Source organism: Nocardiopsis sediminis (assembly GCF_042650565.1).
Classification (GTDB): Bacteria; Actinomycetota; Actinomycetes; order Streptosporangiales; family Streptosporangiaceae; genus Nocardiopsis_B; species Nocardiopsis_B sediminis.
Window position 1 is genome coordinate 27,355 of record NZ_JBHSBH010000006.1, and the last position, 57,112, is coordinate 84,466.

The window sequence follows — 57,112 nt, forward strand, 5'->3', positions numbered from 1 at the left end:
GGCGCCGGACAGGCCCAGGACCGCGATGGCGGTGTCGTGCGGCCAGATGGCGCCCGCGTGGTAGCCGAGCGGGTTGAAACCGGCCGCGGTGGCGGTCATGGTGCGCAGCCCGTACCCCGAGTCCAGGTCGTGGCCTGCGAGGCGGCGGGCGACGAGTCCGGTCTCGCGGTCGTCGAGCAGCCCCGTTCCGAGCAGGTGCCCGAGGTTGGAGGTGGCCGTGGCCACCGGCCGCTTGGCGCCGTCGAGCGCCAGAGCGGGGAACGGGCCGGCGTCGTCGGACACCCAGAACGCGCCGCGGAAGCGCTCGCGCAGGGCGGCGGCCCAGCCGCGCAGCGCGTCGACGCGGGCCCGGTCGTCGTCGGCGGCAACGGCGGGGGCGGACCCGTCGGCCGCAGCGGCACCCTCGGTCGTGGCGGGGCCGGCTCCCATGTCACCGCCCTCCGGGTGGAAGAACGCCAGCAGCTGCGCGCCCGCGATCGCCGCGTGGTGAGCGTAGGCCTGGGCCTCGCAGAGGCCGATGGGGGGCTCGGCGATGCGGCCGTCGGGCCACTGGATGGAGTCGCCGGAGTCCTTCCAGCCCTGGTTGGCCAGGCCGGTGCCGTCGGTGTCGATGTAGTCGAGGAAGCCGTCGCCGTCGTCGTCGGCGGGGCCGGTGATCCAGTCGAGCGCGGCGCGCAGGTGGGGGAGGAGTGCGCGGACCTCCGCTTCGGGCATGCCCCACTTCCAGGCCTCGTGCAGCAGCAGGACCCACAGCGGCGTGGCGTCGATGGTGCCGAAGTACACGGGCGGCAGCGCGTGGCCGTCGCTCATCGCCGCGCGCCCGCGGATCTCGTGCAGGATGCGCCCGGGCTGCTCCACGGTCACCCGGTCGGTGGCGGTGCCCTGGCGGCGCGCGAGCACGCGCAGGGTCCCCGCCGCGGTGGCGGTGCCCAGCGGCAGCAGCATGCGGGCGGCCCACAGGGAGTCGCGGCCGAAGAGGGTGAAGAACCACGGGCTCCCGGCGGCGAGGAAGACGTCCGCGGGGTGGGCAGGGTCGACCAGCCGGAGGGCGTCGAGGTCGGCCAGGCTCTGGGTGACCAGCCGGTCCAGGTCGCCGACGGCCGAGTGGACCCGGGCGGTGAAGCGCGCGGCGTCGGGGCCGGGGGCGCGGAAGGCGGGGGCGTCGCCGGAGGCGCGCAGCCGCAGGACGGTGTGCCACTCCTCGTGGGCGGGCACCGCCACCCGCCAGGTCAGGACCGCGCCCTCGGCGTCGATGTGGACGTCGTCGGGTGCGGGGTCGGCGAGCAGCTCGACCCGGGTGCCGTCCCGCCCCCACGACAGCGCCGTGCCGTCGGCGGCGACGGGCGCGGGGGTGCCTTGGCCGTCCCGTCCGGCGACGGTCACGGGTACGGGGGTGCCCCGGCCGCCCTGTTTGACCACGGCGGTCGAGGCGAGGTCGGCGCCGATGCGTACCGAGACCGTGGTCTCCACGGGTGCGCGGGCGTCGTTGGCGAGGCGGATGCGCTCGTCCATGCCGTCGGGCAGGGCGGTGCGCTCGCGTTCCACGCGCACCGTGGGGTCGGCCCCGGCGTCGCCGAGCAGCCGGGCGACCGCCGTGAACGAGGCGCTGCCGGCGCCGGTCAGCGCCGAGCCGACGGGCTCCGGCTCGGTCCCGTCGAGCGCGACCTCAAGGCGCGACAGCAGCCGCACGTCGTCGCGCAGCCAGCCCTGCGTGCCGGCGCCGTCCCGGATCTGCCCCCCAGGGCCGGACAGCACCACGCTCGGAGCGCTGACGCAGCTGGTCAGCCGGTGCAGGTACGGCTGGAGGACACGGGGCTGTTCGGACAAAGCCGCTCCTTGAGGGGGTTGACAGGGGGTGGGGTGACGTCGTTCACTTCGTGTCATCCAGTGTTCATTTGAACGATCAAAAGCGCAAGGCATTTCATCGATCCGCAAACTTGAACGATCAAATGTCACGAATCCGCTACAGGGGGTACGCAGTGCCGAACCCGCCCGAGGAGAGCCCGGGCGCGGCCACGATCACGGGGGTGGCCGCCGCCGCCGGGGTGTCGCGACAGACCGTCTCCAACGTCCTCAACGCCCCCCACCGGGTGCGGCCCCAGACCCGGGAGCGCGTCGAGGCCGCCATCCGCGACCTCGGCTACCAGCCCAACCGGCTCGCCCGCTCCCTGCGCATCCGCGCGTCGCGCATGCTGGGCTACTGCGTCCTGCGGGGCGGTGACGACAACGTCGTCCACACCCGGTTCCTGCACGCCCTCACCGACGCCGCCGCCGAGCGCGGCTACCACCTGCTGCTGTTCACCGCCCCGCACGGCGAGGCCGGCCTGCCCGTCTACGACGACCTGCTCGCCCAGCGCACCGTCGACGGCTTCGTGCTCACCGACACCTTCAAGGGCGACGTCCGGCAGAAGTGGCTGGCCGACCGCGAGGTGCCCTTCGCCGCGTTCGGCCGCTCCTGGGACGAGCCCGAGCACGGCGACTGGGTCGACGTCGACGGCTCCTCCGGCGTCTACGACGCGGTCGCCCACCTGCACGCCCTCGGCCACCGCCGCATCGCGTTCGCCGGCTGGGAGCGCGGCTCGGGGGTCGGCGACGACCGCCGCTCCGGGTGGGCCCGGGCCGCCGCCGACCTCGGCCTGGGCGAGCAGCCCTCCGCCGAGGCCCCCGGCACCGTCGGCGGCGGCGCCGACGCGGCCCGCAGGCTCCTGGACCTGCCCGCGCCGCCCACCGCCCTGGTCTGCGCCAACGACCACATGGCGATCGGCGCCCTCGGGGTCCTCGCCGAGCGCGGCCTGCGGCCGGGACGCGACATCGCCGTCGCCGGCTTCGACGACATCCCGGCGGCGTCCCTGCCCGGGATCGATCTCACCACCGTGAGCCAGCCGCTCGACGAGATCGGGCGCACCGTCGTGCGCCTCGTCCTCGACCGGCTCGACTCCGGCACCGACCCCCGGCCGGCGGACTCCGCGCCGCAGCAGATCGTGCTGCGGCCGTCCCTGGTCGTGCGCTCCAGCTCCGCACCCGCACCGCAGGAAGAGGAAGAACGATGAACGGAACACGGCCCGGCACCGTCGCCGCGGCGGCCACAGCGGCACTGGCCCTGGGGCTGCTCACCGCCTGCGGCGGCGGATACGACGACGAAGCCGCATCCGACGGCGAGCTCACCGTCATGTTCGGCTCCTCGGGCGAGGCCGAGACCGCCGCCGTGCAGGAGGCGCTCGCAGCATGGTCCGCCGAGTCCGGCATCGAGGCCACCGGGATCCCCGCCCAAGACCTCGTGCAGCAGCTCCGCCAGGGCTTCGCGGGCGGCAACCCGCCCGACGTCTTCTACGTCTCGCCCGACCTCTTCCAGCAGTACGCCCAGGGCGGCTCGCTCTACGCCTACGGGGACCAGGTCGAGGACGCCGACGACTTCTACCCCGCTCTGCGCGACTCCTACACCTACGAGGACGAGCTCTACTGCCTGCCCAAGGACCAGAGCGCCCACGCCCTCGTCATCAACACCGCGCTGTGGGAGGACGCCGGGCTCGACCCCGACGACACCCCCGCCACCTGGGAGGAGCTCCAGGACGCCGCGGAGAAGCTGACCGAGGACGGGCGCGTGGGCCTGGCCATGGGCGGCGACCACAACATCGCCGGCACCTTCATGCAGGAGGCCGGCGGCTGGTTCCTCAATGACGATGGCACCGAGGTCACCGCCGACAGCCCCGAGAACCGGGAGGCGCTTGACTACATCGCCGGCAACATCGACGACGGGAACTTCGCCTACGTCAACGACATCGACGCCCAGTCCGGCTCCGAGGCGCTCGGCAACGAGAAGGCCGCGATGATCGTCGACGGCGGGTGGGTCACCGGCGCCTTCGACAACGACTTCCCCGACCTGGAGTGGAAGGCCGTCGAGATGCCCGAGGGGCCCGGCGGGCAGGGCACGACCGTGTTCAGCAACTGCTGGGGCATCGCCGAGGCCAGCGGCGACAAGGACGCCGCTGTCGACCTGGTGACCTTCCTGACCAGCGCCGAGCAGCAGCAGCGGTTCGCCGAGGGCTTCGGCGCCGCGCCGTCGCGCGAGAGCCTCGCCGACTGGACCGCCGAGGAGTTCCCGGAGAAGGCGGCCTTCAACGCGGGCGTCGCCTACGCGCGCGGCCAGGTGGCACTGCCCGGGTTCGACTCCGTGCTCGCGGAGTTCACCACCGGCCTCGAAGGGGTCTCCGCCGGGTCGGCGTCGCCCGAGGAGGTCCTCGAACAGCTCCAGAAGAACGGCGAAGAAGCGCTGGCCGAGCAGTAGGGCCGACGACAGGGGCCGGCGCGCGGAGGGCCGTGCACGCGCCGGCCCCGCCGCCCGCGGGCGGCACCGGAGCCGCGCGAGGACCGGTGCCGCCCGCGGAACGGGCACCGACCGCGGTCCGTGCTCCCGGCCCGGGAACCGCGGACGCCCACGGCCCCACCAGGAGAACCGGCACCACCACTACCACCGGCACCACCGCCGCCACCGGCAGGACGAGTAGCGAGTAGGACGACGCACGACCATGACGACCAGCAACGCACCCGGCGTTCCCGCCCGGGCCGGTGCCGGGGCCGCGCCGGACCCCGGCGGACCGCCGCCGCCCGCCGCCCCGCCCCTTCGGGCGCGGCGGCGCAGGGGGCGCGGCGCCGCCGCCCAGGAGAACCGCGCGGGCCTGCTGTTCTCGGCGCCCGCGGTCACGGGCCTGCTGGTCTTCCTGATCGCGCCGATCCTCATGTCGCTGTGGGTGAGCTTCCTCGACTGGGACGGCCAGTCCAACCCGCTCACCCCGGGCCAGGAATTCGTCGGCACCGACAACTACCGGCGGCTGCTCGTCGAGGACACGCTGCTGCACCGCGACTTCATGCTCAGCGTGCGCAACACCCTCTACTACGTCCTCATCAACGTGCCGCTGGTGACCGCGCTCTCCTTCGGGCTGGCGCTCGTCGTCAACCAGCGGCTGCTGAAAGGTCGGACGTTCTTCCGGACGGTGTTCTACTTCCCGTCGGTCACCAGCTCGGTCGCCGTCAGCATCACCTTCCTCTTCCTGTTCCAGGGGGCGGGCGCCGTCAACGCCCTGCTCGCGCTGGCCGGGGTCGACGGCCCCAACTGGTTCACCGACTCCCGCGGCGTCCTGCACGTGCTGTTCGCTGCACTGGGACTGGTGGAGGAGGGGACCACCCCCGGCTGGGCCGCGGTTCCGGTAGGCGGGCTCCCGCTGTGGGAGTGGCTCGCCGGGCCCTCGGTGGCGCTGTGCGCGGTCATCGCGCTCACCACCTGGCAGTCCTCGGGCATCTACATGCTGTTCTTCCTCGCCGGGCTCCAGAACATCCCAGTGTCGGTGGAGGAGGCGGCCGTGGTCGACGGCGCATCGGCGTGGCGCCGGTTCCGCCACGTCACGCTCCCGCTGATGCGCCGCAGCGTGACCCTGGTGATGACGCTCGCCCTCATCGCCACCTGGCAGGTCTTCGACCAGATCTACATCATGTCGCAGGGGGCGCCGGCCAAGACCACGATCACGCCGGCCTACCTGTCCTACGTCCGCAGCTTCGGCGACGGCCAGTTCGGCGCGGGCGCGGCGGTCGCGTTCGCGCTGTTCGGGATCATCGTGGTGCTCACCGCGCTCCAGCGGTGGATCGGCAGGGAGAAGAAGTGACGCGCGAAGCGATCGGCCCCCTCCTTCCCCCGGCCCGCGCCGCGGCCCCCCGCGGGACCGTCACCACCCCGCGCAGGCGGCCGGGAGGCCGCCGGCAGCGGGGCGGCCGCCTGGGCATCCGGGCGGTCGGCTACGGCGTGCTCGCGCTGGGCACGATCCTCTACCTCGGGCCGTTCCTGATCCAGATCGCGGGGTCGTTCAAGACCGACCCCGGCGCCGCGCAGGACCCGCTCGGCCTCATCCCCGACCCCGCAACGCTCCAGGCCTGGCGCAAGGCGTTCGGCCTGGACACGGCGCTGGAGATGCCCATCGCGAGGTGGCTGGGCAACTCCGTGCTCGTCACGGTCTCGGTCACCGTGGGGCGGCTGCTGATCGACAGCCTCATCGGCTACGCGCTGGCCCGGCTGCGGTTCACGGGGCGGGCCGCGATCAACGCGCTGGTCATCGCGGTGATGGCGGTGCCAGGGGTAGTGCTGCTCATCCCCAAGTTCCTGGTGCTCAAGCAGCTCGGCATCTTCGACACCTATGCGGGGATGATCCTGCCCCTGCTCTTCGACGCGGTCGGGATCCTGCTGATGAAAACGGCGTTCGAGCAGGTGCCGCGCGAACTGGAGGAGGCGGCGCGGATCGACGGCGCCGGCGTGTTCACCACCTACTGGCGGGTGGTGCTCCCGCTGGTGCGCCCCGCACTGATCACGGTCGGGATCCTGTCGTTCCAGGGCTCCTGGAACGAGTTCACCCACTTCCTGGTGGCCACCTCCGACCCCGCCTACGAAACCCTCAACCTCGGCCTCGCCCGCCTGGCCGCGGGTCCCCTGGGCGGCTCCCAGCAGTTCCCCCTCAAACTCGCCCTCGCCACCCTGTCGACCCTGCCGGTGCTGGTCGTCTACATCGTCTTCCAGCGCCACTTCATCCGCTCCCAGATGTCGTCGGGCGGCAAGGAGTAGACCCGATCAGGCAACGCCGGCGCCGGCCCGGCGCCGTGCCTGCTCACCTTCGGGCATCCTGGAAGGCGGAGCGGACACGGCGGAATCAGGGGGCCACGATGGGCAGCGATGCCGGTATCTCCGGGACCGCCGAGGCGCGGGCGCGCCGGCCGGTGCAGGAGAAGCAGGAGCGGTCGGGGGAGGTCCAGTCCGTCGCCCGGGCCGGGCAGTTGCTCAACCGCGTCGTCGACGCGCCCGCGGGACTCACGCTCACCGAATTGGCGGGGACCACGGCGCTCAACATCAGCACGGTGCACCGGCTGCTGCGCACACTGTGCTCGCAGGGGCTGCTCTGCCGGGACCCGGTGAGCGAGCGGTTCCTGCCCGGCCCGGTGCTGCTCCGGCTGGCCCGCCGGTCGCTGGTGTCGGCCGGCCTGCCCGAAGTGACCGATGCGCTGCGCGCGCTGGTCGAGCGCACGGGTGAGACCGCCACCATCGGGGTCCGCCAGGGCGGTGACGTCGTCGTCGGGCTGGCGGTGTCCTCTCCGGATCCCTTCCGTTACAACGCGGTGCAGGGCTCGCGCACCGGCCTGCTGCGCTCGGCGCTGGGCCTGGCGATCCTGGCCTTCGACCGCACCCCGCTGGAGAACGTCGCGCATTCGGCCGCCGACCACACAGAGCTGCTGTCCGTGCAGTTCCGCGGCTATGCGGTCCTGGACGCGCCGGATACCGCGGGGCTGCGGGCGGTGGCGGTACCGCTGCTCGCGGACGGGGCGCCGGTCACCATGGCGGTCGAGGTCCAGGGGCCGGCCGCGCGGATCAGCGACGACCGGCTCGACGATGTCGCCGACGCGGTGCGGGCGGCCGCCCACCGACTCCAGGACCTCCCCGTCTCCCTTCTCCTCGGCGAGGTCTGACCCCACCATCGAGGGTGCGGCACCCCGCGGCGTGCCTGCGGGCCCGCCGCGCAGCGGGCTGCCCAGGTGGACGGCCGGGCTCGGTGCGGTCCGCCTTGCCTGCCCAGGTGTGGCCGGACCTGGGCGCCTTCGGGCTCATTTTGTGAAAGTCACTTGCGCATCGCGCAAACGCACTGTTGACAGTCGTTGCGTGGGCGAGTTAGCTTCTTTTCCTACCGATTTACACGGAAATACCGTCCGAAGGGCAAGGGAGCGACATGACGCCGGTGCCGGAGATCGCGATCTCGGCGAACCACGGTGTGTTCGACCTTCCCGAGATCGTCGCGATCCGTGACGGCCTCTTCGAGCAGGCCGGGCTGCGTGTCCGCTTCGCCGAAGCCGACGACACCGCGTTCGACCCGGCGGAGCGCGACCCCATCGCGCGCCGGAAGGAGGCGCTGTTCGAAGCCGAGCAGGCCGACGTCTTCAACCTCTGCGAATGGGGCGGGATCGACCGCCTGGAACGCAACCGCAGGCACGGCCGCATCGCCTACCTGCGGCCGGCCGTGGTCGCGCAGGGGCTCGTGAGCTTCGCGGCCGAGCTCAACGAACCGCACGACCTTGGCGGCGTCGAGGTCGGGGTCAACGAGTTCACCGGCTCCCATTACACCGCCCTGCACCTGCTCGAAGGCACACTGCCCCGGCAGGAGATCCGGCTCCGCCACATCGGCGCGCCACGCCTGCGCCTGGCCGCGGTGCGTTCGGGCGAGGTGCCCGCCGCCATGCTCATGGAGCCGTTCCTCACGCTGGCCCTGGAACAGGGCGCCCACCTGCTCGGCTCCTACTTCTACCGCGGATCCCAGGTCATCGCCCCCGGTCTCGGCGAGCACCACCGCGCCGCCTACATCGCGGCCGTCGACCGGGCGGTCGACGTCATCCGGGCCGCGCCGTGGCGCGAGTCCGCCGAACTCATCGCGGCCGAGACCGGCGGGGAACTGCCCCCCGACCGGCTGGGGCCCGCCCACATCCGCTATACGCGGGTCGAGCGATTCACCGAGAAGCGCTTCGCCGAAAGCTACGCCTGGATGAAGTCATGGGGCCTGACCAAGGGGACCAGCGGCTACAGCTCCCTGCTGGCCTCCCGTTGAGACCCCGCCCCCCGTTCACCCCACCCCACCCACCGACCGCGGTCCACTGCGCCACCGGCCGCGTCGCATTCCGCAGGAGGTAGACGTGCACACGTTGGACCGCCGTGCCCTGGTGCGCACGGGACTGTTCGCCGCGGTCGGCATCGGGGCCGCGCCGCTGCTCGCGGCCTGCGGCGGCGACGCCGGCCAGGCCAAGGTGCAGGACTCCGAGAAGGGGACCGCCAGCGCCGTCCTCCGCCCCATCAGCGAGAGGTTCGGCCTCGTCGGGGACCTGCGCCTGGACTACATCGCGGGCAGCGGGCCGGGCGACGTGCAGAACAAGTTGCTGTCGGGCGCGCTGAACGTGTCCAGCTTCGGCCCGCTCGGAGCAGCGGTCTCGGCGGGTGCGGGCGCCGACGTCGTGCTGTTCAGCCCCGGCCTGAACAACCACGTGTACTGGCTCGTGGCGGAGAACAGCCCCTACACGCACCCCTCCGACCTGCGGGGCAAGAGCATCGCCACCCCGCCCAAGAACTCCGACGCCTACCGGTCCGCCCAGCTCGCGGCGGCCGTCAACGGGGTCGACTTCGACGCCGAGTACGAGGTCCACCAGGGCGCCGTCGTCAACGGCCTCGCCCTGTTCGAGCGCGGCGACGTCGAGGCGATCCTGACGATCGAACCCAATGCCACCCGGCTGATCGGGGAAGGGGCCCGCCAGCTCGCGGCGGTGCGCGATCTGTGGCGGGAGGGCACCGGCGACGAGACGCCCCTGGTCCTCAACGGGCAGGGCGCCCTGCGCTCCTGGATCACCGAGGAGGCCGATCTCGCCTCCGCGCTCGACGCCCTGCGCCGCGGCGTTCACCAGCGCATTCACGACGACCCCGGGCTGCTCGCGGAATTCCACGACGCCTACGGGATCAGCGCCGACCAGAGGAGGGCGATCTCCCTGCTGCCCGAACGACTTGTGGACGTCTACCCGCTCGAATGGGACGGAGCCGTGTTCGACAACCTGCGATTGCAGATCGAAACGGCCGTCGAGCACGGGATCGTCGACGAGGCTCCCGACCGGGACGTCCACGTGGACCTGGAGGCGCGATGACGGCCGGTCCGACCGCCCTGCCGACGCAATCCACCCCGCCGGCCCCGCCCCGGCGGCCGCACGCGCGCCCCGCCGCCGGGGCCCGGTGGCGCGGCGCCACCGCCGCAGCAGCGTTCGCGGCGGTCCTGGTGGGCGGGTGGCAGGCCATGGCGGTCTCCCTGGACAGCCTGCTGGTCCCTGGCGTGCCGGAGATCGCAGCGCACGTGGGCGAACTCGCCGTCGCTCCAGGGTTCTACGCCGACCTCGGCGCCACGCTCCAGCGGGTCGCCCTCGGCTTCGCGCTGGCCTTCGCGGTCGGCGCGGCGGTGGGCATCGCCATGGGCCGCAGCCCGCTCGCCCGGCGCTTCTTCGAGCCGGCGGTCCTGATCGGCCTCACCGTTCCGGGACTGGTGTGGGCGCTGCTGTGCGTCATCTGGTTCGGCGTCGACCTGATCAACCCGGTCACCGCCATCGCCCTCTCCGCGGCGCCCGCGCTGAGCCTGAGCATCTACCAGGGCACGCGCGCCATGGACCCCCAACTCCAGGAAATGGCGCACGTCTACCGGTTCCCGTTCCGCCACCGGCTGCGATACGTGTGGCTGCCCTCCCTGGCCCCGGCCCTGTTCGCGGGCGCCCGGCTCGGGCTCTCACTGGCCTGGAAGGTCGTCGTGCTGGTGGAGATCTTCGGGATGTCGAGCGGGGTGGGCTACCAGATCAACAACGAGTTCGCGGCGCAGGACGTCGCCGGGGTGCTCGCCTGGACGGTCATGTTCGCCCTGGTCATGGCGGTCTTGGAGTACGGCGTGCTCCAGGGGCTGGAGAACCGGGCGGCGCGCTGGCGGCGGGTGACGACGGTATGAGCGGCGACGGCGTGAACGACGCCGCTGGAGCGGGCGCGAGCGGATCGGTGGTCCTCGACGGCGTCGCCAAGGCCTTTCCCGGCACGCGGTCGGCGCCCGAGCAGCAGGTCCTGGAGGACTTCTCGCTCACCGTCGCCCATGGCGAGCTGGTCGCGGTCGTCGGCGCCTCGGGCACGGGCAAGACGACCCTGCTGCACCTCGTCGCCGGCCTGGAGCGCCCGGACCGCGGGAGCGTGCGGGCCGGGCCGCCCCCGGGCGGCGGCAGCGGCACGGGCTCCGGCGCCCGGCTCGGCGTGGTGTTCCAGCAGCCGCGGCTGCTGGACTGGCTGCCCGTGCGCACCAATGTCGAGCTGGCGCTGAAGGCGGCCGGAGCCTCCCCCGGGGACGCACTGCCCGCGCTCGACGCGGTCGGCCTCGCCGACTACGCCGACCAGTACCCCTCCATGCTCTCCGGCGGGCAGCGGCAGCGCGCCGCCGTGGCCCGTGCGTTCGCGATCGACCCCGACATCGTCCTGCTCGACGAGCCGTTCAGCGCACTCGACGAGCTGACCGGGCGGCGGCTGCGGCTGCTCCTCCAGGACCTCTGGTCGCGGGCGTCCCGGGCCGGGCTGCTGGTCACCCACAGTCCCACTGAGGCCGTGTTCCTGGCCGACCGGGTGATCGTGCTCGCCGGACGCCCCGCCCGCATCGTCGCCGAGCACCGGGTGGACCTGCCCCGCCCGCGCTCGCCCGAAGACCCCGTCCTGTTCGAGCTGCACCGGCGCGTCGTGGCCGACCTGCTGTGAACGGGACCGGGCCGATCGCACCGCGATGCGGCGTCATCCCGTTCCGCTCCTCCCCCGACCGCCCGCCATTTCCACCGATGCGAAGGGAACCGTGAACCATGCCGAACAAGCGCGTCACCATGGAACTGATGTCGCTGATCTTCTCATTGCCGCAGCTCGTCGCGGCCGACGAGGGGTTCTACGCCGAAGAGGGCATCGACGTCGACTTCGTGCCCAAGGGCTACGCGGACACCGGCGTGTCCTACCTCGACGACCACGAGCTGGTGAGCGCCTTCGGCGCCACGAGGTCCAACTTCGAGAACGGCGCGGCCGACCTCTACCGCGCCTGCGAATGGGGCCAGATCCGCCGCTCCCACGACACGGCCGTGGGCGGCCGGGTCGTCAGCAAGCGCGCCGCAGTCGGCAGCCAGGCCATCCTGACCCGGCCGGGCTCGCCGTTGGTGCACCCGCAGGACCTCGCGAACACGGAGGTCGCGGTCAACTTCCACCACGGGTCGCACTACCTGGCGCTCCAAGCGCTGGAGGGCTTTCTGCCGCGGGAGGAGATCAAGGTCGTGCACGCGGGCGGCCCCCAGCAGCGGTTCGAGGCACTGCGCGACGGCCGCGTGGACGCCGCCGCCCTGATGGAGCCGTGGATCACGGTGGCCGAGAAGCAGGGCTACCGGCTGCTCGCGGAGGCCTTCTACGTCGGCTCGGAGATCGCCAGCCCCGCCGTCGACCGGGAGACCTTCGAGGCGCTGAACCGCGCCGTGGTCAAGGCGGTGCGCAAGCTCAACGACGACCCCCGGCCCTACCTGCACCACCTCATCGGCGAGGTGCCCGACGAGATCGGCAAGCCCGCCCCGGAGGACTTCCCCCTCGGGCGGCTGCGGTTCGTCGACCCCGGGCCCTACCCCGAGGAGCAGTTCCAGCGCACCTATGACTGGATGGTGGGCTGGGGCCTGATCAAGGACGACTCCAGCTACGGGGGCCTGGTGAAGAACCTCGCCATCAGCGTCTGACCGGCCCCGGTCCCGGCCCTGAACGTGCGCTCACCCCGCGTGTGGCCCCTCTACGCCGCCGGCGCCCTCGGCCCCTACGGCAGCACCATGGTCACCTCCATCGTCCAGGAGGCCGCACGCGGGCTGGGGACCCGGCCGGAGTTCGCCTCCGGCGCGGTCACCGCCTACATGCTGCCCTTCGCCGCCCTGATGCTGGTGTCGGGCACCCTCGCCGAACGGTGGGGGAGGGCGAGGATGATCCGGCTCTCCCTCGCCGCCTCGGTCCTGGCGTGCCTGCTGTGCACCCTGGCCCCCGATCTGAACTCCTTCCTCGCGGCGCGCGCCCTCCACGGCGCGACCAACGCCTTCACCACTCCGCTGCTGGTCGCCGCGATCACCGACTCCACGCCGCGCCACCGCCTGGGCCGGGCCATGGGCTGGTTCGCCGCGGCCCAGGCCGCGGGCCAGGCGTTCAGCCCGTTGGTCAGCGGAGCCGCGGCCCTCGTGGACTGGCGGGCCGCGTTCGCCTTCCCCGCGCTGTGCGCGGTCCTGCTCGTGGCCGTGCCCGCCGACCCCTCCGTCACCGTGCGGCGCGCAACGGGGCGGCCGACGTGGGGTGCGCTGGTGAACAGGCGGCTCGCGCTCGCCTGCGCCCTGTCCTTCCTGTGCTACCTGGCGGCGGTCGGCCTCACCGTGCTCGCGGCGCTGCGCAGCGAGGACGCCTTCGGCCTCGGCCCCCTCGGGCGGGGCGTGGTCGGCGCCTCCTTCGGGATCGCCGGCCTGCTGCTGGCAGACGCCTGTGGCCGGGCGCTCGAAAGGTTCGGCCCCAAGCGGCTCGGCGCGATCGCCAACGCCCTCCTGGCCGGCGGCCTCCTGATCGCGGCCCTGGGACCCTCGGCGGCACTGCTGCTGGCAGGCGTCACCATGGCCGGGGTCGCCGTCACCGCGCTGCGCTCCACGGTCCACGCACTGGCGGCGACCAGCGCCCCCGCCAACCGCGCGGGCGCCTCGTCGCTCGCCCTGTCGGCCCAGTTCTTCGGCGGCGCCCTGGCCCCGCTCCTGTGGATCCCCCTCTACAGCACCGCCCCCGCCCCCGGCTTCGCCGCCACCGTCCTCGCCCCACTCACCGCTCTGGCCATTCTGGGCGCCCTCGCCCTCCTCGCCGGCCGGGCGACGGGAACGCCGCGTCCCGGCAGGATCGAGCCTTGACCGGCGCGTGTTCCGTCGTGGCGGGGGTAGCGGCCCGCCGGTGGTGGCGTCGCGTGGGCGGGCCGCGTACGGGGCCGGGGCGATGGAGGAGGGGGTGTCCGCCGTGGATGGAGGGACCGCCCTGGAGTGGCTGGTGGCGATCCTGGCGGGGGTCGCCGTTCCGGTGCTGCTGATCCTGCTCGTCGTGGGGATCCTGACCTACGGGGTCCGGTCGGCCGAACGTGAGAAGGACCGGCGCGACCGCGCCGCGCGCGAACAGGGCGGCCAAGGCGGGCCCGGCGTGTCAGGCGGGCCCGGCGCGCCGGGGGAGCCGCGGGCGCCGGGGGAGCCCGGATGGCCCGAAGGCGGGCGGGAGCCGCGGGCGGGCCGGGGTGACCTGGGGGATGTCCCCCCTCGGCGCGACCGCGGCGGCGACGATGCCCCAGGTGGTGCCACCTCCGGAGGCCGCGGCTGACCCTCTGCGCCCGGGCGGTTCGGCCCGGCGTGCGCCGTTCCGCCGGTGGTTTCGGGTGCCGCCCGGAAGGCCTTATATGGACAACAGTGCGGCGAGTGTTGTAATTGTGACAAACCCGAAAATCATCGGGGAGGGACCACTCGCCGGAGGGGGTATTCGCGTGTGCGGAGGCCGGTCGGCAGGTGGCGCTGCCGGACGGCCGGGGGCACAGCTGTCCGCCGAACAATTTCGGGCGGATCGGCGAAACCCGGTCGATGATCAATAAAGAGCGACCGTTGACAGACCGCAAAACAATTCGCGAATGAGAGGCAATGCGTAAGATTCTGATCGTCGGGGGCGGCCAGGCTGGCCTTCAGCTCGCCCTCTCTCTGCGCCACCACGACTACGATGTCACGCTCATGACGGCGCGAACCGCCGAAGAGCTGTACTACGGCCGGGCGGTATCCGTGCAGATCATGCACGGTAACCGGCTGGGCCCCGAACGCGAGCTCGGCCTCAACCGCTGGGACGACGACGCCCCCACCATCAAGGGGCTGACCGTACGCTCGGCCGGCGTCCCCGGGGTCCTCGACCCCTTCGACTTCACCGGCTGGTATCCGTCGCCGGCCCAGTCCATCGACGAGCGCCTCAAGATGTCCGAGTGGATGCACCGCTTCGACGAAAGGGGCGGAAAGACCATCATCCACGCGGTGACCAGCGACGACCTCGACGGCCTCGCTCCGATGTTCGATCTCATCGTGGTGGCCGCGGGCCACTCCGGGCTGGCGGAGATGTTCCCGGTCGACACGGAGCGCTCCCCCGAGGCCAGGGGACCGGTCCCCACGGCCATGGCCTACGTCGACAACGTGGTCGAAGGACCCGACCACGACAACGTCGTGGTGGACTTCCTGCCCAGCGGCGCCGCGCTCTGCACGCTGCCCTCGTACGCCGCCAACGGCCCCTGCCGGCTGGTCTACTTCCACGGCGGCTACAACGCCACCCTCGCGGACTGGCCGACGCGCATCGGAGCCGAGGAGCACTGGGACCGCATGCTCGCGTGGATGCGCGACGAAGTCCCGGGGCAGTACGACCTCTTCGCCAAGGCCGGCCTCATCGATGAGAAGGCCGCGACCATCGACTACGCCACCCCCCAGGTCCGCAAGCCGATCGCCGCCCTCCCCTGCGGCGCCAGCGTCCTGGGCATGGGCGACACCCTCATCACCGTCTCCACCTCACTGCAACAGGAGGCCGACAACGCCGCCGTGAGCGCGGAGCGCTACCTCCAGGCGATCCTGGACCACGGCGACCGCCCCTTCGACGAGGAGTTCATGCAGGGCGCGTTCGACGCCTACTACGACCACGCCCAGCACTTCAGCGGGCGGCTCGGCACCATCCTGCATTCCGCCGCGCCCGCCGTGCTGGAGGCGTTCACGCAGGCCAACGCCGACCAGGCCCTCGCCGACCGCTTCGCCTACGGTTTCGAGGACCCGGCGGACTTCGCCGGCTGGCTCGCCGCCGACTAGCCCGCCCCGCGGGTCAGGACCGTGCCGCCTGCCCCCCCAGGGCGCACGCGGCCCCTCGCGGTCGGCCACATCCGTGGCCGGCCACGAGGGACCGACGCCGTTCCCCCTCCTGCGGGATCAGCCCCCGCCCAGCGCCGCGGTGGGCGACTGGGCCGCGGCGCGCAGCGCGGGCCACAGCCCCGCCACCGCCCCGATCAGCACCGTCATCACGATCCCGCCGGCGGCGGCCCACCACGGCACCGCCACCGGCCAGTCCTGTGAGAGCGCGTAGGCGGCGGTCGCCGTCGCCCCCAGGGCGGTGCCCACCGCCCCGCCGAGCGCCGACAGCGCCATCGCCTCCACCAGGAACTGGGTGCGGATCCGGCCGCGGGTGGCGCCCAGGGCCCGGCGCAGCCCGATCTCGCCGCGGCGCTCCAGCACGGCGATCACCATGGTGTTGGCGACCCCGATCCCGCCCACGAGCAGCGCGACCCCGCCCAGCCCGACGAGCAGCCCGTTGAACGACCGGTCCGCGGCCTGCTGCGCCTCCAGCGCATCCGAGGGCCGGGACACCTCCACCTCGTTGGGGTACTCGGGGTTGGCCGACGGGGCGATCAGCTCGCGCACCTCGTTCACGCGCTCGGGGTCGGCGCGCGTGTACAGCGTCGTGGGGTGGCCGTTCATGCCCAGGCCGTCGGCCGCCGCCTGCCAGCCGACAAGGGCGGCATTGTCGAGCTCGGGGGCCAGCGTCACGGGGCCGAGCACGCCCACCACGCTGTAGTACTCGTCGCCGATGAGGACCCGCGTATCCGGCCCGATGCGGGTGATCCCGAGCCGTTCGGCGGCGGTGTGCCCCAGGACGACGACCGGATACTCGGCGGTCGACCCGTTCAGCCACTCGCCGAGCCGCACCTGCGCGCGCAGCACGTCGACCAACCCAAGGTCGGCGGCGTAGACGGCGATCCCGCCCGATTCCTCCTCGGGGATCAGGTCGCTGCGGTAGACCCGCACGTCCTCGACCTGCGCGACCTGGGAGACGTCCTGGACGCCGTCGATGCGCCCCACCCGCTCCGGCGCCTCGGGGGGCAGCTCGGCCTCGCCCCCGAAGAGGCTGTCGCCGGGGGCCGCGGTGATGAGGTTGGTGCCCAGTTGCGCGAGGCGCGCGTCGAATTCGGCGCGGCTCGACGCGGAGATCCCGACCACCGCGACCATCGCCGCGATCCCGATGGCGATCCCCAGGGCCGACAGCACCACCCGGGTGGGGCGGGCGCGCAGCCCGCCGGCGCCCGTGCGCAGGACGTCGGCCAGGGCCATCCGGGAGGGCGCGAACGGGGGAGGGCCGGGCGCGCGCCCGCGACGGTCGCCGTGCCGGGTCACCGCGCGGCCCCCGCCCGGGCGGTGCCCTCTGTGCCCACTGCGTCGTCCGTGCCCGCTGTGTCCGCCACGATCCGGCCGTCGCGCACCTCGACGCGCCGCGGCAGGCCCGAAGCGAGGTCCCGGTCGTGGGTGATGATCACGACGGTCGCGCCCGCCGTGTTGAGGTCGCGCAGCAGCTCCAGCACCGCCGCCCCCGAGGCGGTGTCGAGCGCGCCGGTGGGCTCGTCGGCCAGCACCAGCTCCGGCTCCCCTACAACGGCGCGGGCGATCGCCACGCGCTGCTTCTGCCCGCCCGAAAGCTCGTGCGGCCGGTGATGACCCCGGTCGGCCAGGCCCACGCGGGCCAGCGCGGCCTGCGCCCTCTCCCGGCGCCGCCGCGCCGGGACCCCCGCGTAGAGCAGCCCGTCGGCGACGTTGTCCACGGCGGTGACGTTGGGCGCGAGGTGGAACTGCTGGAAGACGAACCCGATGCGCTGCGCGCGCAGGGCCGAGGTGCCGTCGTCCCCGAGCCCGTCCAGGTCGTGCCCGAACATCCGGACGGCCCCGGAGGTGGCGCGGTCGAGCGTCCCCAGCAGGTTGAGCAGCGTGGACTTCCCCGACCCCGACGGGCCGACGATGCCGACCAGCTCGCCGGCGCCGATCCGCAGGTCCACCCCGTCGAGGGCGCGGACCCCGCCCGGGTAGGTGCGGGAGACATCGGTGAATTCGGCGACCGTTGCGGCCGCGGCGCCCGCCGGGGCCATCGACCCGTCCTCCCCGGTGGGTGCGGGCGCCCCCATGACCCCGGTCATTTCGGCACCACCACTTCCGTGCCCTCGTCGACGCCGTCGCCGCTGATCTCGACCATCCCGTCGGCGAACCACCCGGTCTCGACCGGGACGTCGCGCATCGCCTCCCCGCCGCGCACCACGGTGACGCCGTGCCCGCCGCCGGGCAGTGCGATGAGGGCGCTCACGGGGACCGCGAGGACGTCCTCCTTCGCGTCGCTCTCCACCTCGACGTCCACGGGCGCCCGGTCCAGCAGGTCCTCGGGTGCGTCGCCGCTGAAGGTGACGACGACCTCGACGGTCGGGTCACCCTCCTCGTCGCCACCCGGGTCCTCGGACTCGGGCTCCTCGGCGACCGACCCGATGGAGGACACCTCGCCCTCTGCCGTGCCGCCCTCGGGAAGGGACACGGTGACCTCGTCGCCCTCGTCCACCAGTTCCCGGTCGGCGACCGCTAAGTCGACCCGGACGACGTGGTCCTCGGAGCTGGTGGTCAGAACGGGAGCCGCCGGGCCGGCCTGTTCGCCCACCGACAGTTCCTTCCCCGCGACGCGCACGGGCCCCGGCGCGAACGACAGGTGCGCCGGATCGGCCGTGCCCGTGACCTTCATCCCGGGGGTGTCCTCCTGCCAGCGCCGCACCGCGTCGGCGGTGAGGGCCGTGTACTCGTCGTCGACGGTGAACCCGCCGTATCCCAGCTCGGCCAGCGCCTGCTCGAACTGGCGCACGTCGTCTCCGCTGACACCGGGTTCGAGTACGCGGTAGGCGGGGGTGTCGCCCCGGAGCAGGACGGTCGGCTCCCCGTCGATCTCATAGACCTGGTCCCCCGGCTCCAGGACCGCCCCCGTCGAGGGCAGCGAGGTGACCACACCGTCGCCGCCGGCGAAGACGGTCGCATTCCCGGCGTAGCCGAGGGTGCCTTCCAGGGTCTCGGTCCGGACCAGGGTGGTGCGCTCCACCTCCGCCGTGGGCCCGGCGTCCGGGGTCTCTGGCCGGTCGGACGCCCAGGGGCGGATCCACAGGACCGCGCCGGCGGTGACGGCGAGCACCGCGGCGCCGGCACAGGCGGCCACCGCGATGGGCGCCCCGCGACGGCGGCGCGTAGCCGGGCCGTCGCCACCCTCGGGCCCGGGGAGGCCGGGCGCGGACTGATCGCTGCTCATCGGTTCGTGGGTCCTTCGGACATCGGCACGTGCTCATCGGCCGAAAGGGCCAGCGCCGCGACGGCGAACAGGGCGGTCACCGCGGTGAGTCCTCCGCGGCCCCGGGGCGGGGCCTGGTCATCGGCGACCTCGGGCCGGAGAAGGTCGGGCGCGGACTGATCGCTGCTCACTGGCCCGCATCCCCTTCAGCCTCCAGCTGCTGCGGGTCGATGCCGGCGCAGGCCGCGGCGGCCTCGCGATCTTCGTCGCTCCCGTCACCCAGGCTCAGGGTCAGCCCCTGGCCGGGCTCGGGGTCCGGGACGTCGATCCCGTGCTCCCGCAGGCACTCCGCCGTTTCGACGGCCTGCTCGTGCCGCTCCTCCTCGGAGGGGGCGTTCTCGTCGACGGGCACCAGGTCCTCGCACTCCTCCAGCGCCGCCTCGGTGGTCTCGTTCATCTCCAGCGCCGGCCGGGCCTCCCCGGGGACGGGGTCCTCCATGTCCACGCCGTTGTCGCGCATGCACTGCGCGTACTCCTGGAACGCCTCGTCGAAGGAGGCGCTCGAATCGGCGCCCGCCGGCTCGCCGGCGGCGTCCCCGGACCCGCCGCCGGACCCGCCGACGCCGCATCCGGTCAGCAGCAGCCCGGCGAAGAGCGCCGAGGCGGCGTATGCGGTGATCGCTCGCATGTTCGTCCCATCCGTTCCGTTGTCCCGTCATCGCGGCGCGGAGCCCTCCGGCCGCCGGTGCCCCAATGTCAGCGGACCCCGGGTTAGCCACCGGTTAGGGGCGACGGCCTCGCCCGGCGGCCGTCCGCGGCGGAGTACGCGTGCTAACCGCGGCCTAACCGCCGTGGGACTATTTCTGGGCGGACGCGCGGGACCCCGTGGCCGATCGGGGCCCGCGACAGCGGATTCCGCCCCGGTGCGGGGGCGGTGACGGGCGGATGCGGGGAGAGCGGATGCGGGTGCTGGTCGTCGAGGACGAGCCGTCTCTGGCGGAGACGGTCGCCGAGGGGCTGCGCGGTGAAGGGATGGCCGTGGACGTCGCCTTCGACGGCGACTCCGGCCTGGAGATGGCCACGGTCCACGGCTACGACGTGATCGTCTTGGACCGGGACCTGCCGATCGTGCACGGCGACGAAGTGTGCCGCCGCGTGGTGGCCGACCCCGATGTCGATGCCCGGGTACTGATGCTCACCGCGTCCGGCGAGCTCGACGACCGCGTGGAAGGGCTGGGCCTGGGCGCCGACGACTACCTCGCCAAGCCCTTCGCCTACCGGGAGCTGGTGGCCCGTGTCCGCGCGCTCGGCAGGCGCGCCCGGCCCGCCGCCCCGCCGGTGCTGCGGCGCAAGGGCCTGGAGGTCGACACCAACCGGCGCACCGCTGCGCGCGACGGACGGCCGATCGCGCTGTCGCCGAAGGAGCTCGGCATCCTGGAAGAGCTCCTGCGCGCCGACGGCGCCCCGGTCTCCGCGACGCAGCTGATCGAGAAGGTGTGGGACGCCAACCTCGACCCGTTCAGCGGGGTGCTGAAGGTGGCCGTGCACGGACTGCGCCGCAAGCTCGGCGCCCCTTCCGTGATCGAGACCGTCGCTGGCCAGGGGTACCGGGTCTGACATGGCCGCGCCCTCGACCCCGGATCCGATCCCGGAGCCCTCCGCCCGCTCAGCGCCGGATCCCGTTCCGGAGGCGACGACCGCGCGCCCGGTGTGGGGCCGCGTCACCGTGCGGGCGAAACTCACCCTCATCTACACCGCGGCGTTCCTCGTCGGCGGCGCGCTCCTGGTGGCCCTGAACTACTCGATCGTGTCGGAGAGCCTGGCGAGCCGCAGCGTGATGCTCTCCGACGCGGAGGCGGAACCCCGGCAACCGAACGCCCTCCCCGAGGTGGGGCCCTCCGGCGGCCCGGCCTCGACCGAGCCGGTGAGCCCCACCGATGATGGGGAATCCGACGGCTGGGCGCCCTCCAGCGGGGATGCCGCGTCCTCCAGCGGGGACGCCGCGCCTTCCAGCGGGACACCCATATCGCTCCAGGTCCTCGACGCCTACCAGGAGGGGGTGCTCTCCGACCTGCTCCTGCGTTCGGCGGCGGCCCTCGCGGGCATCACGGTGCTGGCGGCGGCGGCCGGGTGGCTGATCGTCGGGCGCCCGCTTCGCCGGCTGCACCGGGTCACCGAGACCGCCCGCCGACTGTCCGAGCGCGATCTGGACAGCCGGCTCGCCCTGACCGGCCCGGCCGATGAGTTCCGAGAGCTCGGCGACACCTTCGACGGCATGCTGGAGCGGCTGCAGGCGGCGTTCGACAGCCAGCGCCGGTTCGTCGCCAACGCCTCACACGAGCTGCGCACCCCGCTGGCGGTCCAGCGCGCGGCGGTGGAGGTGCCCCTGGAGCAGGGCCGGGTTCCGGATGATCTCAAGCCCGCGGTGAACCGGGTGCTGGATTCGGTGGAGCGCAGCGAGCGGCTGATAGCGGGACTGCTGCTGCTCGCCCGCTCCGACCGCGGCATCGACGCGACCGAGCCGGTCGAGCTGGCGGACGCCGTCGACGGGGTGGTGCGGCTGCTCGCCGCGGACGCGTCGGCCGCGGGCGTCACGCTGCGCCCCGAGACGGTCCCGGCCGAGGTGCCGGGCGACCCGGTGCTGCTGGAGCACCTGGTGCGCAACCTGGTCGAGAACGCGATCCGGTACAACCGCGCAGATGGAGAGGTCACCATCGGGGTGGAGCGGAGCGACGGCGGCGCCGTGCTGCGGGTGGCCAACACCGGCCCGGAGATCGCCGACGCCGATGTGCTCTTCGAGCCGTTCCACCGGGGCGGCCACGTCCGCACGCACCGGGCGGGCGGCGGCAGCGGCCTGGGGCTGTCGATCGTCCGTTCCGTCGTGACCGCCCACGGCGGCGAGGTGACGGCCGCCCCGCGCGAGGGCGGCGGCCTGGAGGTGACCGTCCGGCTGCCCGCGTCCGGCCCGGCCCGGGAACGCGCCGCCGCCGCGGCGGGAGCGGACCGGCGGGACGGGCCCCCGCTCACGCACGGATGACCGGGCGCCGCACCCCATGGGGTGCGGCGCCTCTAGCGTTCTCTATGGGTATTGACTAGACTACCGGGAGCCGACCCGGGCTCAGCCCGGGCGGTGCGGCGACACGCCGGGTTCCCGCCCCGCCCCTGTGGGGACCCGGCTCTCTCCGGCCGCGCCGGGGGCCGCCGCCCTCGGGCCCTCACCCCTCCACGGCGATGGCCAGCGCCGGGCACACGGCCGCGGCCTGCCGGACGTCCTCGGCCTGCTCCGGCGGCGGGTCGGCGGTGAGCAGCACGACCACGCCGTCCTCGTCGCGCTGGTCGAACACCTCCATCGCGGCCATCACGCACTGCCCCGACGCCACGCACTTGTCCTGGTCGACGGTCACCTTCATGAGATCCCCCTTGTCCGCAGGTGTCACCAGGCCACGGGGAGCTCGTGGACCCCGTACACCGACCCGTCGTGCTTGAACGGCAGCTCCTCCAGGTCCGCGGCCAGCCGCAGCGTGGGGATGCGCCGGTAGAGCGTGCCGTAGACGACCTGCAACTCCATCCGAGCCAGCGGCTGGCCCAGGCACTGGTGCACCCCGAAGCCGAAGGCCACGTGGCGGCGGGCGTCGCGGTGGATGTCCAGCCGGTCGGGGTCGTCGAAGACCTCGGGGTCGCGGTTGCCGATGTCGTTGGCCATGATCAGGCCCTCGCCGGCGCGGATGGTCCGCCCGGCGATCTCGATGTCCTCCAGCGCCACCCGGCGCCGCCCGTTGTGGGTGATGTTCAGGTAGCGCAGCAGCTCCTCGACGGCCCCGGCCACCAGCTTCGGGTCGTCGGACTCGCGCAGGGCCGTCAGCTGGCCGGGGTGCTCCAGCAGGGCCAGCGTGCCCAGCGCGATCATGTTCGCGGTGGTCTCGTGCCCGGCGAGCAGGAGCAGCACCCCCATGGCCGCCGCGTCCTCGCGCGCCAGCTCCCCGGCCGTGACCCGGCCGGCCAGGCCCGACAGCAGGTCGTCACCGGGGGCGGCGAGCTTCTCGCCCATGAGGTCGTCCAGGTAGGCGGTGAGGCGGCCGTGGGCGGCCCCCCGCTCCTCGGGCGCGACCTCGCGGCTGATCAGCAGCTTGCTGTTCTCCTGGAAGAAGTCGTGGTCGGCGTAGGGCACGCCGAGCAGCTCGCAGATCACCAGCGACGGCACCGGCAGGGCGAACGCCTGCATCAGGTCCACCGGCGCCGGGCCCGCCAGCATGGCGTCGATCAGGTCGTCCACGATCTTCTGCACGGCCGGGCGCATCGCCTCGACCCGCTTGATCGTGAAGGGCGCCGTCACCATCCGCCGCATCCGGGCGTGCTCCGGGTCGTCCATCAGAATGAACCCGATCTTGCCCGAGGTGACGGGGGCGGAACTCGGGTACCCGGGACGGGTGATGTCGGCGCTGACCCGCGGGTCGGCCAGCAGCGCCCGCTGCTCGGCGTAGCGGGTCACCACCCACGGGGTGCTGCCGTCCCACAGCCGGACCCGCGACAGCGGGCCCTCCTCCTGCCGGGTCCGCAGGGCCGGGGGCGGATCGAACGGGCATCTCGCCGCCCGCTCCATCGGGAACTCCGGGGGTTCGGCCCCGTGCGCGGCGACCTGGTCGGACGTGGTGGTCATCGTGTTCCTCCAACATCGGATGCGGGCCCGCTGTGGGCGGGCGGCGGGGTCACCGGCCCGCGGGGGAGCCGGCGGCCAGGGGCGCGGACAGCCGGTCCGACTCCGCGGGGTCCCAGAACGCGTCGGCGAGGCGCCGGCGCAGCACGCGGGCCTGCTTGGGCATGTTCCAGCCCAGGACCCCGGTGACCGCGCCGTTGCGGCGGTAGAGCGCGACGAAGCGCCGGTCCGCGACGTCGCCGTCCACGACGGTGGCCTCGGCGTCGGCCGACAGCACCCCGTGGACGTGGATCTTGGCGTCGAACTGGTCGGTCCAGAAGTAGGGCACCGGGGCGTAGGCCCGGCCCTCACCGAGGATGTCGGCGGCGACCGCGGCCGCCTGCTCGGTGGCGTTGGTCCGGTTCTCCAGCCGGATCAGGGCGCCGAGCCGGTCGTGGTGCCAGCGGGCGACGTCGCCGACGGCGTGGACCCCCTCCGCCGCGCGGCAATGGGAGTCGCACACCAGCCCGTTGTCGACCCGCAGGCCGCTGCCGGCGAGCCACTCGGTCGCGGGGGCGGCGCCGAGCGCGACCACGACCGTGTCGGCGGGCAGCACCTCCCCGGTGTCCAGGCGCACGCCGGTGACCCGTCCGTCGCGGCCGGCCAGCCCGCTGACCGCGGTGCCCAGCCGCAGGGCGACCCCGCGCTCGGTGTGCAGGCCGGCGAGGAGCCCCGAAGCAAGGGGCCCGAACTGGAGCGCCAGCGGGGTCGGCTGGGGCCCGGCCAGGGTGACGTCCAGGCCCATCCCGCGCGCGGTGGCGGCGGCCTCGGCGCCCAGGACGCCGTCGCCGACGACCACGACCCGCCCGGATTCCAGCAGGTCCGCGCGCAGCGCCGCGGCGTCGCCGAGTGTGCGCAGCACGTGCACGCCCGCCAGGCCGTCCTGCCCGGGAAGGGCCCGGGGCCGCAGCCCCGTTGCGACGACCACGGCGTCGGCCCGCAGGACGCGGCCGGAGGCGGTTCGGACGGTGCGCTCCGCCGCGTCCAGCCCGGTGGCCGGGTCGCCAAGGACGAACTCGGCGTCCAGGCGGTCCAGCGTCTCCTGCGGCCGCAGGCGGGCCCGCTCCGGGTCCCAGGTGCCCGAGAGCACCTGCTTGGACAGCGGCGGCCGGTCGTAGGGCGGGTGCGGTTCGGCGCCCAGCAGGGTCAGCGCCCCCTCGTAGCCCTTGCGCCGCAGGGCCTCGGCCGTGGACAGCCCGGCCGCCGAGGCGCCGACCACGAGGACGCTCGACGGGACCGTCATGCGCTCTCGTCCAGCGCGATCGCCGCGGCGGGGCACACATCGGCGGCCTCGCGGACCGCCGCATGGTGCCCCTCGTCCGGCTGCGCGTCGAGCAGGACCACGATGCCGTCGTCGTCGCGCTGGTCGAACACCTCCGGCGCGAGCAGCACGCACTGGCCGGCGCCGCAGCACTTGTCCTCGTCCACACTGATCTTCACCGCTGGTCCTCCTCGGTGTGCTCGTCGGACGGGGCCGTGACGGGCCCCGGTACCTCTCGGGTCTCTCGTGCGGGGGTGACCGGTGCCTGCCACAGCCCGGCGATGGCGTCGATCAGCCCGGTCGCCGCGTCGTCCCACGTGGAGCGGTGGGTGGGGGTGCCGTTGGCGAGGGCGCGCTCCCGCCGCGCGCAGGTGGTGATGATCAGGGAGCCGGCCATCTCGTCGCGCTCGGTCCGCACCTCGGCGGGCAGAGCGGGCAGGCACCGGTCGATGCCGTCGACGATCTCCTGTAGGGCAGGCGAGGTGAGGGCCTCGTCGACCATGATCGGCGCGAAGGACGGGTCGGCCATCGCCTGCGCGGCGAACCGGGCGAACCACGTGGGGCTGCCCAGCTCGGCCAGGTGCCCGGTCACCGGGCGCACCAGGCAGGCGACCCAGTCCCGGACGTCGTCGGAGCCGCCGCCGAGGGCGGCCACCATGGCCCGGCGCCGCCGTTCGCTGTGCTGCGAGTGCTTGCGCGCGATGGCGCGCACCAGGTCCTCCTTGCCGCCGAAGTGGTAGCCGACGGCGAAGTTGTTGCCCTGCCCGGCCGCCTCGCTCACCTGGCGGTTGGACACCGCGCGCACGCCGTGGTCGGCGAACAGCCGCTCGGCGGCCGACATGATCTGCTCCCGCGTCTCCTCGGCCCGCTCGGCGCGCGCGCTCCTCGCGGCCACGGTCACCACCGCACCGGGACCTCGTCCAGGCCGCCGACGACCAGGCCCTCGCGGCGGCGCAGGTCCGTGGCGTCGACCGCGAGATCGAGGGTGGGCAGCCGGCGCAGCAGCACGTCGAGGACGGCCTGGAGCTCGGTGCGGGCCAGGGACTGCCCGAGGCAGGAGTGGGCACCGGAGCCGAAGGCCAGGTGGGGGTTGGGGCTGCGGTCGAGCTCCATGCCGCCGGCGCCGGCGAAGGCGCTCTCGTCGCGGTTGGCCGCCGCCATGTTGCAGATCACGGTGGTGCCGGTCGGCACGACCGTGCCGCCGATCTCGGTGTCCTCGGTGATGAAGCGCGGCAGCCCGAAGCCGCCGTTGGCGTCGAAGCGCAGCACCTCCTCCACCGCCGTGCGCACCAGGGAGCGGTCGGCGAGCAGGCGCTCCCAGCGCCGCCGGTCGGACAGCAGCATCGCGACCATCTTGCCGATCATGTTCGAGGTGGTCTCGTGCCCGGCGACCAGCAGCCCCATGCCGGTGGCGATCAGCGCCGCGTCGGGCATCGGCTCACCCGCGGAATCGGTGGCGGTGATCAGCTCGCTGAGGATGTCGTCGCCGGGCTCGGCGCGCGTGGCGGCGATGTGGGCGGTCATGTACGCGGCGAAGTCGGCCTGCGCGGCGGCGATCTCGGCCTCGGAGTACTTGGTCAGGTTGAGCAGCGTGTCGGACCAGAAGGAGAACCGGTCGCGGTCGGACTCGGGCACCCCGAGCATGTCGCAGATCACCCACACCGGCAGCGGGAAGCCCAGGTTCGCGGTGAGGTCCGCGGGGTGGCCGTTGCGCACCATGTCGTCGATGAGCCGCTCGGCCATCTCCTCGATCCCGGGGCGTAGAGCGGACATGCGCTTGGCGGTGAACCACTTGCCCACCATCCGCCGCCACTTCAGGTGGCCCTCGCCGCTTTCGGGGAGCGCGGACGCCATGTCGCTGTTGAAGACCCCGCCCGACTCGGTGTCGGCGATCCGGGCGGCGCCGTCGGCGTCCAGCCGCCGGCCGAACCGCGGGTCGGAGAGGACCTGCTTGACGTCCTCGTAGCGCGTGACGAGCGCCGCTTCGTCGCCGCTGGGCAGCTTCACCCGCGCGACGGGGCACTGCTGCCGCAGCTCCGCCCACTCCGCCGGCGGCTCCAGTGCCGCCTCGCTGGGGATGGGGTAGCTCAACGCCTGCCCGCTGCCGCCCTGATCCACCATCTGACCCACCATGTGGCGCCCTCCGCGTCCGGTGTGCGATTCGTGGCCAGCCAACCCGATCGCATAATGTAAGTCAAGCGACTGACTTAAATAAAAGCGGGATAAGCGGCAGCACCGCACGTCGAGACGGAAGGCCCTCCATGAACACCGCTCACGCCTTATCCACCAAGGCGTCCGGCCCCCGGCGGAACCGCGCACTCGTGCCGGTCCTGGCCTCCGGCGGGATCACCGTCTCGCTGATGCAGACCCTGGTGATCCCGCTCGTCCCGCGGCTCCCGGAGCTCCTGGGCACCTCGACCGCCAACGCCTCCTGGGTGATCACCGCCACACTGCTCGCCGCCGCCGTCGCCACCCCCGTGGTGGGGCGGCTGGGGGACATGTACGGCAAGCGGCGCATGCTCCTGATCAGCCTGGTGCTGCTCGTCGTGGGCTCGGCCATCGGGGGCCTCAGCAACACGCTCGTGCCCATGCTCATCGGGCGGACCCTCCAGGGCCTGGCGGCCGGCGTCATCCCCCTGGGCATCAGCATCATGCGCGACGAACTGCCGGCCGACCGCCTCGGCTCGGCGACCGCGCTGATGAGCGCGTCCCTTGGCGTGGGCGGCGCGCTCGGCCTGCCCGCCGCCGCCTTCCTCGCCGAGCAGACCGACTGGCACGTCCTGTTCTGGACCGCCGCGGTCCTCGGCGCCGTCGTCACCGTGCTCGTGCTGACCCTGGTGCCGGAGTCCGAGGTCCGCACCGGCGGGCGCTTCGACCTGGTGGGGGCCATCGGCCTCTCGGCCGGGCTGATCTGCCTGCTGCTGGCGATCTCCAAGGGCGCCGACTGGGGCTGGTCGAGCGCCCCCACCCTCGGCCTGTTCGGCGCGGCCGCCGGCGTGCTCGCGCTGTGGGGCCGCTGGGAGCTGCGCACCGCCCGGCCCCTGGTCGACCTGCGGACCACGGCCCGCCGCCAGGTGCTGTTCACCAACCTCGCGTCGGCCGTGTTCGGGTTCGCGATGTTCGCGATGTCGCTGGTCCTGCCGCAGCTGCTCCAGCTCCCGGAGGCCACCGGCTACGGCCTCGGGCAGACGATGATGGTCGTCGGCTTGGTGATGGCGCCGTCGGGCCTGGTGATGATGGCCATGGCCCCGGTGTCCGCCCGCATCTCCAAGGCGAGGGGCCCCAAGGTGACCCTGATGGTGGGCGCCGTGGTCGTCGCCGCCGGCTACGGCTTGGGCGTCGCGCTGATGTCCGCCGTCTGGCAGCTCATGATCGTCTCCAGCGTGATCGGGGCCGGCATCGGCCTCGCCTACGGGGCCATGCCCGCGCTGGTCATGGCGGCAGTGCCGGTATCGGAGACCGCCGCCGCCAACAGCCTCAACACGCTGATGCGCTCCATCGGCACCTCGGTCTCCAGCGCGGTGGCCGGCGTCATCCTGGCCCAGATGACCGTCACGCTCGGCGCCGCCACGGTCCCCTCCATCGACGGCTTCCGGGTGATCATGGCGATCGGCGCCGGCGCGGCGCTCGTCGCGCTCTTCTTCGCCGCCTTCCTGCCGGGCCTGCGCCCGGCGGCGCACCGCGAGACGGCACCGCCCACCGCCGCTGAAACGGCGCAGGTGGGCTCGGGAGACTGACCCCTGGCACCGACGACCGGTCCGCCGCCGGGCACCAGGGGGTACCCGGCGGCGGTGCCGTCAGGCCTCCGGCCGGATGCGCAGGAAGCTGACGGAGTTGGGCGGGAAGGTGTGGGTGAAGGCGGAGTCGACGCCGCCGATGGTGGAGGTCTCGGGCCGGATGGGGCGGTCGGCCGCTGTCAGCAGGCGGAGTTGGTCTGGGTGAGGAGGCCGAGGCGCCACGGGAGCTGGGAGTAGTCGCCGCCCGACGAGGGGTCCATGCCCTGGTAGAGGTAGCGCAGCCCGCAGGGGTCGATCTCCATGGCCTGGTCGGTGCCGGAGCGGATCAGCTCGCCGTGGCTGATGTCCTCGGTCCAGCGCCCGGCGGGGAAGTCGACGTTGGCCGCCCCGGCGAAGGGGGCGCCTTCGGTCGCGGCGAGCGGGGTCCACTGGCCGTCGAGGGCGGTCGAGGTCCAGGACCGGAAGTAGCGCCGGCCCGATGCGCCGATGGCCTCGACGATCAGCAGGTAGGTGTCGCTGCCCGCCACCTTGTAGACGTTCGAGGCCTCGAAGAGGTCGTACTTCCCGTCCTCCAGCGCGATCTCCGTCTCCGCGCCGGCGAAGCCGTCGGGGAAGGAGCCGGCGGACGTCTCGGCGCGGTACAGGTGGCCGTTGTCGTCGGAGGCGAACAGGTGGCAGGTGGCGGTGTCGCAGGTGACCCAGAAGTCCAGCCAGAACCCGTCGCCGTTCTCCTCGACGATGGGCGGGACCTCGTCGATGAAGGTCCGCGGCGCGGTCCAGCCGTCCGGGTCGCTGATGTCGGTGTTCGTGGAGTAGGACGGCGGGCCTGTCTGGTAGACGAGGTACCACATCTGCTGCGGGGCGAAGTAGAACACCTGCGGCGCCGCGCGGTAGCCGGGGCCTATGGGCGTGGTGTCCAGGTGGTGCTGGCGGGCGGAGCCGGCCTGGTCCCAGTCGGTGAAGGTCAGGTAGGTGAGGTGCCAGGCGCCGTCGGTGTTCGCGGTGGTGGCGAACACGTGCCAGGCGCCGTCGTGGTGGACGACCGTGGGGTCCTTGACCGACACGATGTCGTGCGCGGCGTCCGGTTGCGGGGCGATCAGGGGGCCGCTGGAGGACCACTGGAATTCGGTGGGCAGCTCCTGCGCCGACGCATCCGCGGGCGCAAGGGCGGTGGACAACAGGGTGAACAGGAGGGCGGAGGCGACGAGGGCGGGGATTCTCGCTCGCAGAGAGGTCATGGTGTCCTCGGGTGGGGGGAGGGGGATGCGGGGGGATGGGGACCGGAGAAAAGGGACGTGGGGATGGGCGCCCGTCATTCTCATTCTCCGGAAAGGGATCACCGGAATGTTAGCGTTAACATTCTTTTCGGTGTGTCAATGGGGGATCGGTGTAATGGTTTTCCCAGATATAAACTTCGCGTTACGGGCGTGTCAAGGGGGTTCCGCGGAGAAATCCGTTCGTGCCGTCCGACCTGCGACGTCGTGCGACATCGCGATCATATGCCCAGTTGATCTTTTCGGCCGGTCCGGGTTCGATTTCCGCGTCGATACCGTGTTCGCAGGAGAAACCGTTATTTCCCGGTGATCGCGGATTCCAAGCGCGGCCGCCCTGATCGCCGCCACCGAAGGGCGGAGCGGCGTCCGCCAAAGGTCGCAAACCCGATGTGCACCTGCGCGGGCTGTGGCGGAGGGGCCCGTTCCACGATGCTGGGGAACCGCCGGCCCCCAGCGATCAGGAGTGAGTCAGTGAACCCCGCCGAAGCGACCCCCCGACCCCCCTCGGCCGGTACGCCCCGGCCCCGGCGCAGCAGGCCCCGGGCGCCCTGGAAGGCGCTGGCCGCCGCCGCGGCCCTGGCCGTGGCGGCGGGCGCCTGCGCCGCACCGGCCCCCGAGGAAGCCGGGCCCCTGGTGCCCGCATCCGGGACCGCCGAGCTCACCGGGCAGGACCTCGACGCCTGGCTGGACGAAGTGGTTCCGGGCGCCCTGGACGCCACCGGGATCCCGGGCGCCGCGGTCAGCGTCGTCCGCGACGGGGAGCTGCTCACGGCCCGCGGCTTCGGGGACGCCGACACCGGCGCCGACGGGGGCGAGCCGGTGCCGGTCGACCCCGGCGACACGCTCTTCCGGGCCGGGTCGGTGTCGAAGCTGTTCACCGGCACAGCGGTGATGCAGCTGGTGGAGTCCGGCGACGTGGACCTCGACACCGACGTCGACGACTACATCGACTTCACGCTGCCGACCACCTTCGACGAGCCCGTGACCCTCCGCCACCTGCTGAGCCACACCGCCGGCTTCGAAGAGCAGCTGGGCGGGATGATGCTCGCCCCCGGCGCGGAGCCCGACCTGCGCGACCGAGTGGCCGTCGACCCGCCGGAGCAGGTGTACGCGCCGGGCACGGTCCCCGCCTACTCCAACTACGGAAACGCGCTCGCCGGGTACGTCGTCGAGCAGGTCAGCGGGGTCCCCTTCGAGGACTACGTCCAGGACAACGTGCTCGCGCCGCTGGACATGGACTCCTCCACGTTCGCCCAGCCCCTCCCCGCCGGACTCGCGGACCGCCTCGCGAACGGGTACCCGGACGACGCCGCTCCGGCCGGCGACTTCGAGACCGTCGCCGGCCCGCCCGCCGGCGCGCTGACCACGTCGGCCACCGACATGGCGCGGTTCATGCTCGCGCACCTGAGCGCCCGCGATGGCGGCCGGCAGGTGCTGAGCCCCGAGACTCTGGAGCTCATGCACGCCCCCGCTCTGGAGGAGGGCTCCCTGGGGACCCTGGCCGAAGGGCCGCGCATGACCCTGGGCTTCTTCGAAGAGGACCGCAACGGCCACCGGATCCTCGGCCACGGCGGGGACACCCCGCTCTTCCACTCCTACCTTCAGATCTACCCCAATGAGGGCACCGGGATCTTCGTGGCCCTCAACGGCTCCGGGAACGGGCCGGCCGACAACGTCCGGCTGCGCCGGGACCTCCTGGCCGGGTTCGCCGACCGCTACTTCCCGGCCTCCGGCGAGGACACCGCCGAGGTGCGGCCGACGGCCGCCGAGCACGCCGCGGCCGCCGCGGGGACCTACGAGACGTCGCGGTCGATGCACAGCACCTTCCTGTCGGTCCTGGGCCTCATGCAGCAGACCCGCGTCACCGCGCTGGAGGACGGCACGATCCGGGTCGCGCCCTACTCGGCGACCATGGAGTCCGTTGTCTTCGAGGAGGTCGGGCCCTGGGTGTGGCGCGAGGTCGACGGGCAGCGCATCCTGACGATGCGCGCCGAGGACGGGCGGGTCGAGGCGCTCGGCTTCGAATCGGCCTTCTCGCTCCTGCGCGCCGACCCCGCTCGCGACGCGGCCGTGGCCGTCCCGGTGCTCGCCGCGTCCGTCGTCATCCTGCTCGTCTCCCTGGTGTCCCTGCCGATCGGCGCCGCGGTGCGCCGCCTCCGGTCGCGCCCCGCGCGGGACCGGGCGGGCCGGGTGGCCCGTATCCTGACCCGGGCCGGCGTGGCCGGCCTCCTTGCGGCGGTCATCGGGAAGGTCGTCGTCATCGCCATGGCCTCGGCGTTCCAGCCGGTCTCCCAGGACGCCGTGATCACCTTCGCGGCGCTCCAGTGGGTCGGCGTCCTGGCCATCGCCCCCGCGGCCGTGGCCCTGTACGGCGAGATCCGGCGCGGCTCCGGGTGGAAGCGGTACCTGGGCGGCGGGCTGGTCCTCGCGGCGCTGCTCGGGATGGCCTACATCGCCGTGGTCTTCCAGATGCTGACCTTCGACGCGTCCTTCTGACCGCCGACCGCCGACCGCCGCCTGCGGGCGCGGGGCCGCCGGGGAACCGGAGGCCCCGCGCTCCGCGCGCGGCACCCCGCCCCCCACCCCCGATGAGCCGAGGAGACCGGTGGAAGTGATGACCGACGACGAACTCCGCGCACCCGGCGCCGGAGACGGCCCGGGCGGGGTCGACGCCGCCGCCTCCCGGATGACGGCGCGGATGGACGCCGTCCTGAACCGCGTGGGCCTGCGCTCCGTTCTCGCCCGCGACTGCCTGCTCGCGGTGCTGGTGGCGCTGCTCACAGGGGTTCTGGTGTGGACCGTCACGGGCTTCCTCGCCGGGGAGGGCTACCGGCTCTCCCCGGCCGCCACCACCGTTTTCGCGGTCCTGATGTTCGCGCAGCCGCTGATGCTGTGCGTCCGGCGCCGGTACCCGGCCCTGTGCCTGGTCGCCGTGGGCGTCGCGCATCTCGGGATCACCGCCGTCCTGCCGCCGAACGTCAACGCCCCGGCGCCCGCCGCGTTCATCGCCGCCTACACCTGCGGCGCGCTCCTGGCGCCCCGCCTGCTCACGGGGGTCCTGGCGTCGCTCGTGGCCCTGCACGGCGTCGCCGGGCCGCTGGTGGCGGGGACGCTGTCGGGCCCGGCGGGGGAGGCGGCCACCGGGCGGCCGGCCGGGCCGATGGAGTACACGGTGCTGGCGAGCGGCCTGCTGCTCATGTCCCTGATCCTCTACGTCGGCGCCGCGCTCACGGGGTCCTATGCGGCGACCCGCCGGCGCTACGCCGAACTGGTGCGCGTCCGCGCCGGCGAAGCGATCCAGCAGCACCGGGAGCGCGCCGAGGGCGCGATCCGGGCCGAACGGGCGCGCATGGCGCGCGAGCTGCACGACATCGCCGCCCACCACCTCTCCGGCATGGTCGTGCAGCTGGGGGCGGCCGAACGGCTGATCGGCCGCGACGACCAGGCCGCCCGCGAAGCGGTGTCCTGGGTGCGTTCGCAGGGCCGGGAGACGCTCGACAGCCTGCGCCTGGTCGTGGGCGCGCTGCGCGACCCCGGTGAGGACCGGCCCGCGTCCGGGGACGGGCTCGCGCACTCCGGCGCCCCGGGCGCCCGCGGTGCGCCCGTCCCCGGCGCCGCGGCGCTGGAGCGCCTGGTGGCGGCCGAGCGCGCCCTGGGCGGCTCGATCGACCTGGTGCGCGAGGGCGCGGCCTACGACCTGCCGCCGGTCGCCGACGTCACCGTCTACCGGGTGGCGCAGGAGGCGCTGTCCAACGCCCGCGAACACGCACCGGGCGCACCGGTGCGCGTCGCGCTCCACTACCGTGAATCGCGGGTCGTGCTGGAGGTCGGCAACGACGCCGGGACCGGCCGGCCGAAGGAGAACACGAAGCCGCCGGGTGTGCCCCGCGGGCTGGGCCTGGTGGGCATGAAGGAACGGGCGCAGCTCGTGGGCGCCGGCCTGGCCGCGGGCCCGGACGCCGGGGGCGGATGGCGGGTCCGGCTGGACCTCCCGGTCACCCGGGAGACCGCAGCCCGCGACCGGAGCACGGACCAGGAGGCCGCGCAGTGATCAGGGTGCTTCTCGTCGACGACCAGAGCGTCGTGCGGGCCGGCTTCCGCGTCATCCTGAATCTGGTCGACGACATCGAGGTGGTCGGCGAGTGCGGCGACGGGCCCACGGCGGTCGACCTCGCCGAACGCCTCAAGCCCGACGTCATCTGCATGGACGTGCGGATGCCGGGCGGCGACGGGCTGTCGGCGACCCGCCGGATCCTCTCCCGCACGGCGGCGGACCCGCCGCAGATCCTCATCGTCACGACCTTCGACCTCGACGAGTACGTCTTCGGCGCCCTTGAGGCCGGGGCGAGCGGGTTCATCCTCAAGGACACCGACCCCGACGACCTGATCGACGCCGTGCGCCGCCTCGCCGACGGCTACGGGCTGGTGGACCAGGCCGTGACCCGGCGGGTGATGGCCGAGTTCGCCCGCCGCAGGCCGGCGAGCCGGGCCGGCGGCGAGGCCGGCTCCCTGCTCACCGGCCGCGAGACCGAGATCGTCCGGCTGCTGGCCCGGGGGATGTCCAACGCCGAGATCGGCAGGGACCTGTTCATCGAGACCAGCACGGTCAAGTCGCACCTGGGCCGGATCATGAACAAGGTCGGCACCCGCGACCGCCTCCAGACCGTGGTCTGGGCCTACCAGAACGGGGTGGCGCAGCCCTTCTAGGGCCGGCCCCCTAGAGCTCCCGCGTGGCGAAGGCGAAGAGGTCGGTCACGTCGCCGGAGACCTCGAACGGTGGCACACCGCGCCGGAAGACGATCGCCGGGCCCGGCGCCTGGGGCTGCACCGCGGAACCGCCGATGTGCGCGTGCAAGGGGCGCTCGCCGCGGCCCCCGCTGACACGCAGGTGGGTGCCCTCGCGCAGGCCGAGGACGTCCACGTCGTTGGCCTCGAGGAACTCGGTGAGGCGCGTCTCGCGTGTCTCGCCCTGGTGCGTCGAGGCGGGGTCGGCGTCCAGGTAGTGCGGGTTGATCTGGAACGGGACCAGCCCCAGCGTCTCGAACGAGGGCGGCTCGACAATGGGCATGTCGTTGGTCGTGCGCAGCGTCGGCGCCGCGATGTTGGTCCCGGCGCTGGAGCCCATGTAGGGCAGCCCGGCTCCCACCGCATCGCGCAGCGCCGCCATCAGATCGAGCCGCTGCAACGTGTCGACCAGGCGGAAGGTGTTGCCGCCGCCCACGAACACCGCCTGGGCGCCGGCCAGGACCGCGTGCGCCTCGCCGGTCGCCGGGAGCCCGCGCACGCGCAGCCCCCGCGTGGCGAACGCGTCGGCCACGCGCCGGGTGTAGGCCGGCCGGTCGCCGCCCGCGAACGGCACGAAGACGACCTCGTCGCGCTCGCCGAGGAACGCCTCGACCGCCTCCCAGGCGTGGTCGAGGAAGCCGCGGCCGTGGTTGACCGAGTTCGAGAAGAGCAGCAGCTCGGGCATGGTCCTCCTACTACTGGGGATCGGGTTGCCGGGGATCGGGCGTGACGCGCGGGGCGTGGGCGCCGTGCCCCCGCCGCCAGTCGCGCCGCGGGGGTTCGGGGCGGCGGTTGGACAGCAGGCCGGTGAGCTCGTCGGCGGCCGCCAGGAGTCCGTTGAGGTGGTCGGCCAGCTCGTCGTCGTGCGCGGACAGCTTGTTCTCGACCAGCGTGAGCGATCCGACCGGCCGCACACCGCCGAACACCGGGACGGCCAGCGCCCGCGACGAGGAGTCGTACTCGCCCTGCGAAAGGGCGTACCCGGCGACGACCGTCTCGTCGAAGAGCGCCTCGACGCCTTCGGCGTCGACCCGGGTGAGCTCGGAGAACCGGGCCGAGGGCCGCCCGAGGAGGAGCGAACGGCGGTCCCCGGGCTCCAGGAAGGCGAAGTAGGCGCGCGAGGTCGCCCCGGCGTGGGCCGGGTAGAGCTCGTCGATGAACGGGTGGGACCGCCGCGGCCCCTCCCGGCCGCTGACGGCGGCGATGCACCGCACGTGCACGCCGTCGGGCACGCAGAACAGGGCGGTGCGGCCGGTCCCGCGCGCGAGGTCGGCGAGCATCGGCTCCGCCAGCGCCGACAGCCCGCCGGACCGCTCCCACAGCGCGGCCGTGCGCCAGACGGCCGGGCCGATGCTGTAGCGCCGGGTATCGGGGTCGGCGCGCAGGAACCCCTTCCCGGCGAGCGACGCCAGCAGCCGCTGGGCGGTCGACTTGGACAGGCCGAACTCCTCGGCGAGTTCGAGCACGCCCCAGCTGGAGCGGAACTCGTCGAAGCTCAGGAGGATGTCGAGGGCGCGGTCGACGGTCTGGAGGGGACCGCGCTCGCCGGTGGGGCCGACTGTCATGCCCTCACCTTAAGACCCTCCCGAATGCCCACATGACGGATCAGTATCCCGAAACATGATTTTAACTCCCAGATAGTGGGAAACATTTGCCGCCGGGCCGAACCGGGATGCACCCTGTCATTGCGTCGTCGAAAGCCTGTGACCTGCTGTTTCCCGGCGCGTTCTCCCGCAGGAGTGCTCCGTCCCCGCGGACGCAGCCGGTCCCCCGGAGGTTGACCATGCCATCGCCCGCCCCTGGTTCCGCGCCGACGGAACACGGCCCCGGGCCGACGCGGCACCCGCGCGCGCTCGAACCCCTCGTCGTCGCCGTCACCGTCCTGGTGAGCATCCTCGGCGCCGCCATCGGGATCCACATGATCACCACCCTCGGGGTCTCGCCCAACACCAGCGTCATCGGCGCCGTCATCGCCATGCTCATCGGCCGGGCCGGGCTGCTCGGCCTCCGCTCGATGCGCGACACCAACCGGCAGAACCTCATCCAGACGTCGATCTCCGGCGCCACGTTCGCCGCGGCCAACGCCCTGCTCACCCCGATCGCGATCCCGTTCCTGTTCGGCCGCCCCGAGCTGGTCTGGCCCATGCTGCTGGGCGCGTCGATCGGCCTGGTGATCGACGCCCTCATCCTGTACAAGGCGTTCGGCTCCCGGTTCCTGCCCGCCGACGCCGCCTGGCCGCCCGGTGTCGCGGCCGCCGAGACCATCAAGGCCGGCGACCGCGGCGGCCGCCAGGCCGCCCTCCTGGTCGGGGGCGGGGTCGTGGGGGTCGGCGCCTCCTTCCTCGGCCTGCCCATGTCCGCGGCCGGCGTCGCGATGATCGGCAACATCTGGTCGCTGCTGATGTTCGCCGTCGGCCTGCTGATCTCGCAGTACGTGCCGATCCTGTTCGACTTCGACCTCGCCGGGCACTACGTCCCGCACGGTGTCATGATCGGCGCGGGCGTCGTCGCCCTCGCCCAGATCGTCGTCATCCTCGCCGGACGCCAGAGCAAGCGCGAGGCCGACCGCGAAGCCGCGCGCGCCGTCGCCGCACAGGACGACCCCTCGCTCGCCTACACCGTGACCCGGGGACAGCTGGGCAGGGTCCTGGGCTCGGGCTACGCCCTCTTCGTCCTCGGCGCCGTGGTCCTCGCCGTCACCGGCGGGGTGTGGGCGGACCTGCCCTGGTGGGGCGTCATCGGCTTCGTCCTGTTCGCCGGCGTCGCCGCCCTCGTCCACGAGCTCATCGTCGGCCTGGCGGCCATGCACGCCGGCTGGTTCCCCGCCTTCGCCGTCACCCTGATCTTCCTCATCCTCGGGCTGGCACTGGGGATCCCCGCGATCCCGCTCGCCCTCCTGGTCGGCTACTGCGCCGCCACCGGCCCGGCGTTCGCCGACATGGGCTACGACTTCAAGGCCGGCTGGATCCTGCGCCGCGACCGCCGCCCCTACACCGCCTTCGAGCTCGACGGCCGCCGCCAGCAGCTGCTGTCGTCGATGATCGGCTTCGCCGTCGCCATCGGCATGGTGGCCCTCCTGTGGCGCGGCCTGTTCGAGGGCGGCGCCATCCCGCCCACCGCCGTCGTCTACGCCGACACCATCAAGGCCGGCCTCACCGACCCCGGCGTGCTCGTCCAGCTCGTCCTGTGGGCGATCCCCGGCGCCCTCATCCAGCTCCTCGGCGGCCCCGGGCGCCAGATGGGCGTCCTGCTGGCCACCGGCCTGCTCATCGCCACCCCCAACGCCGGCTGGCTCGTCCTCGCCGCCCTCGCGATCCGCATCGCCTGGCAGCGTTACCGCGGCGAGCAGGGCGAACAGGAGATCGGGCTCGTCGGCGCGGGCCTCATCGCCGGCGACTCGATCTACTCCGTCGGCACCATCTTCAACCGCTGACCCGAGGAAGGCACCGATGACCCGGCTCGGCATCATCACCATCGGCCAGGCGCCCCGCACGGACCTGACCCCCGAGATCGCCGCCCTGCTGCCCGGCGTCGGCATCGTCGAGCGCGGGGTGCTCGACGGGTTCTCCCACGGAGAGATCGCCGCGCACCCGCCCGCTCCGGGCGACCACGCCCTCACCACCCGGCTCGCCGACGGCTCGTCCGTCGTCATCGGGGAATCCTTCGTCATGGCCCGGCTGCCCGGGACCATCGCCGCACTGGAGCCCGGCGTCGACGCTGTCCTGCTGGGCTGCACCGGCGGGTTCCCCGCCCTGGAGCACACCAAGCCGCTGTTCGTCCCGGACCGCATGATCGCCCTGGGCGCCGCCGCGCTCTCCGGCGACACCGGGACCGTCGGCGTCATCTGCCCGCTGGCCGAGCAGCAGCAGGACACGGTCCGCAAGTTCGCCCGCCACCTGGCCCCGGGCGCCCGCGTCGTCACCGATGCGTGCTCGCCCTACACGGGGACCCCCGGCGAACTCGCCGCCGCCGCCCGCCGGCTCGCCGCACAGGGCGCCGACGTCCTGGCCCTCGACTGCATCGGCTACACCGAGGACATGCGGGCGCAGGCCGCCGCGGCCGCGCGCCTGCCCGTCGTCCTGGCCCGCTCCGTCTCCGCCCGGCTCGCCGCAGAGGCCCTGGACTCCCGCCGCGCCTGGACGGAGGGCGCCGCGTGAAGATCGGCGTCATCCGCGTCGTCACCACCGCCGACCACGACGACCTCAACGCCCACGGCCGCGTGATCGAGGACGAGCTCGGCGCGGCCACCGTCTCGCGCTGCATCCCCGGCCAGCCCCGGGGCGTCCACGACGCGCCGAGCTTCGACCTGGCGGCGGGCAAGGTCGCCGACCTCGCCGTCCGGATGGAGCGCGAGGACGCCGTCGACGCGCTGCTGATCAGCTGCGCCGCCGACCCCGGACTGGACCTGGCCCGCGACCGCGTCCGCATCCCGGTGATCGGGGCCGGATCCGCCGCCGCGGCCCGCGCCCTGGAACTCGGCGAACGCGTCGGCGTCCTCGACCTCACCGCCGATACCCCGCAGTCGGTCACCTCGGTGCTCGACGGCCGCCGGGTCGCCGCCCTCGTGCCCGAGGGGGTCACACAGACCCACCACCTGCGCACCGACAGCGGGCGGGCCGCCTCGGTACGCGCGGCGCACCGGCTCATCGCAATGGGAGCCGACACCATCATGTTCGCCTGCACCGGGATGACCACCATCGGGCTGGCCGCCCTGCTCCGCGCCCGGGTCGAGGTCCCCATCGTCGACGCCGTGCGCGCCGGCGGCGCGGCCGCCGTTGCGGCCGCCCGCGCCTGAAACACCCACCGATACCGCCTTTGGAGGCACACCCCATGTCCTGGAGCCACGTCATCAGCGCCTACGACCTGCTGGACACCCCCGCGGCGAGCGGAGAGGCCGTCGCCGCCCACTGGCGCGCGCACGGCGCCGGCGACGGCGAGGTCGTGGTCGAGACGGTCACCGGCAACGGGGGAGCCACCGACTTCGTCCGCCTGACCATCCCCGGCGTCGACGGCGCCACGCGGGGCGGCGGCGCGCCCACGCTCGGCATCCTCGGCCGCCTCGGCGGGCTCGGCGCCCGGCCCGAGCAGATCGGGTTCGTCAGCGACGGCGACGGGGCCCTGACCGCGGTCGCGGCCGGCGCGAAGCTCCTCGACATGCGCCGGAAGGGGGACGTGCTCGACGGCGACGTCGTCATCGCCACCCACATCGATCCCGACGCCCCCACCCAGCCGCACGACCCGGTCCCGTTCATGGGCTCCGTGGTCGACCAGGACGTCAGCAACGACCACGAGGTCCTGCCGGCCATGGACGCGATCCTCTCCGTCGACACGACCAAGGGCAACCGGATCTGCAACCACCGCGGCATCGCGATCACCCCCGCGGTCGCCGACGGCTGGATCCTGCGCGTCCCCGACACGCTGCTGGACATCCTGTCGCGCACCACCGGCCTGCCGCCGGTCGTCATGCCGCTGACCATGCAGGACATCACGCCCTACGGCAACGGCGTCTACCACGTGAACTCGATCCTCCAGCCGGCCACGGCCACCGCCGCACCCGTTGTCGGCGTCGCGATCGTCACCGAGAGCGCGGTGGCCGGCTCGGCAACGGGCGCCACGGACCTGCACACCGTCGAGTCCGCGGTGCGCTTCGTGATCGAGACCGCCAAGGACTACGGACGCGGCATCGCCGCCTTCACCGACCCAGCCGAGGCCGAGCTGCTGAAGACCCTCTACGGCACCATGTCCCACCTGCGCGGAGCGACGGCCGCACCCGCGTCCTGACCCCGGTGCTCAGAAGCGGACCTCGCTCATCAGCGACACGGTGGCCGTGGGGGCCGTCGCCCGGTGACGCCCCCCGCCTGCTGTGCATGCGGGGGCACGTCGTCCTCCGGGAGAACACGCCCCGACGTTCCTAGGCACTGGGCAGGGCCGCGAGCGCCTTCTCGACGGCGTCGAGCACGGTGAGCGGGGCCTTGCTGAGCGGATCGCGCAGGGTGCGGCCGGGCGTCCAGCGGGTGGTGCCCCGCAACGCGGCGGCCCGTTCGGGGTCCAGGGACCGGACCGCCGCGAGGACCGCCCGGTAGGCCTCGGGGTCGTCGACCACGGTGACCAGGTCGCTGTCGAGCCCCAGGGCGGAGCGCGTGCGGCGCGGGCGCGCATGGCGCTCGGTCCAGCCGTGCACCCCGCTGCCCACGTCGTACTCCGCGCCGGACGGCAGCCGGACGGCCGCGCGCGCGTTCGGCGGTACCTCGGCCCGGAACTCCACGGTGCCGCCGTCCCGCCGCCAGCCCGCATACGCGCGGCCGTAGGGGGTGTCGTGCCAGGCCGCGGCGTCGTCGAGCGCGTCGAGCAGGACGGGCGCGACGCGGATGCGCCGGTACCCGGGGGCGGCCGGTGCGAGCCCGGCCACCCGCCGGTGCAGCCAGTCGGCCACGCCGCCGAGCGCGTAGTGGTTGAACGACGTCATCTGCCCCGGGTTGATCGACCCGTCCTCGAGCATGGAGTCCCAGCGCTCCCAGACCGTCGTGGCGCCCATGGTCACGGGGTACAGCCAGGACGGGCACTCGGTCTGGGTGAGCAGGCGCGACGCGGCATCCGCGTGCCCGGTCTCCACCAGCGCCTCGCAGACCAGTGGGGTGCCGACGAAGCCGGTGGCGATGTGGTAACCGTGGGCGCGGACGAGGTCGCGCAGCCGCCGCCCCATCGCCGCCCTCTGCTGCCCGTCGGCCGCGAGCCCGAACGCGATCGCCAGGGCGTAGGCGGTCGGCGCGTCCGACATCATGCGACCGCCGGGCGTGATGTAGGCGGCGCGGAAGGCGCCGGCGATCCGCCCGGCCAGCCCGGCGTAATGACGGGCGTCGGCGTCGCGGCCCAGGAGCGCGGCGGCGCGCGATGTGAGCTGCGCCGAACGGAAGAAGTAGGCCGTGGCAACGATCCCGGCATCGGTCTTCGCCCGTCCGGGCAGGTCGGGCGGTGCATCGGGGTCGAGCCAGTCACCGAACTGCACGCCCCCTTCCCACAGCAGCCCCTCGCCCGCCCGCTCGCCGACCACGTCGACCCACCGCGCCATCGCGTCGAAGCACGCGCGCAGCGCCTCGGTGTCCGCGTAGCGCTCGTGCAGCACGCCCGGCACCACGCTGATCGCGTCCCCCCACGCCGCCACCGGTTCGGACAACCCCGGGACCTGGGGGATCACCGCCGGGACGACCATCGGCACGACGCCGTCCGCCGCACGCTGCTCCAGGACGACGTCGCGCAGCCAGGACCGGAGAAAGCCGTCGCAGTCGTAGAGGAAGGCGGCGGTCGGCGCGAACACCTGGATGTCCCCCGTCCAGCCCAGCCGCTCGTCCCGCTGCGGGCAGTCCGTCGGGACCGACAGGAAGTTGCCGCGCATGCCCCAGACCACGTTGTCGTGGAAGCGTTGCAGCAGCTCGTGGCCTGTCGTGAACCCCCCGGTCCGGGGCATGTCCGTGTGGATCACCTCGGCCGTGACCGCGGACGCGGCGAAGTCGCCCGGCCAGCCGCCGACCTCGACGTAGCGGAACCCGTGGAAGGTCCACGACGGCGCCCACGTCTCCTCGCCGTCGCCGCGCAGTGTGTAGCGGTCGGTCGCGGCGGCGTTGCGCAGCGGCCGGGTGCCGAGCTCCCCGTCCTCCAGCACCTCGGCATGGCGCAGGGTGACGGTGTGTCCGGCCGGTCCGCCGACCGTGATCCGCACGCGGCCGACCAGGTTCTGGCCGAAGTCGAGGACCGTCCGGCCCGCGGGCGTGGTCAGGACCTGCCGCACGTTCAGCCGCTCGGTCACGCGCACCGGCGGGCCCGAACGCGGCTCGGGGAGCACGTCGGGGACCTCGGCGAGGACCGCCGGGAGCCAGGCCGCGTCCGCGAAACCGGGGCGCGCCCAGCCGTTCTCGTGCAGCCGCGCGTCGTAGGTCTCGCCCTGGTAGATGCCGGACTCCACGACCGGGCCGTGCCCCCACCGCCAGTCGCCGCCGGTGGCGACGGTGTCCGTTGTGCCGTCCTCATACTCGATCACGAGCTGGGCGGCGGCCGCCGGGTCGCCCTGGTAGAACCTGCGCGCCGCGTCGCGGAACCCGAAGCGCTCGGTGTACCAGCCGCCGGCCAGCTCGATGCCGAACGCGTTGCGGCCCGGGCGCAGGAGCGCCGTCACGTCGTTGACGTCGAAGGTGAGGCGCCACTGGTAGCTGGTCCACCCGGGCTTCAGCTCCGCGTCGTCTGCGGGCGCGCCGTTGATCCGCGCGTCGTAGACGCCGAACGCCGTCGCGTACAGCAGCGCCCGGCGCACCCGGCCGCGCACGGTGAACTCGGTGCGCAGCCGGTGCGGCCGCTCCGAACCGGACCCGATGAAGCGGGCCCGCCAGCCGCCGGGCCCGAGGAAGCCGGCGGTCGCCTCGGCGGGCTCGCCCCACCCCGAGGCCGAACCGTCGGCGCCCCGGACCCGCACGCGGACCTGCACCTGCTCCCGCGGCTCCAGCGGCGCGAACGGCCACGGGACGAGGACCGAGTCGCCGCCCGCCACGTGTGCGGTCTCCCGCGCGCCGCCGCCCCGGACGACCTCGATGTCCGCGCCGGCCTGGGCCCAGTCGCGCGCCGGGGTCGCCGTCCGCCAGGACAGCGCGGGACGCGGATCGGGGACGAAGGGCTCGGCGTCGAGGCCGATCCGCGGCCGGCCGGCGATCGGGTCCGGCGTCATGCGCGCACCCCGGTTCCCGTGGCGCCCGGCTCCGGGGCGGTGATGATGCCGTCGCGGCGGAAGCGGCGGATGATGACCGCGCCGATCAGGCCCGAGACCAGCGCGAAGAAGGCCAGCAGGTAGAACAGCCCCGACGGGCTCCATTCGATCAGCGCCGGCGTGACCAGCGCGAAGCCCGCGGCGGCGAACCTGGCCACCGCCATCGTCGCCCCCTGCGCCGTGGCGCGCGCGTTGACCGGGAAGGACTCCTGGGTCCAGACCTTGTACAGCGCCTCGCCCACGAAGGGGAAGGCCACGTTGTACAGGACGAGCGCCGCGATCACCGCGGGGAGGACGACGCCGCCGGTGACGGCGATCAGCAGCTGGCAGGCGCAGAAGACGAGCACGCCCGCGGCGAAGAGCCGGCTGCGCCAGTTCGTGTCCGCGATGCGGGTGAACACGATCGTGCCGACGAGGCCGATCAGGGTCGTCCCGAAGGAGATGGCCGTTGCGGTCGTCTGGGTCGCGTCGCCCACGGTCACCATGAAATAGGTCTTGTACCCGCCGAAGGTGTTGGCCACCAGCGTGAAGAACAGGTAGAAGAGCGCGGTCAGCGCCAGCATGGCCGCGTAGCGGCGGTTGCGCACCAGCGCGGCCAGGGGCAGCGCCGTGGCCGGATCCACCCCGGCGGCCGTGTGGCGCGCCGTGGCCTCGGTCTCCAGCGCGCGGAACGGCGGGTAGAACGCGCGGAACGCGAACGTGGCGACGGCGAGCAGCGCCAGCAGGCAGAAGATCAGCCGGATGCCCGGCAGCCCCATGCCGGAGACCGCGAAGCCGAGCGAGGTCGCCAGCACGACCCCGCCCGTCCACATCACGTGGGTGAACGCCACGAGCCGCCCCTGCGTCCCGGCGGGCGCCCGCTCGGAGAGCACGGCGATCGACGTGGGCAGGTCGGCTCCGGCCGCGATACCGAGGATCACCACGCCCGTCACCAGCACCGCCGTGCCGGGGGCGAACGCCACGGCCAGCGCGGCCACCGCGTAGAGCAGGATCGACAGCGAGAACATGCGCCCGCGGCCGACCAGGTCGGCGAGGCGGCCGCCGGTGAGGGCGCCGACGGCGATGAACAGCGTCAGGGCGGAGCCGAGGACGCCGACGGTCCAGACGTCGAGGCCGAAGGCGTCACGCCAGAGCGCGAGCCCCAGCCCGACCGAGATGATCGCGCCGGCATCGAGCAGGGACGCCATGCCCGCGGCGACGGCGAGCAGCCAGTGCCGGCCATCGAGGCGCGGCGGGGGAGTGGTGGTGTCGGCCATGGGGACTCCTTCGCCGGCGGGACGGTGCCGCGGGCTTGGGTGATTCGATTTACCACGCTCAGCTCCAGGGGAGGCCGACGTGCCTGCATATCGACACCCTCAGAGAGCGATGATGGTAAATCGATTTACGTGACCTACACAACCCCCCAGCCCAACCCCCCCAACCCAACCCCGGCCCCCAGGCCCCAGCCAGGGGGATGCATCAGCCCGTCAGCACCTGCCGGTGGATTCCCGGACCACGAGCTCGGGGGAGAACTCGATCCGGCGGCGCCGCTGGGCCGCGTCGTCCACCGCGGTGCCGGCACCGACCCGGGCGATCTCCTCGAAGAGCAGGTCCGCCAGCGCGGTGCCCAGCCGGGCGTGCGGGGTGCGGACGGTGCTGAGCGGGACGATCGTGGACTGCGCGAATTCGATGTCGTCGTAGCCGATGACGGCGATGTCCCCTGGTACGCGCACGCTCTGACCGGCAACGAACGCCTGGATCACGCCGATCGCCAAGAGGTCGTTGACGCAGAACAGCGCGTCGGGGCGCCGGCCGGGCGGGCGCCTGGCGATCTCGTCCGCGCAGGCGATGCCGGCCGCCACCGAGCGTTCGGGAACGGGGATGACCTCCAGCGAGGCCCCCGGCACCGCGCCGACCGCGGCGAGCGCCCCGTTGAGCCGGTCGGCCACCTGCCGGAGGTCGAGTGAGGACGCGACGAAGCCGATGCGCCGGCGCCCCCGGTCGAGCAGGTGCTCCATCGCGAGCCGGCCGCCGGTGACGTGGTCGATCGACACCGACGCCTGTTCGGGCGACTCGGCGCGGCGCGCGCTGAGAACGCTGGCGATACCCTGGGCCCGCATCTGCGCGAGGTCGGGCTCGACATCGCCGACCGGCGCGATGATCACGCCGCTGACCTGCTGCTTGGCGAACAGTTGCAGGTAGTTCCGCTCACGCTCCGCCGACCCGGTGTCGTTGGCCATCAGCAGGTACATGCCCCGGTCGGAGATCCGCTTCTCGATGGCGGCGGCGATCTCGGGGGTCGTGGCCCCCGCGAGCTCGAAGGCGATGTAGCCGACGATCGGGTTCACGCCCGTGCGCAGCGTGCGCGCGGCGTTGTTCGGCATGAACCCGAGCACGTCGACGGCCTGGCGGATCCGCCCCCGCGTCGCCTCGGACAGCTTGCGCGGCCGGTGGAAGTAGTTCGACACGGAAGCCGGAGAAACGCCTGCCATTTCGGCGACCTCGCGGATGGTCACCTTGTTCAGTCTGTCCTCCCCGAGCCACGCCCGTCCGGCCGCGGACGACCGGCTGATCCCACCCACGACTCTATGCGCCGTCGGCGGCGGCGACCGCGGCTGCTCCGGTGGCCTGACCCGTTGACATGTGCGCCCTTGCGGATGGACCCGTTCCGACGGCACCGCACGCCGAAGGACAGGGCCCATCACACGCGGAAAGGACGGTCGCTCCCCTCGGCCTTCTACGGCGCCGTCCCGGGCTGCACCAGGGAAGCCTCCAGCCACTCGGCAGGCAGCTCTCCGCGTGCCCCGACGGCGTCGGCCACGCCCAAGCACGTGCCGTCGCGGAAAACGCCCATCTCATAATGGACGGAATCACCGTCGAGAGAGCGGATGAGGATCCCGATGTCGTAGTCGCCGGGATAGGTGACTTCACCGGTGTAGTGAATCCGATACGACCACGGGGACAGGTCCGGAACCGGCCCTCGATCGCGCGTTCCGGTCGCTTTCAGGGCGAATGCAGAGACGGCTTCGTCATACCAGCCGGCCAGGGAAATGAAATTGACATGGTCGTTGATGTCGACGTCGCCTATGCGCGCGTGCAGCGGGAAGAAGTGCGCATAGTGGTCGCGCTGCTGGCGCTCGGCCCCCGGGCGGGCCACGGTCGCCTGGTCCGGCTCCGCCGACTGCACGTCCCTGAGGTCTGCGATCAACTCATCAGGGAGCGCGCGAGGTCCCTCGGGGCCGGCGAGCACGATGGTGGCCTCGCCGCTGCCCACGTGCCTGTCGCCGGCGAATACCGCATGCCCGATCGTGAACGACGATCGCCCGATGCGGCGAACGCCCGAACGCACCTGGACGATTCCGTCGGACCGGTCGGCGCGTGCGAGCCGTTCGACGTGCTGACCGGCGAGCAGAATCCGGAGCGGGCCGAATCCTCCGGATCCGACCAGTCGCTCGAAGCGGCGCATACGGACCCGTAACCGCGCGTCCTCCAGCCAGCGCGCCATGCCGATGGTGCTCACCGAACCGTCCCGGCCGAGATCTCCCTGGCGGACGCGGACATCGACGCGGGTCGGGAAACCGGCCTCGCCGTTATCCGTGAATTCGACAACGATTGGGCCGGTCGTGGGGTCGGGCATGGAGATTGTCACCTATTCGCATCGAATGGGGGGAGCCGGTTCAGTAGACCACGGTCGCCGCGGGACGATCAACCGCTGTAAAAGTCGCGCTCCGGCGAGCAGGTCAGCGCCGGGTCGCGCCCCCGGCTCGGGGGTGCTTGCGCGCGGACGCGGATGGGGCGGCCTCGATCTGGCTCCGGGTGCTTGATGCCTCAACAGCCCGGCTGGCGGGCTTGTCGTCCATGGCGGGGAGGAAATGCGGTGGAACCGGTGCGCGTGCAGGTGAGAATGTGGTCCCGTGAGCACGATCGATGACGTCACCGCCCTGGCCGCCGCCCACGGCCTGGACCTGGTCCCGGGATCAGCGGACCTGAACGAGGCGGGGCTGGACTACCGGGTCGTCATGGCCGACGACATTGCCGGCAGGAGGTGGGTGCTTCGTGTGCCGCGCCGACCGGACGTCTCGGCGGGCATGGCGGCCGAGGCCCGCATCCACGACCTCGTCTCCCCGGTCCTGGCGGCCGACGGCGTCGCCGTCCCCGACTGGCAGGTGTGCGAGCCCGACCTGATCGCCTACCCGGCACTGCCCGGCGCGCCCGGCCTGACCCTCACCGACGACGGGAAGCCGGAGTGGCACATGGACCCGGCGAGCCCCGGCTACGCCGAGCGGCTGGGACGCCTGCTGGCGCGCCTGCACGCCATCAACCGGCAGCAGGCCGAGGCCGCGGGGGTGGACGTGCGCACCCCGGACGAGGTGCGCACGTCCTGGGCCGAGGACATCGCGCGTGTGCACGACGAGTTCACGGTCGCGCCCGCCCTGTCCGAGGCCTGGCAGGCCTGGCTCGAGGACGACCCCTGCTGGCCTCGGCAGACCGTGATGACGCACGGCGAGATCTACCCCGCCCACGTCCTGTTCGACGAGAGCGGCGCGATCACCGGAGTCCTGGACTGGACCACCGCCCGCGTGGACGACCCCGCCCGCGACCTGGCCGCCCAGTACGGCGCCGCAGGCGAGGAGATGCTGCACGCCGCCATCGACGCCTACGCCGCGGCCGGGGGCCACGTCCACCCCGGCCTGGCCGCGCAGGCCAGGCACCTGTGGGACGCCTCCCCGATCGGGTACGCCCTGTACGCCCTGACCACGCGCCGCGAGGCCGACCTGGCCGCAGCCGCCGCGACGCTGAACCCCGAGGCCTGACCCGGCCCGAAGCACGCCCGATGAAGGCACACTCTCCCACCCACGGGCAGAAAAGACTGTGCGGGCCGAGCTGAGGCTCGACCCGCACCAAGATCTCAACCGATCCCATGGGGAAAGGTACGTGTCCGAGGGGGGACTTGAACCCCCATGCCCTTAACGGGCACTAGCACCTCAAGCTAGCGCGTCTACCTATTCCGCCACCCGGACGTGGGTGTCTTCGGGCGCCTGATCGGGCGTCCGGACAGGGTTAACCATAGCAAAGGTCGGAGGCCGGACGTACATCGTTTTCGGGGGCGCGGGAGGATGGGTGGGTCGGTGTTGGATGTCGGGTGTGAGGAGAGGAGCTGGTGCACACCATGGCCGGTGGGAACGAGGGGATGGGGGCGGCCGAGGCCGAGGTCGTGGACCTGTGCCGGGAGCTGATCGCCATCGACACCTCCAACTACGGTGACCACTCGGGGCCGGGGGAGCGGGTGGCCGCGGAGTATGTGGCGGGGAAGCTCGACGAGGTGGGGATCGAGCCCGCCATCTATGAGTCGCACCCCGGCCGCAGCAGTGTGGTGGCGCGGATCCCCGGCGCGGACCGTGAGCGGCCCCCGCTGCTGATCCACGGCCACCTGGACGTGGTCCCCGCCGACGCCGCCGACTGGACGCACCACCCGTTCGCCGGCGAGATCGCCGACGACTGCGTGTGGGGGCGCGGTGCCGTCGACATGAAGGACATGGACGCCATGGTCCTGGCCGTCCTGCGGCAGCGCATGCGCGAGGGCCGGACCCCGCCGCGCGACATCGTGCTCGCGTTCCTCGCCGACGAGGAGGCCGGCGGGACGTGGGGCGCGCAATGGCTGGTCGACCGGCATCCGGAGCTGTTCGCCGATTGCAGCGAGGCCATCAGCGAGGTCGGCGGCTTCAGCTTCACCGTCAACGACGACCGCCGCCTCTACCTGATCGAGACGGCGGAGAAGGGCATCGCGTGGATGAAGCTGACCGCGCGCGGCACCGCCGGGCACGGGTCGATGGTCAACTGTGACAACGCGGTCACCGAACTCGCCGACGCGATCGCCCGGCTGGGGCGCCACGAGTTCCCCATCCGGTTGACGAAGACCGTGCGGACCTTCCTGGAGGAGGTCTGCGACGCCTACGGGATCGAGTTCTCCGAGGACGACGCCGAGGCGACCGTCGCGCGGCTCGGCCCGATCGCGAGCATGATCGGCGCGACCCTGCGGCACACGGTCAACCCCACCGTCCTCGACGGCGGCTACAAGGCCAACGTCATCCCCGGCACGGCGACCGCCCAGGTCGACGGCCGCTTCCTGCCGGGCATGGAGGAGGAGTACTTCGCCGAGATCGACCGGCTGCTCGGCCCGAATGTCAGCCGGGAGTTCATCCACCACCTGCCGTCGGTCGAGACCGACTTCGAGGGCGGCCTGGTCAGCGCCATGTCCGAATCGCTGCTGGCCGAGGACCCGGGCGCGCGGGCGGTCCCCTACTGCCTGTCGGGCGGCACCGACGCGAAGAGCTTCGAGCGGCTCGGCATCCGCAACTACGGCTTCGCTCCGCTGAAGCTGCCGCCGGAGCTCAACTTCTCCGGGATGTTCCACGGGGTGGACGAGCGCGTGCCGGTCGACGGCCTGCGCTTCGGGGTGCGGGTGCTCGACCGCTTCATCGACCTGAGCTGACCGGGTCCCGGGCGGTTCCCCGGCGGGTTGGGGGAGCCGTTCCGGCCGGGATGCGGTGGCTTTGCGGAACCGCCCGGAGGCGGGTCAACGGGCCGGGAAAAAATCCCGGTCCGTTTTCCGTTTCGCTCCACCGTCTTGCCCGATGTGGTGCTACGGTGACTGTCAGTTCACAAAGGATTCCTCTCTGTGAACGTCCCTGTGTGCGGGCCTGTGGCGGAATCGACCGCGTGCGGCCCGGCGCGCACGGATGGATCGACGGCATCCGATACTCCGAGGTGGCAACCCATGGTGCACGCAGGCCGGCAGTGGCGGGGGTTCCCCGTCCGTGCCGTGCGCGTGCCCGTGGCGGCGACCCTGGTCCGGATGGCGTTGCTGAGCGTCCTGGCGCTGGCGGGCTGGCTGCTCGGCGGCGTCGCCGCCGCTGTGGCCGAGGACCCGTCCCTGCTTCCCGGGTCGGAGGGGCCCGCCGACTCCGTCGACGGACCCGACGGACCCGCTGACGTGTCCGGGGCCGATCCTGTCGGCCTGTCCGGCACCGACACCACCGGCTTCGCCGGCTCCGCCGACGACTCTTCCGGCGACCGGGTCACGGCCGTGGACGGGCTCGCCGGCGTTCTCGGGGCCGGTGACTCCGGCGACTCGGGTGACTCCGGTGACTCCACGGAGGGCGACTCCTCGCGGGTCGGCCTCTCCGTCGATCCCGAGCCCGCCGAAACCGCCGACTCCGCCGACTCCGCCGGGACCGCTGAGCCCGCGCAGGACGAGCAGCAGGAGCACGGAGCCGCAACGGGCACGCGCACGGATGCGCCCGTCAGCCTCCGCCCGCTCGGCGACCGTGTCGGCCGGATCGTCGCGGCCGCCCGGCCGGGGGACGTCCTCCCGGCCGTCGCCGAGGCCGGTGCGGCCACAGGCCGCGGGGCGCGCCAGGTCGTCGAGGCCGCGGCGGGCACCACCGGCGGGGTCGTCTCCGGAACCGTGGAGGCCGGCCGCCGCGTGGGCGGCTACGCCGGCGACTCCCTGGGCGGTTCGCCGCTGACCCAAGCCGTCTCCGACGGCCTCGCCGGCCCCGCCGGCGGGCTTCGCGACGGCTTGCAGAACGTGGTCGACGACGGCTCCCGTTCGGGGCTGCCCGTCCTCGGCCGCCCGCTCGGCATCGGCGGCCTCACGGCACCCGACCGCGGCGCGCCCGCGGACGAGCGTGACGACGACGCATCCCGCGAGGACGACCGCGACCGCAACGCCGCCGACCGCGAACGCGCGGCCGGGCAGGCGCTGAGCCCCGCCGTGACCCTGGCCGGCCACGTCGACGCGCTCGCCCAGGGGGCCGAGCACGACCAGGCCGGGGCCGAGCGGCACCACGACGCGGACTCCGCGCCCTGGAAGGGCGGCTCCGACTCCGCGGGAGCGGTCTCGTCGTCGTCGGTCCCCGTGCCCGCCACGGCCGGGTTCCTCATGAACCGCAGCGATGTGCTGCGCCTCACCGCCCAGCGCGTCGCGCTGCCCGGTGACCCGACGCTGGTCGTCCGCGACGCCGCCGACGACCCGTCCTTCTCTCCCGACTAGCGGGTTCACGGGCGGCGAGCGCGCGCGCCTGAACCGGCCTCTGCCCTGACACGGCCCGCCGGTTCCGCGACGCCCCCGCCCGGACCGCTGCGCGCCTGTCACGAGTGACCCCCGTTTGGCGCCCCCCGATCTTCGAATCCGATCGAACCTTGAGGAACTGTCACATGTCACGGACATATACGACGACGTTCGCCGCGGTGGTCGCGGCCGGCTTCTTCACCGTTGCGCCGATCGCCTCCGCCGACACCACTTCGAGTGGGAACGGCTCTCTCGGGGGCGGCAATCAGGCCGTTGTCGACGGCGACATCCCCGTCAACCTGTGCGGGAACGCGGTGGCGCTGCTCGGGAACTCCGGCGCGCAGTGCTCCGGCTCCGGAGCGGCGGTCGCCGAGGGCAAGGACCACCACGAGGGCTCCTCCGACGACTCGACTTCTACCAGCGGGAACGGCTCCCTGCTGGGCGGCAATCAGCTGGACGCCGACGCCGATGTCCCGGTGAACGCGTGCGGCAACGCGGTGTCGGTGCTCGGGAACTCCGGCGCCGACTGCGAGGGCACCGACGCCGTGGTCGGTGAGGGGCCGGGCTCCGGCCATGGAGACGGACACGGAGACGGCCACGGCCACGAGGACGGCCACGGCTCGGAGGGCTCGGGCGGCGGTGACGACGAGCCCGGGCGCGAGCCGGAGGGCGCCGCGGGCGACGGCAACGGGCCGGGCGGCGCCGAGGGTTCGGGCGGCGGCTCCGAGGGCCAGGGCAGCGAGGAAGAGGAAGAGGGAACCCCAGATGACCACGGTGCCGCATCCCCGGCCACCCCGTCCGGTGGGCACGCCGCCCCGCCCGGGACCGGTTCCGAGGCCGCGATGACCCCCGCCGGGGGCACGGAGCTCCCCGCGACCGGAAGCGGCCTGGTCCCGTTCGTCGCCGCAGCGGTGGGGGCCGTCGCCGTCGGCGCCGCGGCCCTCCTGCTCGGCCGGCGCCGGGGCGCGCGCTCCCGGCGCTGACGGACATCGGCTTCCCCGGTCCCCGCGACCGGGGGGCTGACGCGAGTCCCGCGACGCGGCCACGATCGCGGGGTTCACGTCAGCCTCCGCTCATCCGGAGCGGAGCTGAAACAGGGCGTGCACCCACTCGTCAGCGAGCCACGCGCGAGGCGTTGCGCGCCCCCGTCCGGCCCGGTTCCGCACCCGCCAGGTGCGGTCGAACGGACGGCCAGGGCCAATGGGCAGCCGTGTCCCTCCCAGGGGCAAGGGCCTCCGCGGCCTCGCACGACTCCATCTCATCCACACGTTGATCCGTTTCGAAGGGACTTCCACATGCCTACGTGGGTCCGAACCTCCGCCAGGGCCGCGTTGCTCACAGCCGGCTTCGTCGCCCTGGGCGCGGGGGTCTCCTACGCCGACACCACCAGCACATCGGGCAACGGCTCGCTGCTCGGCGGCAACCAGCTGGTCGCCGACCTGGACGTGCCCATCAACGCCGCGGGCAACGCCATCGGCGTGCTCGGCAGCGCCGGGGCGGACGCCGACCACAGCGGCGCCCTGGTCGCCGAGGACGACGAGGACGTCTCCACCTCGGGCAACGGCTCCGCGCTCGGGGGCAACCAGGCCGTGATCGACGGCGACGTCCCCGTCAACATCGCGGGCAACGCCATCGCCGTGCTGGGCAACGCCGGCGCCGCTGCCGCCGGTACCGGGGCTGCGGTCATCGAGGGCGAGGAGGGGCACCACCACGGGCACGGCCCCGAGCGCGAGCACGACCGGGCGCCGGCGGGCCCCGAGCGCGAGCACCAGCTGAGCGACGCCGACGTCCTCACCAAGGTCGACGAGTTGCGGGCGACCACGGAGTACGCGGTCGGCGAGCTTGCGCCAAAGCCCCCGGTGTTCCAGGGCGGCACCTACGTCCAGCACACGGCCGCTCCCGAGTCGCCCGGCCCCGACCTGTCCTCGCTGACGGGGGCCGCGAGCGGCCTCGCCCGTCCGTTGCAGGTCGACACCGGCGAGCTCCAGGCCGGGCCGCCCCTGCGGCAGTCGGCGCCCGTCGAGCACCAGGCCGCCGAGGTCGTCCACCAGTCGGGGCACGGCGACGACGATGACGAGGTCTCCACGAGCGGCAACGCGTCGCTGCTGGGCGGCAATCAGGCCGTGATCGACGCCGAGGTCCCCGTGAACCTGGCGGGCAACGCCATCGGGGCGATCGCGGGCAACGCGGGCGCGAGCGCCGACCACACCACGGCCCTCGTGGCCGAGGACGGCGAGGACGTCAGCACCACCGGCAACGCGTCGCTGCTGGGCGGCAACCAGCTGGTCGCCGACCTGGACGTGCCCATCAACGCCGTGGGCAACGCCATCGCGGTGCTGGGCAACGCCGGCGCAGCGGGCACTGACAGCGGCGCCGCGGTCATCGAGCACCAGCGCGCGGAGAACGGCCCGGCCCAGAGCAACAGCAACGGCGACAGGGTCGAGCACAGCGCCGCCGAGGAGCCCGGCACCGAGGGCGGGCAGGCCGAGCTGCCGCAGCCCTCGACGGGGGCGGACAGCGTGCTGCCGCTGTCGGCCGAGCAGCCCCCGGCGCAGGGGACGGGGTCCCAGCCGACGGGCACCAACGAGCTGGGGCTGCCGGAGGTGGCGCTGGAGGACGTGCCGGTGGTGCGGACGCTGCCCGCCCCGGAGCCTGAGGCGGTGGCCCAGAGTTCGGAGCGGCTCGCGGGCGAGCTGGCCGGGCTGGCCGACGCAACCGAGGGCCAGAGCGGCACCGACCCGCTCAACTCGGTCACGGGCGCCCTGGGCTTGAACTAGGCCGCACGATTTCCACGGCGATCCGGGAGGGCGCGCGGACCGTGCTGGTCACACGGTCTGCGGGGTCCCCGCGGGTCACCTGGATAACGCAGTGCCGCCGGGCTCCTTCGGGGCGCCGGATGGGCACGGCGGAGTGAGAACCGGTGCACGGCGCAGCCGGCCCGTCTCCCCAATTGCAACGGTCGTGGTGGACTCTCGACGGGGTGATGGGCGCGGCGGCCGCGCCGCCGGATGCAGGATCGAGCAGTAACGGAAGTACGGCAGTACCGGCAGGGACCGGCGGCGCGCAGGCGCCGCCGGCCGAGGAGCACGAGAAGCAGGTACCGGCACACGGCCGGTGCACCCGCTTCCCCGCAGGCAACGGTCGTGGTGGACTCAGCGCGGGGCGGCGGACGTGACGACCGTGGCGCCGACACAGCGGGTCCCCCCGGGAATGTCCCGGGGGGACCCGCCGCTTACTGTCAGGGGCGGGCGGAGCGCGCCCGCCGGTCGGAGTGGCGACGACCCGGCACGGTGGTATGTGTCGGAAATCACATTAGACGGAGTTGGCGGATGATCTTCCGGCGCAGTGTGATGAGCCGGGTGCCATCCGGGTAGAGCCGCACACGGGCGAGCTCCCATCTCCCGTACTCGGCGTGTTCGGTCAGGGCCTGGCGGGCGGTGCCGCGTGAGGTGCCTCGCGGAAGCCGCAGCTCCCGGTATTCGTACTCGAGCATTGCGCTTATTCTGCGACTGCCGACGGGGTTCGTGCCATAGCGTTCATACAGGTGGGTTACCAGCGTGACGCACACGGGGAAACATCATGGGTCCCCCTCGGGGCTGTCCGACCATTTCGATCACGCCGCTCGGGAAGCGAACGCCGAAGTCGTCGGTTACCGTCAGTTGCTGGGGGACCGATGGGCTCGCGGTCCGGTAGATCGTCGCAGAGACAGCGCAAGGCTAGATGTAGGGGAAGAGCGTGCCACCCAAGAAGGGCAGCGCCGGCGAGAACGGCTCGAAGGAAACGGGACACAACGGCGGCGGCAACCGCCTGGTGATCGTCGAGTCGCCCGCCAAGGCCAAGACCATCGCCGGCTACCTCGGCCGGGGATACGTCGTGGAGTCCAGCATCGGCCACATCCGTGACCTGCCCAACAAGGCCGCGGAGATCCCGGCCCGCTATAAAGGCGAACCCTGGGCGCGGCTGGGCGTCAACGTCGACAACGCCTTCGAGCCGCTCTATGTCGTCAACTCCGACAAGAAGGCGCACGTCAAGAAGCTCAAGGAGCTGATGGCCGACGCCGACGAGCTCTACCTCGCCACAGATGAGGACCGCGAGGGCGAGGCCATCGCCTGGCACCTGCGCGAGGAGCTCAACCCGAAGATCCCGGTCAAGCGCATGGTGTTCAACGAGATCACCAAGGACGCCATCCGGCGCGCCGCCGAGAACACCCGCGACCTCAACCTGCCCTTGGTCAACGCCCAGGAGACCCGCCGGATCCTCGACCGCCTCTACGGCTACGAAGTGTCCCCGGTGCTGTGGAAGAAGGTCATGCCGAAGCTCTCGGCGGGCCGCGTGCAGTCCGTCGCCACCCGGCTGGTCGTCGAGCGCGAGCGGGAGCGCATCGCGTTCACCCCGGCCGAGTACTGGGGCCTCAAGGCCGTGTTCGACGCCATGGGCGGCGCCCCGGCCGAGGACCCCTCCACGTTCGTCGCGCACCTGGTGTCGGTCGACGGCGCCCGCGTGGCCGTGGGCCGCGACTTCACCGCCCAGGGCGTGCTGCGCTCCGCCGAGGGCATGCTGCACCTCGACGAGACCGCCGCCCGTTCCCTGGCCGCCCGCCTGGAGGGCGCCGACTATGCGGTGCGGTCGGTCGAGCGCAAGCCCTACAAGCGCTCGCCCTACGCCCCGTTCCGCACCACCACCCTCCAGCAGGAGGCGTCGCGCAAGCTCAACCTGTCGGCGAAGCAGACCATGCAGGTGGCGCAGCGGCTCTATGAGAACGGCTACATCACCTACATGCGCACCGACAGCACCACGCTGTCGGACAGCGCCGTCGCCGCCGCCCGCGACCAGGCGGCCCGCCTGTACGGCGCCGACCACGTGCCCGCCAAGCCGCGCGTCTACGCCAGCAAGGTGAAGAACGCGCAGGAGGCCCACGAGGCGATCCGCCCCGCCGGCGACTCCTTCCGCACCCCCGCCGAGACCGGCCTGAGCGGCGCGGAGTTCCGGCTCTACGAACTGATCTGGAAGCGCACCGTCGCCTCCCAGATGAAGGACGCCGTGGGCGAGTCCGTCACGGTGAAGGTCGCCGGCACCTCCAGCACGGGGGAGCTGGCCGAGTTCACCGCCACGGGCAAGATCATCACCTTCCACGGGTTCCTCAAGGCCTACGTCGAGGGCGCCGACGACCCCAACGCCGAGCTCGACGACCGCGAGCGGCGGCTGCCGCCGGTCGACGAGGGCGACCCGCTCAAGGCCGAGCAGCTCGAAGCCGAGGGCCACAGCACCCGTCCGCCGGCGCGCTACACCGAGGCGAGCCTGGTCAAGGAGCTGGAGGACCGCGAGATCGGCCGGCCCTCCACCTACGCGTCGATCATCGGCACCATCCTCGACCGCGGCTACGTGTTCAAGAAGGGCTCGGCGCTGGTGCCGTCCTTCCTGGCGTTCGCCGTGGTGCAGCTGCTGGAGCGGCACTTCGGCAACCTGGTCGACTACGACTTCACCGCGCGCATGGAGGACATGCTCGACGACATCGCGCGCGGCGAGACCGAGAGCGTGCCGTGGCTGCGGCGGTTCTACTTCGGCTCCGGCGGCGAGACCGGCCTCAAGGAGCTGGTCGGCGACCAGCTCGGCGAGATCGACCCCAAGGAGGTCAGCTCCTTCCCGCTGCCCGGCACCGACATCATGATCCGGGTCGGCCGCTACGGGCCCTACATGGAGCGCGACGGACAGCGGGTGAACGTCCCCGAGGACCTCGCCCCCGACGAGCTGACCGAGGAGAAGGCCGAGGAGCTGTTCGCCCAGCCCAGCGGCGACCGCGAGCTGGGCACCGACCCCG

Annotated in this window: 49 protein-coding genes and 1 tRNA gene (1 of these 50 cut by a window edge); 29 read left to right on the forward strand and 21 right to left on the reverse strand. The window is 73.2% G+C overall.

Going from position 1 to position 57,112, the window contains the following annotated elements:
- A partial coding sequence (locus ACFOVU_RS08690) for an amylo-alpha-1,6-glucosidase (protein WP_378531649.1) occupies positions 1–1,827 on the reverse strand: 1,827 nt, incomplete at its 3' end.
- Positions 1,828–1,979: 152 nt separating this feature from the next.
- Here ACFOVU_RS08690 and ACFOVU_RS08695 point away from each other — a divergent pair.
- The 13 genes from ACFOVU_RS08695 to ACFOVU_RS08755 all read left to right on the forward strand — a co-directional run bounded on the left by ACFOVU_RS08695 (position 1,980) and on the right by ACFOVU_RS08755 (position 15,474).
- The gene (locus tag ACFOVU_RS08695) at positions 1,980–3,050 is read left to right on the forward strand and encodes a LacI family DNA-binding transcriptional regulator (protein ID WP_378531651.1); all 1,071 of its coding nucleotides are present in this window, start codon (positions 1,980–1,982) and stop codon (positions 3,048–3,050) included.
- Entirely contained in the window at positions 3,047–4,285 is a 1,239-nt protein-coding gene (locus tag ACFOVU_RS08700) for an ABC transporter substrate-binding protein (protein ID WP_378531653.1), read from the forward strand. Before ACFOVU_RS08695 ends, ACFOVU_RS08700 begins: the two co-directional genes overlap by 4 nt.
- A gap of 241 nt (positions 4,286–4,526) precedes the next feature.
- Entirely contained in the window at positions 4,527–5,657 is a 1,131-nt protein-coding gene (locus ACFOVU_RS08705; RefSeq protein WP_378531655.1) for a carbohydrate ABC transporter permease, read from the forward strand.
- Positions 5,654–6,604, forward strand: a complete 951-nt coding sequence (locus ACFOVU_RS08710) for a carbohydrate ABC transporter permease (RefSeq protein ID WP_378531657.1) — start codon at positions 5,654–5,656, stop codon at positions 6,602–6,604. Before ACFOVU_RS08705 ends, ACFOVU_RS08710 begins: the two co-directional genes overlap by 4 nt.
- 98 nt (positions 6,605–6,702) lie before the next feature.
- Entirely contained in the window at positions 6,703–7,500 is a 798-nt protein-coding gene (locus tag ACFOVU_RS08715; protein ID WP_378531659.1) for an IclR family transcriptional regulator, read from the forward strand.
- A 257-nt stretch (positions 7,501–7,757) separates the two neighbouring features.
- A complete protein-coding gene (locus ACFOVU_RS08720; protein WP_378531661.1) occupies positions 7,758–8,627 on the forward strand; it encodes an ABC transporter substrate-binding protein in 870 nt (289 codons plus the stop codon).
- Between the two features lie 85 nt (positions 8,628–8,712).
- Entirely contained in the window at positions 8,713–9,705 is a 993-nt protein-coding gene (locus tag ACFOVU_RS08725) for an ABC transporter substrate-binding protein (RefSeq protein ID WP_378531663.1), read from the forward strand.
- Entirely contained in the window at positions 9,702–10,544 is an 843-nt protein-coding gene (locus tag ACFOVU_RS08730; RefSeq protein ID WP_378531664.1) for an ABC transporter permease, read from the forward strand. The genes ACFOVU_RS08725 and ACFOVU_RS08730 overlap by 4 nt, the downstream gene beginning before the upstream one ends.
- The gene (locus tag ACFOVU_RS08735) at positions 10,541–11,329 is read left to right on the forward strand and encodes an ABC transporter ATP-binding protein (RefSeq protein WP_378531666.1); all 789 of its coding nucleotides are present in this window, start codon (positions 10,541–10,543) and stop codon (positions 11,327–11,329) included. Before ACFOVU_RS08730 ends, ACFOVU_RS08735 begins: the two co-directional genes overlap by 4 nt.
- A 98-nt stretch (positions 11,330–11,427) precedes the next feature.
- On the forward strand, positions 11,428–12,330 hold the full coding sequence (locus tag ACFOVU_RS08740; RefSeq protein ID WP_378531668.1) for an ABC transporter substrate-binding protein: 903 nt from the start codon (positions 11,428–11,430) through the stop codon (positions 12,328–12,330).
- A gap of 39 nt (positions 12,331–12,369) precedes the next feature.
- Positions 12,370–13,518 (forward strand): MFS transporter, encoded by a 1,149-nt coding sequence (locus ACFOVU_RS08745; protein ID WP_378531670.1) that lies wholly within the window; start codon positions 12,370–12,372, stop codon positions 13,516–13,518.
- A 94-nt stretch (positions 13,519–13,612) separates the two neighbouring features.
- Entirely contained in the window at positions 13,613–13,972 is a 360-nt protein-coding gene (locus ACFOVU_RS08750) for a hypothetical protein (protein ID WP_378531672.1), read from the forward strand.
- A 311-nt stretch (positions 13,973–14,283) separates the two neighbouring features.
- The gene (locus tag ACFOVU_RS08755; protein WP_378531674.1) at positions 14,284–15,474 is read left to right on the forward strand and encodes a styrene monooxygenase/indole monooxygenase family protein; all 1,191 of its coding nucleotides are present in this window, start codon (positions 14,284–14,286) and stop codon (positions 15,472–15,474) included.
- A gap of 117 nt (positions 15,475–15,591) precedes the next feature.
- Here the strand turns inward: ACFOVU_RS08755 and ACFOVU_RS08760 are convergent, their stop codons facing one another.
- From ACFOVU_RS08760 to ACFOVU_RS08780, 5 genes are read right to left on the reverse strand one after another with little or no spacing between them, the layout of a single operon-like run.
- Positions 15,592–16,767 (reverse strand): ABC transporter permease, encoded by a 1,176-nt coding sequence (locus ACFOVU_RS08760; protein WP_378531676.1) that lies wholly within the window; start codon positions 16,765–16,767, stop codon positions 15,592–15,594.
- A 59-nt stretch (positions 16,768–16,826) separates the two neighbouring features.
- Entirely contained in the window at positions 16,827–17,573 is a 747-nt protein-coding gene (locus tag ACFOVU_RS08765) for an ABC transporter ATP-binding protein (RefSeq protein ID WP_378531812.1), read from the reverse strand.
- Between the two features lie 44 nt (positions 17,574–17,617).
- A complete protein-coding gene (locus ACFOVU_RS08770) occupies positions 17,618–18,760 on the reverse strand; it encodes a peptidoglycan-binding protein (protein ID WP_378531678.1) in 1,143 nt (380 codons plus the stop codon).
- Positions 18,757–18,930, reverse strand: a complete 174-nt coding sequence (locus ACFOVU_RS08775) for a hypothetical protein (protein WP_378531680.1) — start codon at positions 18,928–18,930, stop codon at positions 18,757–18,759. The genes ACFOVU_RS08770 and ACFOVU_RS08775 overlap by 4 nt, the downstream gene beginning before the upstream one ends.
- A complete protein-coding gene (locus ACFOVU_RS08780) occupies positions 18,927–19,427 on the reverse strand; it encodes a hypothetical protein (protein WP_378531681.1) in 501 nt (166 codons plus the stop codon). Before ACFOVU_RS08780 ends, ACFOVU_RS08775 begins: the two co-directional genes overlap by 4 nt.
- A gap of 272 nt (positions 19,428–19,699) precedes the next feature.
- On the opposite strand from ACFOVU_RS08780, the gene ACFOVU_RS08785 reads away from it, so the two are divergent.
- Positions 19,700–20,356, forward strand: a complete 657-nt coding sequence (locus tag ACFOVU_RS08785) for a response regulator transcription factor (RefSeq protein WP_378531683.1) — start codon at positions 19,700–19,702, stop codon at positions 20,354–20,356.
- A gap of 1 nt (position 20,357) precedes the next feature.
- The gene (locus ACFOVU_RS08790) at positions 20,358–21,776 is read left to right on the forward strand and encodes a sensor histidine kinase (RefSeq protein WP_378531685.1); all 1,419 of its coding nucleotides are present in this window, start codon (positions 20,358–20,360) and stop codon (positions 21,774–21,776) included.
- Positions 21,777–21,954: 178 nt separating this feature from the next.
- Here ACFOVU_RS08790 and ACFOVU_RS08795 read toward each other — a convergent pair whose 3' ends face one another.
- Genes ACFOVU_RS08795 through ACFOVU_RS08820 form a run of 6 tightly spaced genes read right to left on the reverse strand, consistent with a single transcriptional unit; the run spans position 21,955 to position 26,814 of the window.
- Positions 21,955–22,149 carry a ferredoxin gene (locus ACFOVU_RS08795; protein ID WP_378531687.1) on the reverse strand — a complete coding sequence of 65 codons (195 nt, stop codon included), beginning with the start codon at positions 22,147–22,149 and terminating at the stop codon, positions 21,955–21,957.
- A 23-nt stretch (positions 22,150–22,172) separates the two neighbouring features.
- Positions 22,173–23,396: a cytochrome P450 gene (locus ACFOVU_RS08800; RefSeq protein ID WP_378531689.1), complete on the reverse strand. Its 1,224-nt coding sequence runs from the start codon at positions 23,394–23,396 to the stop codon at positions 22,173–22,175.
- Positions 23,397–23,445: 49 nt separating this feature from the next.
- On the reverse strand, positions 23,446–24,675 hold the full coding sequence (locus ACFOVU_RS08805) for an NAD(P)/FAD-dependent oxidoreductase (protein WP_378531691.1): 1,230 nt from the start codon (positions 24,673–24,675) through the stop codon (positions 23,446–23,448).
- A complete protein-coding gene (locus tag ACFOVU_RS08810; protein ID WP_378531693.1) occupies positions 24,672–24,872 on the reverse strand; it encodes a ferredoxin in 201 nt (66 codons plus the stop codon). The genes ACFOVU_RS08805 and ACFOVU_RS08810 overlap by 4 nt, the downstream gene beginning before the upstream one ends.
- Entirely contained in the window at positions 24,869–25,594 is a 726-nt protein-coding gene (locus ACFOVU_RS08815) for a TetR/AcrR family transcriptional regulator (RefSeq protein ID WP_378531814.1), read from the reverse strand. Before ACFOVU_RS08815 ends, ACFOVU_RS08810 begins: the two co-directional genes overlap by 4 nt.
- Positions 25,591–26,814 (reverse strand): cytochrome P450, encoded by a 1,224-nt coding sequence (locus ACFOVU_RS08820; RefSeq protein WP_378531695.1) that lies wholly within the window; start codon positions 26,812–26,814, stop codon positions 25,591–25,593. The genes ACFOVU_RS08815 and ACFOVU_RS08820 overlap by 4 nt, the downstream gene beginning before the upstream one ends.
- Positions 26,815–26,954: 140 nt before the next feature.
- Between ACFOVU_RS08820 and ACFOVU_RS08825 the strand changes: the two genes are divergently transcribed.
- Positions 26,955–28,430: an MFS transporter gene (locus tag ACFOVU_RS08825; RefSeq protein ID WP_378531697.1), complete on the forward strand. Its 1,476-nt coding sequence runs from the start codon at positions 26,955–26,957 to the stop codon at positions 28,428–28,430.
- 179 nt (positions 28,431–28,609) lie between these two features.
- On the opposite strand, the gene ACFOVU_RS08830 is transcribed toward ACFOVU_RS08825, so the two are convergent.
- Positions 28,610–29,668 (reverse strand): non-reducing end alpha-L-arabinofuranosidase family hydrolase, encoded by a 1,059-nt coding sequence (locus ACFOVU_RS08830; RefSeq protein ID WP_378531699.1) that lies wholly within the window; start codon positions 29,666–29,668, stop codon positions 28,610–28,612.
- Positions 29,669–30,175: 507 nt separating this feature from the next.
- Here ACFOVU_RS08830 and ACFOVU_RS08835 point away from each other — a divergent pair.
- From ACFOVU_RS08835 to ACFOVU_RS08845, 3 genes are all read left to right on the forward strand, one after another.
- On the forward strand, positions 30,176–32,200 hold the full coding sequence (locus ACFOVU_RS08835; RefSeq protein ID WP_378531701.1) for a serine hydrolase domain-containing protein: 2,025 nt from the start codon (positions 30,176–30,178) through the stop codon (positions 32,198–32,200).
- Positions 32,201–32,318: 118 nt separating this feature from the next.
- Positions 32,319–33,755, forward strand: coding sequence for a sensor histidine kinase (locus ACFOVU_RS08840; protein ID WP_378531703.1), 1,437 nt, complete (start codon positions 32,319–32,321; stop codon positions 33,753–33,755).
- Complete coding sequence (locus ACFOVU_RS08845) at positions 33,752–34,411, forward strand: response regulator (protein ID WP_378531705.1); 660 nt, start codon at positions 33,752–33,754, stop codon at positions 34,409–34,411. Before ACFOVU_RS08840 ends, ACFOVU_RS08845 begins: the two co-directional genes overlap by 4 nt.
- Before the next feature lie 10 nt (positions 34,412–34,421).
- On the opposite strand, the gene pepE is transcribed toward ACFOVU_RS08845, so the two are convergent.
- Positions 34,422–35,174 carry a dipeptidase PepE gene (gene pepE, locus ACFOVU_RS08850; protein WP_378531707.1) on the reverse strand — a complete coding sequence of 251 codons (753 nt, stop codon included), beginning with the start codon at positions 35,172–35,174 and terminating at the stop codon, positions 34,422–34,424.
- 10 nt (positions 35,175–35,184) lie between these two features.
- Positions 35,185–36,054: an IclR family transcriptional regulator gene (locus ACFOVU_RS08855; RefSeq protein WP_378531709.1), complete on the reverse strand. Its 870-nt coding sequence runs from the start codon at positions 36,052–36,054 to the stop codon at positions 35,185–35,187.
- A gap of 218 nt (positions 36,055–36,272) precedes the next feature.
- Between ACFOVU_RS08855 and ACFOVU_RS08860 the strand changes: the two genes are divergently transcribed.
- Genes ACFOVU_RS08860 through ACFOVU_RS08875 form a run of 4 tightly spaced genes read left to right on the forward strand, consistent with a single transcriptional unit; the run spans position 36,273 to position 40,270 of the window.
- Entirely contained in the window at positions 36,273–37,922 is a 1,650-nt protein-coding gene (locus tag ACFOVU_RS08860) for an OPT/YSL family transporter (RefSeq protein ID WP_378531711.1), read from the forward strand.
- A 16-nt stretch (positions 37,923–37,938) separates the two neighbouring features.
- A complete protein-coding gene (locus ACFOVU_RS08865) occupies positions 37,939–38,646 on the forward strand; it encodes an AroM family protein (RefSeq protein ID WP_378531713.1) in 708 nt (235 codons plus the stop codon).
- Positions 38,643–39,284, forward strand: a complete 642-nt coding sequence (locus tag ACFOVU_RS08870; RefSeq protein ID WP_378531715.1) for an aspartate/glutamate racemase family protein — start codon at positions 38,643–38,645, stop codon at positions 39,282–39,284. The genes ACFOVU_RS08865 and ACFOVU_RS08870 overlap by 4 nt, the downstream gene beginning before the upstream one ends.
- A gap of 35 nt (positions 39,285–39,319) precedes the next feature.
- The gene (locus ACFOVU_RS08875; RefSeq protein ID WP_378531717.1) at positions 39,320–40,270 is read left to right on the forward strand and encodes a DUF1177 domain-containing protein; all 951 of its coding nucleotides are present in this window, start codon (positions 39,320–39,322) and stop codon (positions 40,268–40,270) included.
- Positions 40,271–40,400: 130 nt separating this feature from the next.
- Here ACFOVU_RS08875 and ACFOVU_RS08880 read toward each other — a convergent pair whose 3' ends face one another.
- The 4 genes from ACFOVU_RS08880 to ACFOVU_RS08895 form a co-directional block, all read right to left on the reverse strand.
- Positions 40,401–43,202, reverse strand: a complete 2,802-nt coding sequence (locus ACFOVU_RS08880) for a family 78 glycoside hydrolase catalytic domain (RefSeq protein ID WP_378531719.1) — start codon at positions 43,200–43,202, stop codon at positions 40,401–40,403.
- Positions 43,199–44,497, reverse strand: a complete 1,299-nt coding sequence (locus ACFOVU_RS08885; protein ID WP_378531721.1) for an MFS transporter — start codon at positions 44,495–44,497, stop codon at positions 43,199–43,201. Before ACFOVU_RS08885 ends, ACFOVU_RS08880 begins: the two co-directional genes overlap by 4 nt.
- 210 nt (positions 44,498–44,707) lie before the next feature.
- Positions 44,708–45,736 (reverse strand): LacI family DNA-binding transcriptional regulator, encoded by a 1,029-nt coding sequence (locus ACFOVU_RS08890; protein ID WP_378531723.1) that lies wholly within the window; start codon positions 45,734–45,736, stop codon positions 44,708–44,710.
- A gap of 221 nt (positions 45,737–45,957) precedes the next feature.
- Positions 45,958–46,857, reverse strand: a complete 900-nt coding sequence (locus tag ACFOVU_RS08895; protein ID WP_378531725.1) for an acyl-CoA thioesterase — start codon at positions 46,855–46,857, stop codon at positions 45,958–45,960.
- Between the two features lie 277 nt (positions 46,858–47,134).
- Between ACFOVU_RS08895 and ACFOVU_RS08900 the strand changes: the two genes are divergently transcribed.
- Positions 47,135–48,034 carry a macrolide 2'-phosphotransferase gene (locus tag ACFOVU_RS08900; protein WP_378531727.1) on the forward strand — a complete coding sequence of 300 codons (900 nt, stop codon included), beginning with the start codon at positions 47,135–47,137 and terminating at the stop codon, positions 48,032–48,034.
- A gap of 122 nt (positions 48,035–48,156) precedes the next feature.
- Here the strand turns inward: ACFOVU_RS08900 and ACFOVU_RS08905 are convergent.
- Positions 48,157–48,241 (reverse strand) — tRNA-Leu (locus ACFOVU_RS08905).
- 149 nt (positions 48,242–48,390) lie between these two features.
- On the opposite strand from ACFOVU_RS08905, the gene ACFOVU_RS08910 reads away from it, so the two are divergent.
- The 4 genes from ACFOVU_RS08910 (at position 48,391) to ACFOVU_RS08925 (ending at position 54,071) form a co-directional block, all read left to right on the forward strand.
- Positions 48,391–49,713, forward strand: a complete 1,323-nt coding sequence (locus tag ACFOVU_RS08910) for a M20/M25/M40 family metallo-hydrolase (RefSeq protein WP_378531816.1) — start codon at positions 48,391–48,393, stop codon at positions 49,711–49,713.
- Positions 49,714–49,998: 285 nt separating this feature from the next.
- Entirely contained in the window at positions 49,999–51,276 is a 1,278-nt protein-coding gene (locus ACFOVU_RS08915; protein ID WP_378531729.1) for a hypothetical protein, read from the forward strand.
- 164 nt (positions 51,277–51,440) lie between these two features.
- Complete coding sequence (locus ACFOVU_RS08920) at positions 51,441–52,277, forward strand: chaplin family protein (RefSeq protein ID WP_378531731.1); 837 nt, start codon at positions 51,441–51,443, stop codon at positions 52,275–52,277.
- A gap of 312 nt (positions 52,278–52,589) precedes the next feature.
- Positions 52,590–54,071, forward strand: a complete 1,482-nt coding sequence (locus ACFOVU_RS08925) for a hypothetical protein (protein ID WP_378531733.1) — start codon at positions 52,590–52,592, stop codon at positions 54,069–54,071.
- Positions 54,072–54,601: 530 nt separating this feature from the next.
- Here the strand turns inward: ACFOVU_RS08925 and ACFOVU_RS08930 are convergent.
- On the reverse strand, positions 54,602–54,787 hold the full coding sequence (locus ACFOVU_RS08930) for a DUF5703 family protein (protein WP_378531734.1): 186 nt from the start codon (positions 54,785–54,787) through the stop codon (positions 54,602–54,604).
- A gap of 242 nt (positions 54,788–55,029) precedes the next feature.
- Between ACFOVU_RS08930 and topA the strand changes: the two genes are divergently transcribed.
- A protein-coding gene (topA, locus tag ACFOVU_RS08935; RefSeq protein WP_378531736.1) for a type I DNA topoisomerase crosses the window boundary here: on the forward strand, positions 55,030–57,112 show its 5' portion. The gene runs 749 nt beyond the window's last position; 2,083 of the gene's 2,832 nt are visible here — the first part of the coding sequence; the start codon lies at positions 55,030–55,032; its stop codon lies off the right edge, out of view.

Excerpts from the sequence above, each read along its gene's own strand:
- ACFOVU_RS08820 (WP_378531695.1), bottom strand. The coding sequence starts at position 26,814 with ATGGTGGATCAGGGCGGCAGCGGGCAGGCGTTGAGCTACCCCATCCCC.
- ACFOVU_RS08790 (WP_378531685.1), top strand. The coding sequence starts at position 20,358 with ATGGCCGCGCCCTCGACCCCGGATCCGATCCCGGAGCCCTCCGCCCGC.
- ACFOVU_RS08805 (WP_378531691.1), bottom strand. The coding sequence starts at position 24,675 with ATGACGGTCCCGTCGAGCGTCCTCGTGGTCGGCGCCTCGGCGGCCGGG.
- ACFOVU_RS08875 (WP_378531717.1), top strand. The coding sequence starts at position 39,320 with ATGTCCTGGAGCCACGTCATCAGCGCCTACGACCTGCTGGACACCCCC.
- ACFOVU_RS08880 (WP_378531719.1), bottom strand. The coding sequence starts at position 43,202 with ATGACGCCGGACCCGATCGCCGGCCGGCCGCGGATCGGCCTCGACGCC.
- ACFOVU_RS08715 (WP_378531659.1), top strand. The coding sequence starts at position 6,703 with ATGGGCAGCGATGCCGGTATCTCCGGGACCGCCGAGGCGCGGGCGCGC.
- ACFOVU_RS08700 (WP_378531653.1), top strand. The coding sequence starts at position 3,047 with ATGAACGGAACACGGCCCGGCACCGTCGCCGCGGCGGCCACAGCGGCA.
- ACFOVU_RS08770 (WP_378531678.1), bottom strand. The coding sequence starts at position 18,760 with ATGAGCAGCGATCAGTCCGCGCCCGGCCTCCCCGGGCCCGAGGGTGGC.
- ACFOVU_RS08730 (WP_378531664.1), top strand. The coding sequence starts at position 9,702 with ATGACGGCCGGTCCGACCGCCCTGCCGACGCAATCCACCCCGCCGGCC.
- ACFOVU_RS08800 (WP_378531689.1), bottom strand. The coding sequence starts at position 23,396 with ATGACCACCACGTCCGACCAGGTCGCCGCGCACGGGGCCGAACCCCCG.
- pepE (WP_378531707.1), bottom strand. The coding sequence starts at position 35,174 with ATGCCCGAGCTGCTGCTCTTCTCGAACTCGGTCAACCACGGCCGCGGC.
- ACFOVU_RS08740 (WP_378531668.1), top strand. The coding sequence starts at position 11,428 with ATGCCGAACAAGCGCGTCACCATGGAACTGATGTCGCTGATCTTCTCA.
- ACFOVU_RS08840 (WP_378531703.1), top strand. The coding sequence starts at position 32,319 with ATGACCGACGACGAACTCCGCGCACCCGGCGCCGGAGACGGCCCGGGC.
- ACFOVU_RS08865 (WP_378531713.1), top strand. The coding sequence starts at position 37,939 with ATGACCCGGCTCGGCATCATCACCATCGGCCAGGCGCCCCGCACGGAC.
- ACFOVU_RS08925 (WP_378531733.1), top strand. The coding sequence starts at position 52,590 with ATGCCTACGTGGGTCCGAACCTCCGCCAGGGCCGCGTTGCTCACAGCC.
- ACFOVU_RS08760 (WP_378531676.1), bottom strand. The coding sequence starts at position 16,767 with ATGGCCCTGGCCGACGTCCTGCGCACGGGCGCCGGCGGGCTGCGCGCC.
- ACFOVU_RS08755 (WP_378531674.1), top strand. The coding sequence starts at position 14,284 with ATGCGTAAGATTCTGATCGTCGGGGGCGGCCAGGCTGGCCTTCAGCTC.
- ACFOVU_RS08720 (WP_378531661.1), top strand. The coding sequence starts at position 7,758 with ATGACGCCGGTGCCGGAGATCGCGATCTCGGCGAACCACGGTGTGTTC.
- ACFOVU_RS08765 (WP_378531812.1), bottom strand. The coding sequence starts at position 17,573 with ATGGCCCCGGCGGGCGCCGCGGCCGCAACGGTCGCCGAATTCACCGAT.
- ACFOVU_RS08735 (WP_378531666.1), top strand. The coding sequence starts at position 10,541 with ATGAGCGGCGACGGCGTGAACGACGCCGCTGGAGCGGGCGCGAGCGGA.
- ACFOVU_RS08705 (WP_378531655.1), top strand. The coding sequence starts at position 4,527 with ATGACGACCAGCAACGCACCCGGCGTTCCCGCCCGGGCCGGTGCCGGG.
- ACFOVU_RS08895 (WP_378531725.1), bottom strand. The coding sequence starts at position 46,857 with ATGCCCGACCCCACGACCGGCCCAATCGTTGTCGAATTCACGGATAAC.
- ACFOVU_RS08825 (WP_378531697.1), top strand. The coding sequence starts at position 26,955 with ATGAACACCGCTCACGCCTTATCCACCAAGGCGTCCGGCCCCCGGCGG.
- ACFOVU_RS08795 (WP_378531687.1), bottom strand. The coding sequence starts at position 22,149 with ATGAAGGTGACCGTCGACCAGGACAAGTGCGTGGCGTCGGGGCAGTGC.
- ACFOVU_RS08910 (WP_378531816.1), top strand. The coding sequence starts at position 48,391 with ATGGCCGGTGGGAACGAGGGGATGGGGGCGGCCGAGGCCGAGGTCGTG.
- ACFOVU_RS08785 (WP_378531683.1), top strand. The coding sequence starts at position 19,700 with ATGCGGGTGCTGGTCGTCGAGGACGAGCCGTCTCTGGCGGAGACGGTC.
- ACFOVU_RS08915 (WP_378531729.1), top strand. The coding sequence starts at position 49,999 with ATGGTGCACGCAGGCCGGCAGTGGCGGGGGTTCCCCGTCCGTGCCGTG.
- ACFOVU_RS08860 (WP_378531711.1), top strand. The coding sequence starts at position 36,273 with ATGCCATCGCCCGCCCCTGGTTCCGCGCCGACGGAACACGGCCCCGGG.
- ACFOVU_RS08780 (WP_378531681.1), bottom strand. The coding sequence starts at position 19,427 with ATGCGAGCGATCACCGCATACGCCGCCTCGGCGCTCTTCGCCGGGCTG.
- ACFOVU_RS08885 (WP_378531721.1), bottom strand. The coding sequence starts at position 44,497 with ATGGCCGACACCACCACTCCCCCGCCGCGCCTCGATGGCCGGCACTGG.
- ACFOVU_RS08830 (WP_378531699.1), bottom strand. The coding sequence starts at position 29,668 with ATGACCTCTCTGCGAGCGAGAATCCCCGCCCTCGTCGCCTCCGCCCTC.
- ACFOVU_RS08930 (WP_378531734.1), bottom strand. The coding sequence starts at position 54,787 with ATGCTCGAGTACGAATACCGGGAGCTGCGGCTTCCGCGAGGCACCTCA.
- ACFOVU_RS08920 (WP_378531731.1), top strand. The coding sequence starts at position 51,441 with ATGTCACGGACATATACGACGACGTTCGCCGCGGTGGTCGCGGCCGGC.
- ACFOVU_RS08855 (WP_378531709.1), bottom strand. The coding sequence starts at position 36,054 with ATGACAGTCGGCCCCACCGGCGAGCGCGGTCCCCTCCAGACCGTCGAC.